At 62.6% G+C, this 52,444-nt stretch carries 67 protein-coding genes and 1 tRNA gene (2 of these 68 only partly in view); 34 read left to right on the top strand and 34 right to left on the bottom strand.

Features of this window, described 5'->3' with window-relative positions:
• A protein-coding gene (locus tag KBZ14_RS06245) for a hypothetical protein (RefSeq protein ID WP_255117461.1) crosses the window boundary here: on the bottom strand, positions 1-162 show its start. Its footprint begins 234 nt before the window's first position; 162 of the gene's 396 nt are visible here — the first part of the coding sequence; the start codon lies at positions 160-162; its stop codon lies off the left edge, out of view.
• A gap of 95 nt (positions 163-257) precedes the next feature.
• On the opposite strand from KBZ14_RS06245, the gene KBZ14_RS06250 reads away from it, so the two are divergent.
• From KBZ14_RS06250 to KBZ14_RS06260, 3 genes are all read left to right on the top strand, one after another.
• The gene (locus KBZ14_RS06250) at positions 258-1,004 is read left to right on the top strand and encodes a C39 family peptidase (RefSeq protein ID WP_255117462.1); all 747 of its coding nucleotides are present in this window, start codon (positions 258-260) and stop codon (positions 1,002-1,004) included.
• The gene (locus tag KBZ14_RS06255; protein WP_255117463.1) at positions 992-1,279 is read left to right on the top strand and encodes a hypothetical protein; all 288 of its coding nucleotides are present in this window, start codon (positions 992-994) and stop codon (positions 1,277-1,279) included. Before KBZ14_RS06250 ends, KBZ14_RS06255 begins: the two co-directional genes overlap by 13 nt.
• Before the next feature lie 177 nt (positions 1,280-1,456).
• The gene (locus KBZ14_RS06260) at positions 1,457-1,672 is read left to right on the top strand and encodes a hypothetical protein (RefSeq protein WP_255117464.1); all 216 of its coding nucleotides are present in this window, start codon (positions 1,457-1,459) and stop codon (positions 1,670-1,672) included.
• A gap of 75 nt (positions 1,673-1,747) precedes the next feature.
• On the opposite strand, the gene KBZ14_RS06265 is transcribed toward KBZ14_RS06260, so the two are convergent.
• Together KBZ14_RS06265 and KBZ14_RS06270 are read right to left on the bottom strand one after the other, a co-directional pair.
• Positions 1,748-2,032: a hypothetical protein gene (locus KBZ14_RS06265; protein WP_255117465.1), complete on the bottom strand. Its 285-nt coding sequence runs from the start codon at positions 2,030-2,032 to the stop codon at positions 1,748-1,750.
• A gap of 5 nt (positions 2,033-2,037) precedes the next feature.
• Entirely contained in the window at positions 2,038-2,937 is a 900-nt protein-coding gene (locus KBZ14_RS06270) for a coiled-coil domain-containing protein 30 (RefSeq protein WP_255117466.1), read from the bottom strand.
• A gap of 102 nt (positions 2,938-3,039) precedes the next feature.
• Between KBZ14_RS06270 and KBZ14_RS06275 the strand changes: the two genes are divergently transcribed.
• Positions 3,040-3,240, top strand: a complete 201-nt coding sequence (locus tag KBZ14_RS06275) for a hypothetical protein (RefSeq protein WP_255117467.1) — start codon at positions 3,040-3,042, stop codon at positions 3,238-3,240.
• Entirely contained in the window at positions 3,237-3,500 is a 264-nt protein-coding gene (locus KBZ14_RS06280; RefSeq protein ID WP_255117468.1) for a ParE family toxin-like protein, read from the top strand. Before KBZ14_RS06275 ends, KBZ14_RS06280 begins: the two co-directional genes overlap by 4 nt.
• A gap of 9 nt (positions 3,501-3,509) precedes the next feature.
• Here KBZ14_RS06280 and KBZ14_RS06285 read toward each other — a convergent pair whose 3' ends face one another.
• The 3 genes from KBZ14_RS06285 to KBZ14_RS06295 are packed head-to-tail and all read right to left on the bottom strand — an operon-like array spanning position 3,510 to position 5,992.
• The gene (locus KBZ14_RS06285) at positions 3,510-4,076 is read right to left on the bottom strand and encodes a hypothetical protein (RefSeq protein ID WP_255117469.1); all 567 of its coding nucleotides are present in this window, start codon (positions 4,074-4,076) and stop codon (positions 3,510-3,512) included.
• 3 nt (positions 4,077-4,079) lie between these two features.
• Positions 4,080-4,607: a hypothetical protein gene (locus KBZ14_RS06290; protein WP_255117470.1), complete on the bottom strand. Its 528-nt coding sequence runs from the start codon at positions 4,605-4,607 to the stop codon at positions 4,080-4,082.
• The gene (locus KBZ14_RS06295) at positions 4,604-5,992 is read right to left on the bottom strand and encodes a DUF4055 domain-containing protein (protein WP_255117471.1); all 1,389 of its coding nucleotides are present in this window, start codon (positions 5,990-5,992) and stop codon (positions 4,604-4,606) included. Before KBZ14_RS06295 ends, KBZ14_RS06290 begins: the two co-directional genes overlap by 4 nt.
• Positions 5,993-6,527: 535 nt before the next feature.
• On the opposite strand from KBZ14_RS06295, the gene KBZ14_RS15925 reads away from it, so the two are divergent.
• The 3 genes from KBZ14_RS15925 to KBZ14_RS06305 all read left to right on the top strand — a co-directional run bounded on the left by KBZ14_RS15925 (position 6,528) and on the right by KBZ14_RS06305 (position 8,862).
• Positions 6,528-7,157, top strand: a complete 630-nt coding sequence (locus KBZ14_RS15925) for a DUF6338 family protein (RefSeq protein ID WP_399210725.1) — start codon at positions 6,528-6,530, stop codon at positions 7,155-7,157.
• A gap of 141 nt (positions 7,158-7,298) precedes the next feature.
• Positions 7,299-8,219, top strand: coding sequence for a hypothetical protein (locus KBZ14_RS06300; RefSeq protein ID WP_255117472.1), 921 nt, complete (start codon positions 7,299-7,301; stop codon positions 8,217-8,219).
• Positions 8,220-8,325: 106 nt separating this feature from the next.
• Positions 8,326-8,862: a hypothetical protein gene (locus KBZ14_RS06305; protein WP_255117473.1), complete on the top strand. Its 537-nt coding sequence runs from the start codon at positions 8,326-8,328 to the stop codon at positions 8,860-8,862.
• Between the two features lie 28 nt (positions 8,863-8,890).
• Here the strand turns inward: KBZ14_RS06305 and KBZ14_RS06310 are convergent, their stop codons facing one another.
• The 7 genes from KBZ14_RS06310 to KBZ14_RS06340 all read right to left on the bottom strand — a co-directional run bounded on the left by KBZ14_RS06310 (position 8,891) and on the right by KBZ14_RS06340 (position 15,944).
• Positions 8,891-9,301: a sigma factor gene (locus tag KBZ14_RS06310; protein ID WP_255117474.1), complete on the bottom strand. Its 411-nt coding sequence runs from the start codon at positions 9,299-9,301 to the stop codon at positions 8,891-8,893.
• Positions 9,302-9,441: 140 nt separating this feature from the next.
• Positions 9,442-11,067 (bottom strand): phage terminase large subunit, encoded by a 1,626-nt coding sequence (terL, locus tag KBZ14_RS06315; protein WP_255117475.1) that lies wholly within the window; start codon positions 11,065-11,067, stop codon positions 9,442-9,444.
• The gene (locus tag KBZ14_RS06320; protein ID WP_255117476.1) at positions 11,067-11,606 is read right to left on the bottom strand and encodes a hypothetical protein; all 540 of its coding nucleotides are present in this window, start codon (positions 11,604-11,606) and stop codon (positions 11,067-11,069) included. The genes terL and KBZ14_RS06320 overlap by 1 nt, the downstream gene beginning before the upstream one ends.
• Positions 11,607-11,610: 4 nt before the next feature.
• Complete coding sequence (locus KBZ14_RS06325; RefSeq protein ID WP_255117477.1) at positions 11,611-11,985, bottom strand: hypothetical protein; 375 nt, start codon at positions 11,983-11,985, stop codon at positions 11,611-11,613.
• 104 nt (positions 11,986-12,089) lie between these two features.
• Complete coding sequence (locus KBZ14_RS06330) at positions 12,090-12,782, bottom strand: hypothetical protein (protein WP_255117478.1); 693 nt, start codon at positions 12,780-12,782, stop codon at positions 12,090-12,092.
• A gap of 287 nt (positions 12,783-13,069) precedes the next feature.
• Positions 13,070-15,688, bottom strand: coding sequence for a primase-helicase zinc-binding domain-containing protein (locus tag KBZ14_RS06335; protein WP_255117479.1), 2,619 nt, complete (start codon positions 15,686-15,688; stop codon positions 13,070-13,072).
• Positions 15,689-15,698: 10 nt separating this feature from the next.
• Positions 15,699-15,944, bottom strand: a complete 246-nt coding sequence (locus KBZ14_RS06340) for a hypothetical protein (RefSeq protein ID WP_161956112.1) — start codon at positions 15,942-15,944, stop codon at positions 15,699-15,701.
• A gap of 63 nt (positions 15,945-16,007) precedes the next feature.
• Here KBZ14_RS06340 and KBZ14_RS06345 point away from each other — a divergent pair, with 63 nt between their 5' ends.
• From KBZ14_RS06345 to KBZ14_RS06405, 13 genes are all read left to right on the top strand, one after another.
• Positions 16,008-17,453 carry a DEAD/DEAH box helicase gene (locus KBZ14_RS06345; protein ID WP_255117480.1) on the top strand — a complete coding sequence of 482 codons (1,446 nt, stop codon included), beginning with the start codon at positions 16,008-16,010 and terminating at the stop codon, positions 17,451-17,453.
• Between the two features lie 21 nt (positions 17,454-17,474).
• Positions 17,475-17,717, top strand: a complete 243-nt coding sequence (locus KBZ14_RS06350; RefSeq protein WP_255117481.1) for a type II toxin-antitoxin system Phd/YefM family antitoxin — start codon at positions 17,475-17,477, stop codon at positions 17,715-17,717.
• The gene (locus KBZ14_RS06355; RefSeq protein ID WP_255117482.1) at positions 17,714-17,983 is read left to right on the top strand and encodes a Txe/YoeB family addiction module toxin; all 270 of its coding nucleotides are present in this window, start codon (positions 17,714-17,716) and stop codon (positions 17,981-17,983) included. Before KBZ14_RS06350 ends, KBZ14_RS06355 begins: the two co-directional genes overlap by 4 nt.
• Positions 17,984-18,004: 21 nt before the next feature.
• Complete coding sequence (locus KBZ14_RS06360) at positions 18,005-18,382, top strand: VRR-NUC domain-containing protein (protein ID WP_255117483.1); 378 nt, start codon at positions 18,005-18,007, stop codon at positions 18,380-18,382.
• Positions 18,379-18,558: a hypothetical protein gene (locus tag KBZ14_RS06365; RefSeq protein ID WP_255117484.1), complete on the top strand. Its 180-nt coding sequence runs from the start codon at positions 18,379-18,381 to the stop codon at positions 18,556-18,558. The genes KBZ14_RS06360 and KBZ14_RS06365 overlap by 4 nt, the downstream gene beginning before the upstream one ends.
• Before the next feature lie 55 nt (positions 18,559-18,613).
• A complete protein-coding gene (locus KBZ14_RS06370; RefSeq protein ID WP_255117485.1) occupies positions 18,614-19,345 on the top strand; it encodes a hypothetical protein in 732 nt (243 codons plus the stop codon).
• A gap of 84 nt (positions 19,346-19,429) precedes the next feature.
• Positions 19,430-20,149, top strand: a complete 720-nt coding sequence (locus KBZ14_RS06375; protein ID WP_255117486.1) for a hypothetical protein — start codon at positions 19,430-19,432, stop codon at positions 20,147-20,149.
• Positions 20,146-20,382, top strand: coding sequence for a hypothetical protein (locus KBZ14_RS06380; protein WP_255117487.1), 237 nt, complete (start codon positions 20,146-20,148; stop codon positions 20,380-20,382). Before KBZ14_RS06375 ends, KBZ14_RS06380 begins: the two co-directional genes overlap by 4 nt.
• On the top strand, positions 20,375-20,944 hold the full coding sequence (locus tag KBZ14_RS06385) for a hypothetical protein (RefSeq protein ID WP_255117488.1): 570 nt from the start codon (positions 20,375-20,377) through the stop codon (positions 20,942-20,944). The genes KBZ14_RS06380 and KBZ14_RS06385 overlap by 8 nt, the downstream gene beginning before the upstream one ends.
• A complete protein-coding gene (locus KBZ14_RS06390) occupies positions 20,944-21,234 on the top strand; it encodes a hypothetical protein (RefSeq protein WP_255117489.1) in 291 nt (96 codons plus the stop codon). Before KBZ14_RS06385 ends, KBZ14_RS06390 begins: the two co-directional genes overlap by 1 nt.
• Positions 21,231-22,037 carry a KilA-N domain-containing protein gene (locus KBZ14_RS06395; RefSeq protein WP_255117490.1) on the top strand — a complete coding sequence of 269 codons (807 nt, stop codon included), beginning with the start codon at positions 21,231-21,233 and terminating at the stop codon, positions 22,035-22,037. The genes KBZ14_RS06390 and KBZ14_RS06395 overlap by 4 nt, the downstream gene beginning before the upstream one ends.
• Complete coding sequence (locus KBZ14_RS06400; protein WP_255117491.1) at positions 22,037-22,273, top strand: helix-turn-helix domain-containing protein; 237 nt, start codon at positions 22,037-22,039, stop codon at positions 22,271-22,273. Before KBZ14_RS06395 ends, KBZ14_RS06400 begins: the two co-directional genes overlap by 1 nt.
• A gap of 145 nt (positions 22,274-22,418) precedes the next feature.
• Positions 22,419-23,243, top strand: a complete 825-nt coding sequence (locus KBZ14_RS06405; RefSeq protein ID WP_255117492.1) for a hypothetical protein — start codon at positions 22,419-22,421, stop codon at positions 23,241-23,243.
• 18 nt (positions 23,244-23,261) lie between these two features.
• Here KBZ14_RS06405 and KBZ14_RS06410 read toward each other — a convergent pair whose 3' ends face one another.
• On the bottom strand, positions 23,262-24,341 hold the full coding sequence (locus KBZ14_RS06410) for a site-specific integrase (RefSeq protein ID WP_255117493.1): 1,080 nt from the start codon (positions 24,339-24,341) through the stop codon (positions 23,262-23,264).
• 340 nt (positions 24,342-24,681) lie between these two features.
• Positions 24,682-24,755: transfer RNA gene (locus tag KBZ14_RS06415), tRNA-Arg, on the bottom strand.
• A 100-nt stretch (positions 24,756-24,855) separates the two neighbouring features.
• Here KBZ14_RS06415 and KBZ14_RS06420 point away from each other — a divergent pair.
• Complete coding sequence (locus tag KBZ14_RS06420) at positions 24,856-25,623, top strand: helix-turn-helix domain-containing protein (protein ID WP_255117494.1); 768 nt, start codon at positions 24,856-24,858, stop codon at positions 25,621-25,623.
• Between the two features lie 18 nt (positions 25,624-25,641).
• Here the strand turns inward: KBZ14_RS06420 and KBZ14_RS06425 are convergent, their stop codons facing one another.
• Both KBZ14_RS06425 and rsmI read right to left on the bottom strand, forming a co-directional pair.
• On the bottom strand, positions 25,642-25,881 hold the full coding sequence (locus KBZ14_RS06425) for a hypothetical protein (protein ID WP_255117495.1): 240 nt from the start codon (positions 25,879-25,881) through the stop codon (positions 25,642-25,644).
• Positions 25,881-26,735 carry a 16S rRNA (cytidine(1402)-2'-O)-methyltransferase gene (rsmI, locus tag KBZ14_RS06430; RefSeq protein WP_255117496.1) on the bottom strand — a complete coding sequence of 285 codons (855 nt, stop codon included), beginning with the start codon at positions 26,733-26,735 and terminating at the stop codon, positions 25,881-25,883. Before rsmI ends, KBZ14_RS06425 begins: the two co-directional genes overlap by 1 nt.
• A gap of 26 nt (positions 26,736-26,761) precedes the next feature.
• Here rsmI and KBZ14_RS06435 point away from each other — a divergent pair, with 26 nt between their 5' ends.
• Positions 26,762-27,676 (top strand): 3'(2'),5'-bisphosphate nucleotidase CysQ, encoded by a 915-nt coding sequence (locus KBZ14_RS06435; RefSeq protein ID WP_399210714.1) that lies wholly within the window; start codon positions 26,762-26,764, stop codon positions 27,674-27,676.
• 6 nt (positions 27,677-27,682) lie between these two features.
• On the opposite strand, the gene KBZ14_RS06440 is transcribed toward KBZ14_RS06435, so the two are convergent.
• The 5 genes from KBZ14_RS06440 to rseP all read right to left on the bottom strand — a co-directional run bounded on the left by KBZ14_RS06440 (position 27,683) and on the right by rseP (position 32,810).
• Positions 27,683-28,276 carry an AAA family ATPase gene (locus KBZ14_RS06440; protein ID WP_255117498.1) on the bottom strand — a complete coding sequence of 198 codons (594 nt, stop codon included), beginning with the start codon at positions 28,274-28,276 and terminating at the stop codon, positions 27,683-27,685.
• 127 nt (positions 28,277-28,403) lie between these two features.
• On the bottom strand, positions 28,404-30,536 hold the full coding sequence (locus KBZ14_RS06445; RefSeq protein ID WP_255117499.1) for a polyribonucleotide nucleotidyltransferase: 2,133 nt from the start codon (positions 30,534-30,536) through the stop codon (positions 28,404-28,406).
• 185 nt (positions 30,537-30,721) lie between these two features.
• A complete protein-coding gene (gene rpsN, locus KBZ14_RS06450; protein WP_255117500.1) occupies positions 30,722-31,024 on the bottom strand; it encodes a 30S ribosomal protein S14 in 303 nt (100 codons plus the stop codon).
• Between the two features lie 35 nt (positions 31,025-31,059).
• A complete protein-coding gene (gene nth, locus KBZ14_RS06455) occupies positions 31,060-31,725 on the bottom strand; it encodes an endonuclease III (RefSeq protein WP_255117501.1) in 666 nt (221 codons plus the stop codon).
• Positions 31,722-32,810, bottom strand: a complete 1,089-nt coding sequence (gene rseP, locus KBZ14_RS06460; RefSeq protein WP_255117566.1) for an RIP metalloprotease RseP — start codon at positions 32,808-32,810, stop codon at positions 31,722-31,724. The genes nth and rseP overlap by 4 nt, the downstream gene beginning before the upstream one ends.
• Positions 32,811-32,911: 101 nt before the next feature.
• Between rseP and mqo the strand changes: the two genes are divergently transcribed.
• The gene (mqo, locus tag KBZ14_RS06465; RefSeq protein WP_255117567.1) at positions 32,912-34,396 is read left to right on the top strand and encodes a malate dehydrogenase (quinone); all 1,485 of its coding nucleotides are present in this window, start codon (positions 32,912-32,914) and stop codon (positions 34,394-34,396) included.
• An 84-nt stretch (positions 34,397-34,480) separates the two neighbouring features.
• Here the strand turns inward: mqo and serS are convergent, their stop codons facing one another.
• Positions 34,481-35,758, bottom strand: a complete 1,278-nt coding sequence (serS, locus tag KBZ14_RS06470) for a serine--tRNA ligase (protein ID WP_255117502.1) — start codon at positions 35,756-35,758, stop codon at positions 34,481-34,483.
• Between the two features lie 52 nt (positions 35,759-35,810).
• Positions 35,811-36,086, bottom strand: coding sequence for a NifU family protein (locus KBZ14_RS06475; protein ID WP_255117503.1), 276 nt, complete (start codon positions 36,084-36,086; stop codon positions 35,811-35,813).
• 266 nt (positions 36,087-36,352) lie between these two features.
• On the opposite strand from KBZ14_RS06475, the gene lepA reads away from it, so the two are divergent.
• From lepA to KBZ14_RS06505, 6 genes are all read left to right on the top strand, one after another.
• Positions 36,353-38,161 carry a translation elongation factor 4 gene (lepA, locus tag KBZ14_RS06480; RefSeq protein ID WP_255117504.1) on the top strand — a complete coding sequence of 603 codons (1,809 nt, stop codon included), beginning with the start codon at positions 36,353-36,355 and terminating at the stop codon, positions 38,159-38,161.
• 213 nt (positions 38,162-38,374) lie between these two features.
• On the top strand, positions 38,375-38,551 hold the full coding sequence (locus tag KBZ14_RS06485) for a hypothetical protein (RefSeq protein WP_255117505.1): 177 nt from the start codon (positions 38,375-38,377) through the stop codon (positions 38,549-38,551).
• Positions 38,552-38,693: 142 nt separating this feature from the next.
• Positions 38,694-39,140: a hypothetical protein gene (locus KBZ14_RS06490; protein ID WP_255117506.1), complete on the top strand. Its 447-nt coding sequence runs from the start codon at positions 38,694-38,696 to the stop codon at positions 39,138-39,140.
• Positions 39,140-39,562, top strand: coding sequence for a hypothetical protein (locus tag KBZ14_RS06495; protein WP_255117507.1), 423 nt, complete (start codon positions 39,140-39,142; stop codon positions 39,560-39,562). Before KBZ14_RS06490 ends, KBZ14_RS06495 begins: the two co-directional genes overlap by 1 nt.
• Positions 39,562-40,068 carry a GspH/FimT family pseudopilin gene (locus KBZ14_RS06500; RefSeq protein WP_255117508.1) on the top strand — a complete coding sequence of 169 codons (507 nt, stop codon included), beginning with the start codon at positions 39,562-39,564 and terminating at the stop codon, positions 40,066-40,068. The genes KBZ14_RS06495 and KBZ14_RS06500 overlap by 1 nt, the downstream gene beginning before the upstream one ends.
• 4 nt (positions 40,069-40,072) lie before the next feature.
• Positions 40,073-40,708: a prepilin-type cleavage/methylation domain-containing protein gene (locus KBZ14_RS06505; protein ID WP_255117509.1), complete on the top strand. Its 636-nt coding sequence runs from the start codon at positions 40,073-40,075 to the stop codon at positions 40,706-40,708.
• A 129-nt stretch (positions 40,709-40,837) separates the two neighbouring features.
• Here the strand turns inward: KBZ14_RS06505 and KBZ14_RS06510 are convergent, their stop codons facing one another.
• The 9 genes from KBZ14_RS06510 to KBZ14_RS15830 all read right to left on the bottom strand — a co-directional run bounded on the left by KBZ14_RS06510 (position 40,838) and on the right by KBZ14_RS15830 (position 49,271).
• Complete coding sequence (locus KBZ14_RS06510) at positions 40,838-41,554, bottom strand: response regulator transcription factor (RefSeq protein ID WP_255117510.1); 717 nt, start codon at positions 41,552-41,554, stop codon at positions 40,838-40,840.
• 122 nt (positions 41,555-41,676) lie between these two features.
• Positions 41,677-43,110, bottom strand: coding sequence for a sensor histidine kinase (locus tag KBZ14_RS06515; RefSeq protein WP_255117511.1), 1,434 nt, complete (start codon positions 43,108-43,110; stop codon positions 41,677-41,679).
• A 2-nt stretch (positions 43,111-43,112) separates the two neighbouring features.
• The gene (locus tag KBZ14_RS06520) at positions 43,113-43,478 is read right to left on the bottom strand and encodes a response regulator (protein ID WP_255117512.1); all 366 of its coding nucleotides are present in this window, start codon (positions 43,476-43,478) and stop codon (positions 43,113-43,115) included.
• A 47-nt stretch (positions 43,479-43,525) separates the two neighbouring features.
• A complete protein-coding gene (locus tag KBZ14_RS06525) occupies positions 43,526-44,746 on the bottom strand; it encodes a vWA domain-containing protein (protein ID WP_255117513.1) in 1,221 nt (406 codons plus the stop codon).
• Between the two features lie 486 nt (positions 44,747-45,232).
• Positions 45,233-45,865: a prepilin-type N-terminal cleavage/methylation domain-containing protein gene (locus tag KBZ14_RS06530; protein ID WP_255117514.1), complete on the bottom strand. Its 633-nt coding sequence runs from the start codon at positions 45,863-45,865 to the stop codon at positions 45,233-45,235.
• On the bottom strand, positions 45,862-46,320 hold the full coding sequence (locus KBZ14_RS06535; RefSeq protein WP_255117515.1) for a PulJ/GspJ family protein: 459 nt from the start codon (positions 46,318-46,320) through the stop codon (positions 45,862-45,864). Before KBZ14_RS06535 ends, KBZ14_RS06530 begins: the two co-directional genes overlap by 4 nt.
• A gap of 2 nt (positions 46,321-46,322) precedes the next feature.
• Complete coding sequence (locus KBZ14_RS06540; RefSeq protein ID WP_255117516.1) at positions 46,323-47,972, bottom strand: hypothetical protein; 1,650 nt, start codon at positions 47,970-47,972, stop codon at positions 46,323-46,325.
• Between the two features lie 13 nt (positions 47,973-47,985).
• Complete coding sequence (locus tag KBZ14_RS06545; protein ID WP_255117517.1) at positions 47,986-48,492, bottom strand: type II secretion system protein; 507 nt, start codon at positions 48,490-48,492, stop codon at positions 47,986-47,988.
• A 242-nt stretch (positions 48,493-48,734) separates the two neighbouring features.
• Complete coding sequence (locus KBZ14_RS15830) at positions 48,735-49,271, bottom strand: type II secretion system protein (protein WP_255117518.1); 537 nt, start codon at positions 49,269-49,271, stop codon at positions 48,735-48,737.
• A gap of 361 nt (positions 49,272-49,632) precedes the next feature.
• On the opposite strand from KBZ14_RS15830, the gene KBZ14_RS06555 reads away from it, so the two are divergent.
• Together KBZ14_RS06555 and KBZ14_RS06560 are read left to right on the top strand one after the other, a co-directional pair.
• The gene (locus tag KBZ14_RS06555; RefSeq protein ID WP_255117568.1) at positions 49,633-50,457 is read left to right on the top strand and encodes an ABC transporter permease; all 825 of its coding nucleotides are present in this window, start codon (positions 49,633-49,635) and stop codon (positions 50,455-50,457) included.
• Between the two features lie 70 nt (positions 50,458-50,527).
• Positions 50,528-50,662 (top strand): hypothetical protein, encoded by a 135-nt coding sequence (locus KBZ14_RS06560; protein ID WP_255117519.1) that lies wholly within the window; start codon positions 50,528-50,530, stop codon positions 50,660-50,662.
• Here KBZ14_RS06560 and trmH read toward each other — a convergent pair.
• Positions 50,656-51,351, bottom strand: a complete 696-nt coding sequence (gene trmH / locus KBZ14_RS06565; protein ID WP_255117520.1) for a tRNA (guanosine(18)-2'-O)-methyltransferase TrmH — start codon at positions 51,349-51,351, stop codon at positions 50,656-50,658. The genes KBZ14_RS06560 and trmH overlap by 7 nt on opposite strands.
• An 89-nt stretch (positions 51,352-51,440) precedes the next feature.
• On the opposite strand from trmH, the gene KBZ14_RS06570 reads away from it, so the two are divergent.
• On the top strand, positions 51,441-51,788 hold the full coding sequence (locus KBZ14_RS06570; RefSeq protein WP_255117521.1) for an MGMT family protein: 348 nt from the start codon (positions 51,441-51,443) through the stop codon (positions 51,786-51,788).
• Positions 51,788-52,444, top strand: partial view of a 16S rRNA (cytosine(967)-C(5))-methyltransferase gene (locus KBZ14_RS06575; protein ID WP_399219603.1) — the 5' portion only. It continues 699 nt past the right edge of the window; the window shows 657 of its 1,356 coding nt (coding positions 1-657); its start codon is at positions 51,788-51,790; the stop codon falls past the right edge of the window. Before KBZ14_RS06570 ends, KBZ14_RS06575 begins: the two co-directional genes overlap by 1 nt.

The raw sequence follows: 52,444 nt of genomic DNA on the forward strand, positions 1-52,444 counted from the left end.
CCTGAATTCACGGCGCTGATGGATTTCGCCCATCACGATCCCGTGCAATTCCCAGTCCACTGATGTCCTGGAGTTCTGCCGGTAGTGGGCATCGAGTTCCAGCAGCTTTTCATCCTCAAGATTGCGCGCCAGCTGGCAGTACTGCTCGTGGCTTTCCGGCATGAGGCACATCAACCGACCTGTCCGACCTGCTCCTCAGTCTGAGCTGAAGATCATGTAATGGCCGGGCGGCAACAGCAAAGGACTGTCCTGCTGCCATGTCCCCAAGCTCTCCAGCTCCGGCTGCCGTTACCCCCGCCGCCCAAGCGCCGTTCACAGCTGAGCGCTGGCGCCAGTTCTGGGATGCCTGGAAAGCCCAGCCCCAACAACTAGAAGGCATCGAGCTGCTCCGCCTTGCCGTCATTGCTGCCGACCCAGCCGTCCTCACCGAGGCCGCCGCCTGGCGGCAGACCTTCTCATCTGCGCCGCCGGCTCCTGCCCATGCCAATCCGCTGCCGGTGGCCTGGGAAAACCAGAACGACAACGCCTCAGGCACCGGCTACCGCGAGTGCTTCTCCAGCAGCTGCGCCATGCTCGCCCGCTTCTGGGGCAAGGTCAGTGGCGACGACGCCTACAACGTCATCCGTGCCCGCTATGGCGACACCACCTCGGCAGAAGCGCAGTTGGCCGCCTTGCGCTCCCTGGGGCTGACCGCCCATTTCGCCACCAATGGTCAGCGCTCCACACTCGAGGAGCAGATCAAGCTGGGCCGGCCGGTGGCGGTGGGTTGGCTGCACCACGGCCCTGCCTCAGCACCCAGCGGCGGCGGTCATTGGAGCGTGGTGATCGGGTTCACCGAGACGCTCGCCATCCATAACGACCCCAACGGTGAGGCCGACCTGGTCCATGGCGGCTACACCGCCAACACCAATGGAGCAGGGCAGCACTACAGCTGGAAGAACTGGTTGCCGCGCTGGCAGGCCGATGGCCCCGGCACCGGCTGGCTGCTCACTTGCCATCCCTGATCCGTAGGAGCACGGCCATGGCTGGTGGGGAAGGATTTGATCGCGAGCGCTTTCTCTTGCGGGCGGTGGCTGGGGTGTTCATCGCCCAGTTCGCGCTCTATGCAGCTGGCCTTGGCGGTTGCTTTTGGCTTGGTCTGCAGCGGCGGCTTGGCCCGGTGTGCAGCAGCTACGCCGAGAACCTGCAGCAGACCTTTGAGGCAGCGGTTGGCACCAGCCTGGCCCTGCTCGGTGGCGGCAGCATCGCCAGTGCCCGGCGCCGCGATCCAGACAACTGATGTCCGGAGCCAGCAGTCCGGCCAACGGGCCGGCGAGGAATCACCAGCACTGCCCCGGAATGCAGGGCTACACCCTGCTCGCCACGCCTTGGCAAGGGCTGACGCAAGCCGCTACGCGGCCCCTGCCAGGGCGTGTCGTCCGGGGCGATGGGGGCAGGTGTTCCTCGCCTCCGTCCCATGGCCTCCTCTGCTCCACTCGCCTGTCCGGTCCGTCAGTTGGTGCTGCATATCTATCCAGCTGGTCTCAAGGTCGCTTCTGCCGAGCGCATCACGGTCTTCTATGGCCGCCGCGGCAAGCCTGTGAAAAAGCCCCGCTTTATTCCGGCTGAGCTGGCCCATCAGCTGGCCCGCAAGCTGGCCGCCAAGCGCCTCGGCACCGTGTCGGTGCTCTGAGGCGGCGGCCTTCTGGCCCGGCCTTGCCGGGCCTTTCTCTCCTGGGCCAGCTCACCGCCAGACAAGTGGCTGATCTCAAAGCCAAGGCCGGTAACGGCTCCGTTGCCTGCGAGCGCCAGCACGAGCCAGAGCTGAGCCGAACTGGGGGCTGCTGCCATTACGGCGCCGCCGCACCCAGGCGCCCTGACGGATCAGGCGACGGTCGGATTCATGGGCCTGCTGGATCGATACCAAGCTGCCGTAGCCGGCTTTTTGCCTTGCCTGGGCACGGTCCCTGGCCTGGCTGCGATTCAGCGCCGGCACCACGGTGGCGGTGGAGCGTCGGCTCCAAAAGGCCAGGTAGTAGTGCCAGCGCGTCATGACGCTCAGCTGCGCGAGCTGCGGCCGTTAAGGGCAAAGCCAGCCCGGTAAAGCTCGCTGGCGCTCATCGCCTGTGGGTTTATCACCTCCCCAAAACCGCTGGCGCCGATGCTGCCGGCTGCAGTGCCAGGGGGCATGGCACCAGTGCCCATGGCGCCACGCTGCTGGAACAGAAAGCCATACACGGGATGGATGCGCAGCTGATCGAGGTAGTCGGCCGTGGTCATTGGCCGGCCGTCATCACCCAGCAGCGGCTGGCCCTGGCCGTCAAGAGGATCCAGAACATCGCCGCCGTCCTTGCTGCTGCCCAGCCGGAAGCAGTCCCAGAGCATCGAGCGGAACACTTGAAAGAAGGTGCCGCGCCCATCGCCACCGGTGCGGCCTTCTGCTTCTGAGAAGGCGCGCTCCAGCAGTCGCTCCTTGCGCAATTCCTGCACCCGTTCATGGGCGGCATCGCGTTCGGCGGCCACAGCCGCCACCTTGCGGGCAGAGGCCTCTTCCATCTGCCGTTCCCGTAGTTCCACCTGCTGCTCGAGCAGTTGCTTCTGGCGTTCGGCCTGCTGCAGGCGGGCGTATTCCTCGGGATTGATCTCCGAGAAGCGGGTCAGCTGCTGCCGTAGACCCCGCAGTTCTTTCTCCAGGTTGTTGCTGCGCCTGCGCTCGGCCTTAAGGGCATCGCCTAGGCCACTTCTGGACTTGATCTCGCTGCTGCTGGGCTCTTCTGCATCAGCCGGAGCGATGCCGAGCTGGCGCTCAGCGGGCGGATAGTCAGAAGTGGTGTTGCCCTCTGGTGTCGCACCGCGAGGTGCGCTCAGCGAATCAGCAGTCTCCTGGTGGTGCTGCTCAAGCAGCTCGCTGTTCTCGTCAGTTGTCCTGGAGCTGTTGTGCGTTGCGTTTGTGGCCATGACCCGTCTCGGCTGTCAGTGGGATCAGCAGCCCATCGCGGCGCTGCCATCTCCTGTTGCCGAGGCGTGCCTGTTTCGAGCAAGCCGCCTTAGCCTCAAGCGATGACCACCGTTCAAGCCATCGAAGCTGCAGTCGAGCAGCTGGCGCCTGAGCAGCGGGCGCAGTTCCGGGCCTGGTTCGAAGCCTTTGATGCTCGCGAATGGGATCTGCAGGTGGAGCAGGACCTAGGAACAGGTCGTCTGGATTGGCTGGCTGAGGAAGCCCTTGGCGATCTGAGCGCCGGGCGCTGCACCGATCGGTGAAGCATTGCGCCAGTCCTCGCTTCTGGTCCTCCTATGAAGCCCTCCCTATAGCTGTACAGGAGTTCGCTGATCGGGCCTATGAGCAGCTCAAAACCGACCCCCGCCACCCATCGCTGCACCTCAAACGCATCGGGCGGTTCTGGTCGGTGCGGGTGGGGCTGAGGCATCGCGCTTTGGCAGTGCAGGCCTCGGAGGATGAGCTGGTCTGGGTATGGATCGGCACGCATGCTCAGTACGACCAGTTCCTCAAGAAAGGCTGACGACTGGGCTCAGCTCAACCGATTCGGCTTGAGGGTGCCAAACACCCGCTCGCCGATCAGTGGCTGCACCAGGGCCCCGATGCCTCCGGAGCCGTAGCTGGCGCCGAACTCCAGCACACTGAATTGGGTGTGCTGGGCGTAGGGATCCACAGCAGCATCACCAGGCGGGTTGAGCAGGGTGAGGTCGCCCAGCCAGATCCACCCCTCGCAGGGCGCCACGACCGTCTTGCCCTCGCTGGCGACCCGCCGGCCGTTCTGCTGCCAGGCCAGCTCGCTGCTCAGCCAGATCGCCCCGGGGTTGGGTGGCAGCCGGCTGGCGCGGCAGATGTTGCCCTGGTAAGTGAAGTCGCCGGTGTCGACCCCTGGGCCGTTCTCCTTGGCCGAAATGTAGTTGTCGCGCTTAAGAAAGCACTCGAGCACATGCGTCGCCACAACGGCCGAGGTTGTGTCGCCTGGGATGGCGTTCTCCGCCAGCAGTAGGCGTGCATTGGCAAACGGCTGCAGGGGCGTCGCTGGCCAGGGCCCAGATACCTGCTGATGTTTGCCGCTGGCAAAACTCCTGGGGCTTGTGGTCATTCCTCAACCCCGCAGCATCGGCGTTGCTCCCAGCAGCCCTGCGGCCTGGGCGGTGAACTGCACCCAGCTGCTGAGCGCCGGCAGCAGCAACAGCAGCTGGTCGGCGTAGCGGCGCCGCTGGCGCAGCAGTCCCATCGCGGGCGAGCTGGGGTTGGCGTAGGTGGTCTCGCTCTCCTCGCGCAACAGCGCCGTGTCGTAGGCGATCACATCGGCTTTCTGCAGGGGCGCATCACCAGCTGCGGCCACCGAACCGGCGATCGGCCCCGAGTGGCTGATCTTCTGGATCGCCTGCTCCTGCTCGCAGCCACCGGCCAGCAGCTGCTGATCGATCAGGGCCACCGCATCCAGCAGGGCACGGGCGCTCCACACCCCGGCCGGGTGTTGGCGCAGCAGATCCGCCATCGCCCGGCTGATGGCATCCAGACAGGGAACGGTGGCAGGCAGCGCCAGGCACTGGCGGATGGCCTCCTGGTCTTGCGGTTGCCACGTCGCACCACCTGGGGCGCTGGGCGCATTGCTGCTGGTGCTCATGCAGAAGCCGGTGCGACACCGGCCAGATCCCCCAGCCATTGCCGCAACGCCTGCTCGCTGACGATGCCGCGCTCATGCAGCTGCAGCATTTCATCCACAGTCGGTTGCGGCTTGGGCGCTGCGGCCAACGGACTGATCTCCACCAGCAATGCCGGACCCTGCGGCAGGGGAACTGGTTCTCCGGTGATTGCGCACCAGTGCTGCAGCAACGACGAAAACATGGAAGCCTTCTGGATCGCCTGGCTCTGCAAGAGCGCATAGGCCTGTGACGCCGCCAGCGAGATTTCAGTGGCGGTACGCGGTTCCCCCTGGGCGCCGGATGGGATCAGGGCGTCACGGCGCATGCCCTGGTCGAGGGACTCCAGCCAAGCGCGGTGCTCAGCCAGGGAGCGGGCCTGGATCTCCACGAACTGGAAGCTGGCCCCCTCGGGCAGATCAATCACGCTGTTGGGGCCAAGCACCACCGGCTCGCTGGTGCCACTGCCCATGGGACCGACGACCCCTGTACGCACACCCACCGGCAGGGCTGTTCGGTACAGCAGCTCCTGGTAGTCGCTCTGGCAGCGGAAGTGGTTGAGGTATTGATGCGCCAGGCCCAGGTGCGGTAGGTCACCCTCGCCAAAGGCAGCGCCGTCACTGGCGTACCAGATCAGGGGCAGCTGGCTGAAGCCCCTGTAGTGCTGCAGATCCGTGCGTTGCGGGTGCCAGCCCAATGGGGTCTGCGGGTCTGCCACCAGCTCGATGGTTTCGAGGCTCATGCCCTCGCCATCGAGCGCCACGGACCCGTAGAGCCACGGATGCTGAGGTCGGTCCGGCTCGAGTAGCTCGCCTTGGGCCTTGGGGTTGGCCAGCCGGAAGCTGACCGCGTCAGGCAAGGACTGGGGGCCAGGCAGGTGCCAGTTCAGAACATCGCGGCGCTCCAGCAGCGCCAGACGCGGCAGGGAAAGGCGATCACCACGGCGCAGCGCCTGCTGCCGGTCGCCCTCACTGGGCCAGAGGTGCTGTGGAGGCAGGACGCCAATCAGTGCGGCTCCATCGCGGAGCACCAGCACATCGGCCCGTTCAAGGAATACGCCCAGGTCCGTGCCGCGTCCATCCACATCACTGATCACCGCCTGCAGCGAGGCCGGCAGCTCACGCCAATGGCTGGAAGCCAGCATCCCCGCGAAGGTGCGCAGCGCATCGCGGAAGAAGCCGGAGGGCAGAGCCGCCTCCAGCCGTCGGCGGTAGGCAGTTTCCGGTTCGCGTTCACCGCGGGGGAGGTAGTGCTCCTTGCGGCCAGCGAGGAGATCCCAGCAGTCCTGGATCAGCTCCAGGCGGGGAAGCAGTGCGGCCAGGGTGGGATGCAGAGGCCAGGGGATTAAATCCAGAGCAAACTGGGACAAGCCCGATCAGCGGCTGCTGGCTATTGCCGGTGCTCCCTGCGCTGAACCGCAGGCCCCCCGAGCCGGAAAGCGTGATGCACCTGAGCCAAGTCCTTGGGGCTGGATGGTTCTCAGTCCCGCGAACCACACCTACGGTTGACGAGGCTCAACACAACGCCTCTGCTATCACGACCGTCGAGGATGCCTTGATTGTCACTCTGCGGCTGGTTATCGAACAACAATCGACACGCCGACGGGGTCCTCGGAACCGTCGAATACCAAGCTGGATTGACAGGTGAGGTTCTTCAAAGCTAGTACTGTGTGTTCGTCGTGTGCTTATTGCCTTGCCGTGCCGGCTATGCTTGAGATTGCTCACAGCTAACCAATGGCCAACCAAGATAATCGCCAACATCGGCTAGACGAAGACTTCAGAAGGTCTTTTAATCATGAGAACAAGAATAAGCCATCAGGCGAGCCTCCCTTAAAGCTCAAGAAATCAGAGCAAAATGGGCCGAAGAAAGATCCAAACAAGTAAATAGGCGGCGCATCCGTTTCAATGGTATCTGCTTCACAGGTTGCCGACTTTATCGCATTGGTAGCACCGGGCTTTATCGCTGTAGAGGTCTTCAGATCAGCCTATCCGGTCAAGACTCGCTCGGACAAGTCTGATCTTTACTTATATGTAGTCTATAGCCTTGTTTGCGCGTCTATTCTTTCCCTGCTTTCACAGCGCTCTTCAATCTTATTACTTGGTCTTAAGGTCCCGTCCAGGGGTACTACTTTCTATCCTTTTGTTCTGCTAGTAGTTGGATGGCTTGTTGGCCAAGGCTGCGTCATCTATTGCTGGAGTCGACATCGGCTTTCTAAAGCATGTCGGCATCTCAGCTGGTTGCGACCTGATCCTCAGAATACATGGAATAGGATTAATAGCGATTTTGACAATCAGTGGGCATACGTCTTTCTCAAGGATGGTTCGGTTTATTTGGGGTATATCAGGTTCTGGAACTTTGATCCAGATTCCCAGGCTCAGGATTTCTTTCTTGGCAGCGCCAGGCGAGTCGATGAATCAATTGATGTTAGAGGTCGAAAGTCGTCCGAATGGAAAGAGAGATATCTGATTGGAACTGGCGTTTATATCAATACTTCCGAGGTTTCGCGCATAGAGCTTCATGCCTCTTTTGAATAATCATTTTTGGCAATGCGCAATCCAATATCCAGATGCAGAAGACGGGAGCATAGGGATCCTTGTCATCTCCAGGGCTTCTCTCCCGCTTCTGATCTGGTGCGTTAGGGGTAAAGAGGTTCCGAGGCAATGAACAGAAGTGGCATGGATGCTCTAGAAAAACATTTCAATCAATGGAAGCAAATATCTAATCGACTTCAAGGGCAATTAGGGTCAGTCCTGGAAGCGCAGAGGGCCCTAGAAAAGGCCGTGTGTCCAACTCTTGAGCTTCAGAAAGTACTTAAGTCACCATTAGAACCCTTTCTTGAAGAGCAAAGGAGGCTGCAGAAGGCATTCGAAGGCATAAAACTGCCAACCCGTAATCTGCCTGACTTAAGTCCTTTTGCGAAACAAATACAACAGTATCAAAAGTCTCTCGGTGGCATCATTAGTCCCGCCTTTACGGAATTGCAGCGTTCTTTTAAAGAGCTGCCGCCAAAAATACAAGAAGCCCTGCTATTGCTGGCTCAACACGGTTGGTACTTAGATTTCAATATGCCGCTTCCAAGCCTTTTGGAAATAAAAAAGGCAATATCGAGTGGCGAAATCGAAGAGGTCGAAGAAGCTCTAGTAGAGTATTTTGAGAGCCAGCTAGATGAAGTCGAAAAGTCCTTTGACGCCAGGTTTCCTCATAGATCTCATATTATAAGCTCTGCCATCAAGGCTCATCGCAATGGTGAGTACTTCTTGTCCATCCCTGTTTTGCTCGCTCAAACAGACGGAATATGCAAAGAAGTAGTTGATCAATATCTTTTCATGAAAAAGGGCAGAAAGCCTCGTACAGCGATATATGTTGAGCAAGTCGCAGCGGATACCTATAAAGCTGCACTGCTGAGCCCGCTGGCAGCAAGCACCCCAATAAGTGCATCTGTGGATGAGCGAGAAGAAGGCTTTAATCTGCTCAATAGGCATATGGTATTGCATGGAGAGTCCCTAGATTATGGAAGCAAAGTAAATGGCCTCAAGGCTTTATCGTTAATAAACTATGTATCACAGGCATTGGAAATAGATGCAGGCTACCCCTAGCAAGGCCGTAAACTCGGGCGTACCTTTATTCGCTGCACTCACTTCAAATACGCCGGTTACGGCTGGTGTTCGATCACAATTCTTTTCTCCCTGATCACTCTTGATCATGTCCAAGCCAACGTGGTCAACCGTTAAATCCGCTGCTTCTGAGCTGAGCCAAAAAGAGCTGCTCAGCCTGGTTGGTGAGCTGTATCGCCTCTCCAAGGGCAATCAGGCCTTCCTCCATGCCCGCTTCGCGGATTCGGAAGCTGCCATGGCGGATTGCAAGAAGGTCGTCGCTGAATGCCTGTATCCCGATGTATCGCGTGATCACCCGCTGCAGGTCGCCAAGGCCAAAAAGGCTGTTGCGGATTTCTGCAAGGCGGTTACTGATCCGATCGCCCATGCCGAACTGATGCTGTTCTTCCTGGAGCAGGGCAATGCCTTCACACTGGAATACGGCGACATCGATGCGGGCTTCTATAGCGCCTTGGTGGCCATGGCCCGCCGCGCTGCCGAGGTGATCTGCAGCCTGCCCGTCAACCTGCAGGAGCCCTTCATGGAGCGGTTGGGTGAGGTCGTGCGCTCATCTTCGGGTATTGGCTGGGGCTATCACGACGACCTTGCGGACATCTACGCCGCCGCATTTCCTGATCGGCGCTGAGGAGATCTGACCCGGACCTGCTCACTGCTCATTCCAGCGCTGGATCAGTCTCACGCACCGTCATCGCCACCACCCGCACGCTGCAGGCCTGGCCGATCTCCCGCCAGCGCTCCAGCGTGATGCCCAGCCGCCCGAGCATCACCTCCAGCGGCTGACCCTCCCCCAACAACCTCTGACCACGCACATGCAGCTCCCGCCAGCGGCCCGGCACTGAGATCAGAAAGCCCTTGTCACGCAGGTAGTGGGTGATCTCGCCGTTCACAAAGGGCCTGGCGTAGGCGATGAAGTGATTGGGGCTGCGGCCGGGGCGGTGGATGTCGTAGCGGCGTGAGGCCTTGATCAGCCCGATCGCTGCCAGCTGCTCCAGGTCTTCTTTTGGGTGGCCGGTGCGACGGGCGTAGTTGGCCGCCACTTTCGCTGCAAAGGGCAGGTGCTCCATCACCAAGGCATCAGCAGCGGCATGAGGCGAGCGCAAAGGGCCTCGCGAACGAACCGATGTCTTTACGCGAGCAATGGTCTGCTGGGGCCTGGGGATGTGAGCCTGTGGTGTGGTGCTCATCAGAAATGGGGGGATGTCCTTCAGCGGGAGAACAGCAACGGCCGGGGAGTGGCCGTGCCCTGGCTGCGCCAGTGCTGGCTCTGCAGCCAGATCACGCCCTGGCAGAAGGCATCCACCAGGTCGTCATGAGCCCCGTTGGGAAAACCCAGTAATTCGCTGATCAGGTCGTCATTGCCACGGCGAAACGCCAACTGGCCCGCCTCCATCAGCGGGGCCACGGCATGGGCGCGGCTCACCTTGCTGCCGGTGGGCCGCACAGCGATCAGGCCAGGGATCTGGCGCCGCAGCAGCTGGCAGACGGCCGGGCCGTTGGCGGCATCCTCGATCAGCACTGCATCAGGGCTCTGCCCCTGCCCCAGCGCTCCCAGGGTCTGGCCGAGGAAGTTGACCACCCCCGGTAGGTCAAGACGATGGTGCTGGCTCCAGATCACCTCGATTCGGTGTTTGTCGTCTCTCTGCGGTTCGGCCGGTGAGCTCGCGCGGGCAGCGCTGGGGTGGAGCTGTTCACCCCGTGCCAGGGCCTGGGCTGCAGGGTGGTGGCGGGTCTCCAGATCCGGGAGCAAGCCGAGCAGGCAGAAGCCGCAGTAGTCGTTCTCAGCTCCCCCCTTGAAGCTCAGGTCGCAGCTCAGCACCACCGCTGCAAAGGGCCGTTGGCTTGCCTGGGGCCTGGGGGCAGGCGTGCCCGCAGTGGTGCGGATCCAGGCGCGTTGGAACAGCAGGCCCTCTGCCGGTGAGGGGCGCTGCTGGTAAAGCGCGTTCCACCAGTAACTGCCGGCGCGGATACGGATCTGCTCGAGCTCCGCCAGCGGGAACCGTTCCGGGCAGAGCGGCTCACCGGGCTGTCGCCAGTCCGCCTCGATGCTGCAGGTTGCCGGGAACTTGATCTGCCGCTGGGGCGGTTCAGCAATGGCCGGCAGGTTCAGCACCTGCCACTGCTGCGGGGCATTACCGCTTTCCTGCTCCAGCAGCCAGCCGATCAGGTCGTCCTGGTGCCAGCGGGTCAGCACCACCACCTGCGCGGCTCCAGCACTGCCGTTCACCCCTGGTTCAGCGCGGGTGAGCCAGACAGACTGAAACCACTCGATCAGCTTCTGGCGTTGCCCGGCGGAGTTGGCATCTTCTGGGCCCTTGTAGGGGTCATCGATGATCCCCAGCGCGTAGCCCTTGCCGGTGAAGGGCCCGCGCACACCGGCAGCGATGCAGCCGCCCCGCTCGGGCGTCAGCCAGTTGCCAACGGCGGTGGAGTCCTTCGAGAGGGGGTGACCGACGGCGCGGTAGTAGTGCCGCGCCTCACGGCTATGGGCATAGGCCAGCTCCGCCGAATAGGAGGCGATCGCGCAGAAGCGTGTTGGGTAGCGGCTCACCCAGTAGGCCGGGAACAGTTTCGAGACGAGGAGTGATTTGCCCAGCCGCGGGGGGCAGCAAACGATCAGGCGGTTGAGCTCGCCATCGGCCACCCGTTGCAGCAGGGCGATCAGGCGCTCGGCCCAGGTGTGGAAGGCGTAGCCGGGATAAGCGGCCACGATGAAGTCACGGAAGGCCTGGTGGGCCTGGGGGCCGTTCAGCTGGCGGCAGGGGTCAGGAACATCCAACAGGCCCCAATCGGCCCAGCGGTCGCTGGCCGGATCGAGAAGCAGGCCGGCCATCAACTTCTGGCCCCGCCCCCATGGGGCTCGGGGGGTTTGATCGGTGCCCGCAGCAGTCCGCCGATCTCGGCGATCACCCGAAAGGCGCCGACTGCAGCTGAGAACTGCTCAGCATCCATGGCCCGGCGGGCGCAGTCATTGAGGGCAAAGATCTGCTCGGCCTGATGGCGGCGCCGGTCGGAGATCAGCTCCTCCACCATCCGCTCGCGGGCCAGGTTGAGGTAGCGATTGATCGTCTGGGTGTTCTTCACCCCCCAGCTTTCACGAGCTTTTTCGGCGATCAGCGCCAGCGGAACGCGCTGGGCGATCCAAAGCTGCGCTTCTGCCACACGCCGCTCCACCTCAAAACGCGAGGGCCGAGGGGGTGGTTGCAAAGCCAGGCCCCGCGTGCGGCGCGGGGGATTGGCATGCCCGATCGGGCGGGCGGGGTCCGTGGGCTCATACAGCGGCTGGCCGTTGTCGTCTTCTGCGCTGGCAGCAGAGCGCAGCTCTTCCACTGGATCTGCGGCGCTGTGGTGTTGGCGGGAGTGCAGCGCCATGGGCTCAGAACGGCAGTGCCGGCGTCTTGGGGGCACGGATGGTCCAGAAGGGTTTGCCGCGCTTTTCGGTGGCGCTGCCCTGCTGGATGGCGTTCTCCTTGGCAGCCTTGAGCTGCTGCTCGATCTGCTGCACTGCTGGCGGGAAGTCGTAGCTCAGCCGCCCGGGGCTGTGGGCAAAAGCCCAGTCGTTGTGGGAGAAGGCTGGATCCAGCTCGCCGGTGGCCATTGCCGCGTTGAGGGCCTCCAGCAGGGGCTCGAGTTGCTGCTCCAGCTGCCTCTGCTGGGCCTTGATCGCGGTGACGGCATCGAGCAGGGCATCGAGATCAGCCGCCTCTGCGGGGGGGGCAGGAGTTGCAGCAGCGAGCAGGAGGTCCGCCATCCGAGGTCACCAGATCAAGAGCCCAGATGATTCCGAGCCTGCTCAATCTAGCGGCTCTGTATTGCAAGCCAGTGCCCTGGCCGGCCTCGCGGCTGTCTGGGTGATCAGAAGGGGCGGTGGCTCAGGCAGTAACGGCTCCAGGCCGCTGCCCAGGCCGCCAGGCACTGCTCACGGCTGTAGAAGCTGCTGGTGAAGGCCTCGCCGGGCTTGCTCCAGATCGTCTGGCCCAGCTCGTAGTGGTTCCCCTGCGAGGCCTCCAGCACCATGTAGCCGCCCAGCTGGGCGGCGGTTGAATAGGGCCGGCCATGGGCCGAGAGTGTTTTGAGGTCGTAGAGCACTCGCACCGGTTGGCCGTGGCGCTCGCTCAGCGCCGCTGAGACATACGCCCCATCGAAGGCACCAGCAACGTTGCGGGTGAGGCAGCAGGTGAGCCGTTCGCTGGCGATCACCTCCACCTCCTCCCAGAGCGGCAGCTGCAGCAGCGGCAGGATCCAGTCCCGGTACTGGTGATGGCCCGGCATGGCTTCGGCATCCAGCAGGGCCTCGCTGGCGCTCTTGCCCACCAGGAAGCGGGCCTGGCTGTAGCGCTCCAGAGCTGCATGCACCGTGGTGCCCCGCGGCTCCCAGATCGGCCGCTTGGCTTCGATCGCCCGTTTGGCGGTCTCGCTGAGGCCATGGGCCAGCACACCGGTGATTGATACCGGAAACAGGTGATCGCCCAGCCAGTAGCGATGGGCCTCCTCATCCCGCCAGAGGCCGGGGATGGGATCAAGCCAGGTGGAGGTGGTGGTGACCATGACTGTTTCAGTTGTGACGCGGAGTGACGATGGGCGTCACAGCCGAGCGGGCCGGCGGGCAGAAGCTTCTAGGGGTTGCTGTAACGCTGTAACCCTTTTTCAGAGATAGAGGCTCTAGCAAGCAGCAGGGGCTGATTCGGAGGGTGTGCATATGCCGTTGAATTCATAGGGGGCTCTATCGGATCCCTGGAGCGTTACATCGTTACAGCGGCCTAGATCGATTGCGTGGCAGTTGATCTAGGCGTTACCGCTGCTGTTATGTCTGGCCCGTTTGTGACGGCTGTTCGTTACAGCTCGCCCAGGGGAATGGCGACAGCACGGCTGACCATGCCGGCGCCACAGAAGCGCACCGGTCCGGCCCGTTGCGCACCAGCCAGGCGCAGCAGCACCACGGGCCAACTGTTCTGCCAGGCGGTATCAGCAAGAAACTGCTCAATCGCCTTGGCGGTGTTGCTCACCAGCAGCCGGTCCTGATCCACCCGCAGGCCATGGCGCCCAAGGATCTGGGCGGCCAGGCCTGGGCTCACATCTATACAACTGCTGTGGCAAGCCGCCAGCTCCACCAGCTCGCCAATGGTGCGGGTGACGGGTTTGTCCTCGGTCTCCACCCGCACCTGGCGCTGCAGGATCGTCTGCATGCAGCGGGCTTCATCCGGTACTTCGGTGCTCTGGCTGTAGCTCTCCCAGTCGTGGCAGGCGATGCAGTGTTCCGCCTCCTCCTTGGTGGGCACCGCATCACTGAGCAGCGACCAGGCCCCGGCCATCAAGGTGCCGTATTGATCGCCCAGGCGTTGGGAGTCGAAGTGCCGTGCCGCCGCAGCGGAGAAGACCGCGACCGACTGGCGAATCACCGGGATCAGCGACACGGTGCGGGCGATCAGCCGCCGCGCCAGCTCCGGGGTGATGTGGCGTTCGAGATCGCGATCGAGGCTCTGCCAATGCAGCTCCCGCTCCTCCTTGACCATCTCGGTGGGGCTGCGCAGGGTCAGTTGCGCGAAGCGGCTCTTGTCAGCTCCCTGTTTAAGGGCGGTGGCAATGGAGGACATCAGAAACATCGAGCGCACCCGATAGCGGCTCACATCACCGCTGGGGGAACCCTTAAGCATCTCGGCGCTGCTCTCGCTGCTGGCCACCCGCGCCAGCGACAGGATCGCCTGCATGCGTTGCTGGTCGCCCTTCTCGTTGCTCTCCGCCTCATCGAAGACCACCGGCACGGCGTCGCAGCAGATGGTCTGACGCAGGCCTGCTTCTGTGGTCGCGCCCACCACCACCAAGCTCAAATCGCCAAGCAGCGGCGCCACAAAGCGATCGAGGATCTGGCTCTTGCCTGAGCCGGCACCAGCTGTCAGCCAGAGATGGGGGCGCCAGCGCAGGGCTCCGCAGATCGGAGCCAGGACCACCCAGCCCAGGAGCAGGGTGCCGGAGGCCGGCACCTCCCAGCGAAAGCGGTTGGCGATGCCCACGATCACGGCCGCCTCCTGCACGGTCAGAGGCTCTACGCCGCACGGTCCCTCCAGGCGCTTGAGGCGCTGGTAGATGTGCCGCGAGCGAAAGGGTTTGGTGATCGGGTGCTCCCCATCGGGAGTGATCAAGCGATCACCGAGGTGCAGCACGGTGCGGCCCTCATCCCACCAGGCGCCGCGGCCGCGGATGCGCTCCACCGCAAAGATCCCCATCGCGGCCGAGCTCTTGTGCAGATCACTGGCTGCTGCCGGCCAGTTCACACCAGTCCGGCTGGGGTAGAGGCTCTCCCAGTACTCCAGTGGTGCCAGGGCCACCAGGTGGGTGGCGGTGTGGCAACCCCGGGGCAGGCGGATCACCTGACCGGTGCTCCCCGGTTGATAGAAGTTCCCGTCCGCGTCGTACCCCAGGCAGAGAAAGGGTGCTGCCGCCGCTGCCGGAGCAGGTGATGGGGCGGACCCATCTCCGCTGCTATCGGCACCCGTCTCGGAGGGTGTCCATGGCTGAGCTGCTTTCGCCAGCTGCCGTGCGGCCTGCCGGGGCGTCCAGTCGGCATCAGCCAGGTCCCAGCCCTGGGGCAGGTCTGGCGGCAGGACCACCAATTGCAGTTGGCAGTCGAGCGGGTGCAACAGGGCGGCCAGGTTCTGCATGGCCTCCACCCCGGCAGCATCGGCATCGGGCCAGAGCGTCACCGAACGGCCGGCAAGCGGCGTCCAGTCCACCTTGGCGATCGCCTTGGCGCCATTCGCCCAAGTGAGCACCACATGACCTGGGAACAGGCGAGCGGCCGCATCAGCGGTGCCCTCCCCTTCCACCACCAGCACCGGAGCGTTGGGGCGCTGCAGCAGAACCGGCAGTCCGTAAAGCGGCCTGGGGGTGGGCCAGTCGCAGCTGAAGGCGTCGCGGCGGCTGGGGCGATGCCAGTCCCCATCCAGCCAGACCCGATGCAGGAAGGCTTTGCCGCCGCTGCGCAGCCGGATCCGCTGGATCCAGAACAGCACCTCACCGGCGGCATTGCGGTAGGCCCACTGGGCGGTGGCCCCGCGGTTCAACGGCGGTGACGGTGCATCGATGGGGGGCTTCTCGGGCATCCGCCAGGGCTTGCCGTTGCGGCTGGTGCCCCTGCCGGCACTGGTGCCCTGGTGATCAGGCACCAGGCCGAGAAAGGCCTCCACCTGTCGGGCTGCCTCCACAAAGTTCCAGCCCTGCCGGCGCATCAGCAGGTCGATGCCGGAGCCAGCGCCGCCGCGCTGGTCCTTGCCGCCGCACTGGTTGCAGAACCAGGAGCCACTGCCGTCCTTGTCGTCAAAGCGGTAGCGATCCGTCCCGGCGCAGAGCGGGCAGGGCTGATGGCGATTGCTGAGCTGCTCGGCGCTCAGTCCCGCCAGGGCAGCCAGGATCTCCGGCCAGCGGCCCCGGGCCGCAGCAATGGCATCAGAGGCCATGGGTTCCGGCTCACCTGCTCGCTGTTGAGGTCGCGGCGGGATTCGGTGATGCCCGATCCGGTCTGTCCAGCAGGAGTTCGCGGTCCATGGCGGCATCCAGCACCTGCCGCAGTGCCGCCGAACGACTGAGGGAGCCGTGACGCCTGCGGGCATCTAGCCAGGCGAGTTGCTGCTGGGTGATCGAGACACTCACCGGTAGGGCGTAGTCGGGCATCAGGCCATTGCTCGTGATCTGCAGCCTAATAGCTTTGGCCATGCCTCGCTAGCCTGAGCCAAAGAAGGCGAGTGGCTAGCAGTCGTCCCGCTCGATCTAGTGCCAATGCCGTCAATCGTTCTGCGTGACTACCAGCTGCAGTTGCTGGCCGATCTCCGAGCAGCCCTCAAGGTCCACCGGCGGGTCTGCGCCGTCATGCCCACCGGTGCGGGCAAAGGCCAGACCATTGGCGCCATCGTCCAGGGCGCAGCCGGCAAGGGCAGGCGGGTGCTCGTGTTGGCCCACCGGGCCGAGCTGATTGAGCAGCTCGCGGGCACCGTGCGGGCCTGGGGCCTGGAGCCCGATGTGATCGCCCCCGGCCAGAGGCTGCAGGGCCGGCAGGTTGCCGTGGGCTCGGTGCAGACCGTGGCCCGGCGGCTAGCGCAGCTGCCAGCGCCGGATTTGATCATTCAGGACGAGGCCCATCACCTGGTGGCCGGCAATGTCTGGGGCCGGATCATCAACACCTGGCCAGAGGCCCATCTAATCGGCAAGACCGCCACGCCCGAACGCCTCGATGGCAAAGGGTTGGGCGTAGAGGCCGGCGGCTTTTTCGAGGCCCTGGTCCTGGGGCCCTCTGCGGCCTGGCTGGTGGAGCAGGACTGGCTGGCCCGGCCCAAGGTGTTCTCCTGGCCAGGTGCCAGGAACAGCAAGGGGCAGGGTCCCGAACTCCACCAGCGGATGGGCGAGTACGACCTGGAGCAGGCGGCACGCGCCTACGGGGACCGGGCCGCCATTGGTGATGCGGTCTCGCACTACCGCCGCCGACTGCACCCCGGCACGGCCATCTGCTTTTGCTGCACGATCCAGCACGCCGAGCAGATGGCTGGCGCCTTCCGCACTGCTGGCTTCCGGGCCGCGGCGGTGAGCGGCGCCACCCCAGCGGAGGAGCGCAAACGCCTGATCGCCGGGCTCGGTACCGGCGAGGTGGAGGTGCTCAGCAGCTGCATGATCATTTCCGAGGGCACCGACATCCCCTCAGTCGGCGGCGCGATCCTGATGCGCCCCACCGCTTCCTTGTCGCTCTACCTGCAGATGATCGGCCGCGCCCTGCGGCCCGCACCGGGTAAGCAGGAGGCGGTGATCCTCGATCACGTCGGCAATGCCCATCGCCACGGCCTGCCCACCGATGAGCGCCAGTGGAACCTGGCTGGCCGCCGCCGCCGGGAAGGTATCTCGATTCCGATCAAGGTCTGCCCGGTCTGCTTCTGCAGCTGCCCCAGCGCCGCACAGGTCTGCTCCGACTGTGGCTATCTGTTTGTTGCCGACGAGCGCGATGAGCAGCGCCGCGGGATCCAGCAGCTCGAGGGCGAACTGGTCGAAATCAGCGGGTTGGATCGGCACCGCCCCCAGCTCCCGCAGGCCCGGCCACGCCGCACGCACCCAGCAGCCGGCTGCCGCACCTTCGAGGACCTGCTGCAGCGGGAGCAGGAACGCGGCTACAAACCCGGCTGGGCCAGGCACGTGTGGGCCGCTCGGCACTACAACAAGGCAAACAGCAGTACGCTTTGACGTACGGGTGAAGGCCATGTCATGACCACCTTGTCCGCCACAGAAGCCCGCAAGCGGCTTTACGCCCTGATCGACGAGGTGGGGCAGTCCCACGAGCCGGTGCAGATCACCGGCAAGCGCAGCAACGCCGTGCTGCTGTCCCAGGATGACTGGCGCGCCATCCAGGAGACCCTCCATCTGGTCTCGATCCCTGGCATGCGTGAGTCGATCCTCGAAGGTATGGCCACTGAGGTGAGCGAACTGAGCAGCGAACCGGGCTGGTGAGCTGGACGGTTCTGTTCACCAGGCAGGCCCAGAAGGATGCCCGCAAGCTCGCTTCCGCATCCCCTGCTCTCAAGCAGAAAGCTCAGGCCCTGCTGGACATCCTGGCCGTTGACCCCTATCAGCAGCCACCTCCCTACGAGGCCCTGGTCGGCGATCTGCGAGGAGCCTGCTCAAGGCGCATCAACATCCAGCACCGCCTCGTTTACCAGGTGCTGGAGGAGGAGGGGATCGTGAAGGTGCTTCGCCTCTGGAGCCACTACGAGTAGTCCCGCCCGGCAACAGGAGGCATGACCTCCTCCCCCAGCGAACACGAGATCCAACAGCGCATCCGCCTGGCCTGCGGCCGCGGGCCTGTGCGGCTCTGGCGAAACAACACCGGTGCCCTGGTCGACCAGCAGGGGCGCTTTGTGCGCTTTGGACTGTGCAAGGGCAGCAGTGACCTGATCGGTCTGCGGTCGCTGGAGATCACACCCGAGCTGGTCGGCCAGCGGATTGCTCAGTTCGTTGCCCTGGAGATCAAGACGAACTGCGGGGTCATCAGCGCTGAGCAGCGCGCCTTCCTGCAGGCGGTGCAAGATCTTGGCGGCCTTGCTGCCGTCTGCCGCTCGGTTCAACAGGCCGAGGAAGTTCTGTCGCTGAGCGCCGTCGGGGAGCAAACGGCATGAACCGGCCTGAGCTCAGCCGGCAGCTGCAGGCGCTCGCTCACCGTCATCCCGGTACACACCCGTACACGCTGGCCCTGCGCTTCCAGGCTCAGACGGGCCGGATCCTGAGCGGCCTGCAGGTCAAACAGCTGTTAGCCGAGCCGGTAAATCACTCAATCCATGCCGCCAAGTCTTGACAGGCTCTGGCTTGCAATGGCAAGCAGGCCGTAGAATCGGGCTATGACACATGACATGGACCTGACGGGGCGTACCTACCAGGCCGTCCTCGACTGGCAACAGGAGTCACGTCGGGCCTTCGGGAAGATGCTGTTGAACTGGCGCCGCCGTAACGGCTGGACCCAGTACACCGCCTGCGAGTGGGGTGCCGAAGCGAAGTTTGAAGTGATCTCCTACGGCAACCTTTCAGTCATCGAGCAGGGCAAGGCTGGCGAGCTGCGCCAGAAAGCTTTTTTCCAGCTCGAGGAGCTGAACCGAAGATTGCTGGATAGCAGTCGACGACTGGAAGGGGTCAAATCCCTGCGTATTCGAGAACAAATCGAATACGCCGAGCCATTGCTGGGCAACGATGGAAAGCCCTGGGGTGCCGTTGAATTCTGGAGCTGCTACATCGGATATCTGGAAGTTCCGGATCGATATCAAGCAGTTCTCTCTCCCACCTTCTCGTCGAAAGAAGCCGAGGATCTCTGTCAGAACTGGAGGCGCCATGTGCGTCGTGTGATTAAAACGCGCGACGCCGACGTCACCGATGCCTTGGAGCAGCTCGCCGCGTCGGTGCCGGAGCTGTACCGCAAGCGTTTTCGCGAGGTCCTGGCCCTCGACGACTACTCCACATCCGAGCTAGCGCAACTCTGGACGCAAAACGAGCAGTTCCTTCCTGACGAGTGGATCCGAGCCTGGGAAGCCGACGACCCGACAGGACCGCCCAAGCCGGCCGCCCGGCGGCGCAGCAAGCAACCCGGATAAGTCCGAGGATGCCAACCGATTGCGGCTCGCGTTAGAAAGCCGCTAAGCTCAGGCCAGCGGGCACGAGCCCGACACCCTGATGTCATGACGCAGATCCCCGCACGCGCAGACGTGCCAGCCGGCGCCCTTGAGCTGCTCGGCGAAAAAGGCGGCGCCGAACGCGCCCTCACGGCCGCCCTGGCCTCTTTCCAACAGCAGGTGCAGGCCATTCCATCCCTTGACCTGGCCGCCGTGGTCGAAGCGGCCAGGCCGGCATTTGCCCAGGGCATTGCCTTCAGTAGTCAGCTGGTCGACATCCGCGGCCGCCACAAGTTGCGGGTCACGGTGATGCACGCCGGTGGCGCCGAGGTCAGCAGTGAAGAGTGGGCCGACGAGGTCGACGATCCGCTTCAGGCATCCGGCTGGATGCTGGCCATGCTGCTGGGTATTCCTTTGGCTAAACAGGCTATGCCTGTAGAGCCTGAGGTTAGCGCTGCTGCTGAGCTCGCTTCTGCTGGCAAGAAGCGTCCCGCTTTGTCGGCCAGGGCGTCCTCTTCTGAGGCATCCGAGATCTGTGCAGGCACCGGTGGCGGCGATGTCGCTCTCGAGCCACTCACGGGCCAGGAAATCGAGGCCACGCACCAGCGCATCCTTGCCCTCCCCCAAGCCGCTCGGCGTGAGCTGACCACGGCGTTCCGTGAGCACTTCCAGGTCCCGCGCAATGCTCGCTCGATCGGTGATCGCATCACCCAGCACCAGCACAGCGCCTTCATCGACCGCTTCCTTGAGGAGTTCGAAGGCGCTCAGGAGCCCACCGAGCCATGAGCAGGTCCCGTCGCTATGGCGAGCAGCCCCGCTCACGGGCAGGTCGCCATGTCATCCAGACCCAGGTCCGCACCGACGTTTACCTGCAGGTCCGCGAGTTGATGGAAGCCCGCAATCTCTCGGCCAGCGGCGCCGTGCATCACCTGCTGCGCGAGCGCCTTGGCCTGCCGCCGCTTGCCCCATTCGATCAACCCCTTTCGTCCACCGTTTACCCCGAGTCAACCCATGGCTAAGACGATCTTCCGCACGCCCCTCGCCGAAGTGCGCTGGGCCCACCTGATCACGCCCCGGCACCAGCTCGACAAGAGCAAACCCAAGGCCTGGACCTGCGATCTGCTGCTTCCCAACAGTGACCAAAAGGCGCAGTCCTTCCTGCTGGCGATGGAGGACCAGTTCCTTGCTCTGCATGGCAGCCGCAAGCGCCGCGCCGAGAAGGGTTTCCCCTGGAAGCCGGACAAGGAAACGCCCAGCGAGCTCACCGCGGTGCGCTTCAAGGTGCCGCAGTTTCAGCGGCGTGATGGCTCTCTATCTGAGGGGCCCCGCATCGTCGATGCCAAAAAGCAGCCCTGGGATGGGGCCGCCATCGGCAACGGCTCCAGGGTCGTTGTGGCCTTCGACATCTACGACTGGGATGGCGAGAACGGCTGTGGCATGACCTTCCAGCCCCGTGCCATCCAGGTCGTCGAGTTCGTTCCCTACGAGCAGATCGATCCCACTGATGGCTTCGAGGAACAGGAGGGTTACACCGCTGGAGGCGGCTGGGTTGTGGATGACGACGAGGAGGCCGCCTTCTGATGGCTGCTCCTCACTTGGTCAGCAACGGCGGCGCCCAGCGCCGCCCCCAGCTTCCGGCGTTCTGCCGCACCCGCCGGCCCATAACCGTCGCCGTCTCGGTCAGCAGCCTCACCGCTCTGCGCCTGCTGGTGCTGGTGGGGCTGCTGTTTCAGCTGAGCACCCTGCTGCTGGTGATCGCTGGGCCCGTGCCGCCGCGGTTGCAAGCGGTCAGCACCAACAACCCTTTCCCCCCAGCAGCCGGCGTCGCCGCCAGTGGGGCCCAGTCCATTTCACCGAGCTCAGACCGATGAACAGCACAACAACGTCGTCCCATCCCTCCGCAACTGTCGCTCTGATAAGTCAGCAGGCTCTGGTCTCCCGTTCCTGGAACGGCACTCCGATCTTTCGGCGCACCAGCGATGGCTACGTGAACGCCACCGCCATGTGCAAGGCCAATGGCAAACGCTGGAAGGATTACCGAGAGTCCGACCGGTGCCAGCACTATCTAGATGCTCTGGAGGGCGTAGCCGGAATTTCCGTCCACGCCCTTGTTGAGTCCCGCTCAGGCGGCGCCGGCGGTGGCGGCACCTGGGTTCATCCCCAGGTCGCTGTCGACCTGGCCCGCTGGATCAGTGCGCCATTCGCGGTGTGGATGGATGGCTGGTTTCTGGAGAGCGTCCAGCAGGCTCAATCGCCTCCAGTGGAAATACCTCCAGCTCGGATCCGGGAAGCCGAGGTGATCGCCCTGGTGGAGCGCAGCATCGATTTGTTTGAGCGGTTGGGCGGCCTGGATCAGCGCGATCAGCTTCTGTTCAAGGACATCGTGCGCAGCAACGTGCTCACCGCGAGCTCTGGGATGCTGCCAGGTGTCCCAACTGACGAAGAGCTCACGTTGGGGGATGCCTGGCTGGAGGTGTTCCAGCAAGTGCTGCCGCGCAATCAGTTCTGCGCCGCCGGCAAGCTCGTGGCCAGGGCTTACCGCGACGAGTTTGGTAAAGAACCCCCGTGTCGCCAACAATTTGTTGACGGGGCCCCTCGCCAGGTCAAGAGCTACCGCCGCGGCTGGTTGGTCGAAACCCTCCAGCGCTGCTGCGCGCAGCTGGCGGGGAGCTGATGGAAACTCAGGTCACGACCACCCGCCAGCGGGTATGGATCAGCACAGCAGAAGCCTGTGAGCTGCTTGGCATCAGCCGAGAAACCCTGCGCCAGCTGCGGCTGCGCGGGGTGCTGCAGCCCGGCAAGCACTTCCGCCGCTGGGGCTGCACCGAAGGCAAAGGTCCCCTGCAGTGGCACGGGGAGAACATCGAGGCCTCGATCACCGGTTGGAGCCGCCGCCATCTCAAGCAGTGAGTGGGGTTGCAGGCGCGGCCGCTTTCTCTACGGTTCGGGAGAGCGGCCTGCCTTTTGCCTGGTGTCTCTTCGAGCGAGTTTTATTGCCGGCTTGATCGGACTTGGTCCCCTCTGCGGCAGTCCGGCTGTCGCCCAGGTCCTGAAGATGGATTACCAAAACAACCGCATGAGCGGTTCGTTGCGCAGCGGCGCCGTGGAGGTCAACGCACAGCAGCAGCGGCGGATCAACGAGTCCGGATCAAATGTGCTCCAGCCGGTGGCTGTCGTTCGTGTGAATGGCAAAGAAGTCGGCCGGCTCGTTGGCGCCGAAAAATGGGGTGGCAGTCCAGCTGCAGTAGTTCAGATCGCAGAAATGGATCCGGAGAACCCCTACCCCGAAGTTCTGCTCTCTTCCTTCACCGGAGGTGCGCACTGCTGCAATCAGATCCAGGTGCTCACCAGCGATCGCAGCGGGCAGAGCTGGCGCGAGGTGACACTCGGACCTTTCGACGGGGGTGATTCACCAGCAGAGGACCCGTTGCGGAATGGCCGCTTCCTGATCGTCGATGTCGACAACCGGTTCCTCTATCGCTTCGACTGCTACGCCTGCAGCACAGCACCTGCCCGCATTTGGCAGCTGCAGGGCGATGCCTTTGTGGATGTGTCCCATCGCCCCGAGTTCAAGCCACTCCACCGCCGCAACCTCCAGCGCATGGCTGACTGGTTCCAACAGAAGAACACCCAGTCACCGAATGGATTTCTGGCCGGTTACGTCGCTAACAAGGCCTTGGTCGGTGAGCTGTATGACGGATGGGATCGCATGATTCAGCGCTACGACGCCTCCTCGGACTGGGGGCTGACGGAGTGCAAGGGCGACCTGGATGAAAACGGCAAGTGCCTAGGCCGGGAGGTTACATACAGCTCCTTTCCGGAAGCTCTCCGCGCCTTTCTGATCGACACTGGTTATATCAAGCCAACCGGTGAGCAGTAGTGCCGAACAGCAGCAGGCTCAGGACGTCATGCCACTGAGCCGTTTGGCGGCTTTGCTGAAGGCGTCATCCACCACGTCATCCCCGCACCAGCGGCTGTAGGCCGCCAAATGGGTTTGAACGCTGTGACCCATTGCGGCGGCGACGACCTTGGGCGGCAGGTCACAGATCACGTGGGCCCGGTGGGCGTAACCGTGCCGGCAGGAATAGAGCACTAACTTTTCTCCCTGGGTTTCGTACTGCTGGCGCAGGCTTTGCCAGTGGTCTCTCCGCAGCAGGTAGCGACTGAAGGAATCCGAGCCGAAGCCAGCTCGCATAGGCGGAAGCTTTGCCGGATCAAAGGTTTCGAGGAGCCGCCATTCCGTGGCCCATTGGTCACAGGGCAGCAGCCGCAGGGGCCTGGGCTTGGTTTTGCCGCGGGAGGCAACCTTTTCATACGTGCACCAGAGCCGTCCCTGGCGAAGCTGCAGATGCTGCAGCTCTTCCGGTCGCAGGCCAAAGCCGCAGAGCAATTGAAAGGCAAACCGCCAGCGCGGGTCCGGGATGGCCTGCACCATCGCCAGGATGTCTGGCACGGCAATCGGCGTCGTGACCGCTCGGCTCTCCCGTGATCGGCCGATGATTGTTGAGAGGTCAGGTGGCGGCGCCCATGGGGCTGGAAGCAGCTTCTGGCTGATCGCCCAACGCAGCAGGGCAGCGGTGTACTGGATTTGCAGTCGTCTGGTGCGGCAGCCAGGGCGCTGACTCCACAGATCAGCCTGCGCTTCCAGCAGTTGGGTTGCATCACGGGCAGCCGGTGGCCCTTTCGCTGTCTTGAGGACCAGCGCCATTCGCGGCTTATAGAGACGCTCCCAGGTCGTTTCCTTGATTTCACCGCTGCGCAGCTTGTGTTGCTGGTAGCGGCGGATCAGGCCGGCCCAGTCAATCGAGATGGGGCGGCTGGCTGTTGCTGGAGGTGGAACGCTGTGCTGCAGGGTTGAGGGCTGGCCGGCCAGGGCTTCTGCCTGGCGCCTGGCCTCAGCCTCAGCCTGGGCTGTACTCAGCTCGGCGATGGAAAGCTCGAGAGGTGCTCCGTTCTGGAAGGCCTCGTAGACCTTCACTACGCCATCGCGGATGGCTTCGAGTTGGTCCGACTCCCACGGGTAGGGCAGGAGCAGCTGCTTGCGATGCCCATCCCCGGCGCGGGCAGTGATGTGAAGTCGGGCCCGACCCCTGAAATTCGAGACGGTCCAGCCTCTGCGGCAGCCCCTCTGGCCGAGAGCCCGCAAGACGCCACCACGGAGCAAAACATCCCATTCCGGGACCGCTGGCATGTGAGAAGGTATGTGAGAAGGTCCTTCTCACAGCTTGGCACGGGCGAGCAGAAACCGGCAGAGCCTGTCAGCCCGAAAGCCTGTGCCGGAAAGGCTTTTGGGCCGAAAAAGCAGGCCCTGATTGAAACGCCCCCTGTGTGATTCGAACACACGACCGGCTGCTTAGAAGGCAGCTGCTCTATCCAGCTGAGCTAAGGGAGCTGGGGGTGCTGCTGTGGCAGCGAGCCCATTCTGGCAGTCCAGATCTGGTGCCCTTGCCTGGAGGGGCTTCTATGGTGGTGTGCTGCGCACCATTTGCCCAATGCCGGCTCCCAGGCTCACGGACAGCCAGAAAGAGGAGCTTGTTGCTCGCTACCGGCAGGGGGAAACAGCCCAGGCCCTGGCGGAGGCCTATGGCTGCAGCCCCAACACGGTGAGTCGGGTGGTGAAAGCGGCCCTGGCTCCCGAGGAGCTTGCCGCCCTCAAGCAGCAGCGAGGCCGTGGCACTGCTGCAGCCACCACCCCTCCTCCAGCCGAGGCGCCAGTGGCCGAGGCTCTGGGTGATCCCGCACCGGACGCGACCGCTTCAGACAATTCGGACCCTGACCCCGCTCCCGCACCGGACGATTCCGACGCCGTTGCGGTGTTGGCGATCGACGATGCCGATGACTTTGCCGATGACGGCCTCGACGACGACAGCAGCGATGACGGGGACTTTGGCGATGCCTTTGTGACGGTCCCGGTAGGGATCGCCATCAACGAGCGCGCCTCGGCGGCTCCGCAACCCCTCACCACCGGCGCCCTTCCCGTGAGCGTCTACATGCTGGTGGACAAAACCGTGGAGCTCCAGGCCAAGCCCCTCAAGGACTTTCCCGAACTGGGGCTGCTGCCTGAGGACGAGCAGGAGCGGCAGGCGTTGATGCTCTATTCCAATCCCCGCCAGGCCAAGCGCCAATGCGGCCGCACCCAGCGGGTGATCAAAGTGCCCGATAGCGGCGTGCTCGAGCGCACCTCCTCCTATCTGCTGGCCCAGGGCATCACCCGGCTTGTGGTGGAGGGTGGATCCCTCTACGCCATTCCCGGCAGCTGAGCCGCGGGAGATGCTCACCTACTCGTTGACACCCTGATCGCCCCGGGGCAGCAGAAGCGCGGTGGCGCTGCCCCCGGTGATCACCCCCACCACCAGGGCTATGCCCACCAGGAAGCCCGTGGGCAGCTCTGAGGTGCGGCCAAAGCCAAGATTCAAGCTGGCTCGTTGGTTTAGGTTCTGAGCCCCGAGGCAGAGGATCAGCAGCAGCAGCACACCACCGCCAAGGCTGGTGAGCAGCAAGCGCAGGCGCAGCAGCATCAGCTCGGCTCCGGGTGGTGCAGCAGAGCGTAGAGCTCCCGCTTGGATACGCCCGTTTCCTTCGCCAGTTGCTTGGCAGCATCGCTGTTGCTCAGCCCGGCGGCCACCCGTTGCTCCAGTTCAGTGCGCAGCTCCGCATCGCTGGGGCGTTCCTGGGTGGTGGGCGCTGCTCCCCCCAGCACCAGGGTGAATTCCCCCTGGGGGGCGGTGTGGCGGAAGTGCTCGAGGGCGGCGCTCACCGTGGGGCCCACCTGCTGTTCATGGCGCTTGGTGAGTTCGCGGGTCACCGCTAGGGGGCGATCGCCGAGTTCAGCGAGCAGGTCTGTCAGGAGATCCAGCAGGCGATGGGGGGCCTCGAACAACACCATGGTGCGCGGTTCGCTGGCCAGCTCCTGCAGGCGCTGGCGACGTTGCTGGGCCTTGGGGGGCAGGAACCCCTCGAAGCAGAAGCGGCCGCTGGGCAAGCCACTGCTCACCAGGGCGGTGGTGGCCGCGCAGGGGCCGGGCACGCAGATCACCGTGCGCCCGGCGGCGCGGGCGGCCGCCACCAGGGCCTCGCCGGGGTCGGAGATGCCCGGCAGGCCGGCATCGCTGATCACCGCCACGGATTCGTCTGCGGCCAGCGCCTCCAATAGCTCCGGGATGCGGGCGTTCTGGTTGTGTTCATGGAAACTCACCAGCCGGTTCTTGATGCCCAGGTTGTGGAGCAGCAGGCCGCTGCGGCGCGTGTCCTCGCAGGCAATGCGGCCGGCGCCCTCGAGCACCCTGCGGGCCCGGGGTGAGAGATCGCCGGTGTTGCCGATGGGGGTGCCCACCAGATAGAGCACGCCTGCAGCCGGTTCTTCGCCCTGCATCACAATGCCCCTTTGTCGCCTCCATGATGCTTGCCGGGATCGCTGAGGAGACCCTGCTGCTGGAGCTGCGGCGGCTGAGTTGGGGCGCAGCTGACATCCTGCTGGCCTACGGGCGCGGCGACCAGCCTCCCTATGGTTTCCCTCAGGCCCTGAGCGTGGAGGACGGCGGTGAAGGCCCGGTGAGTGCGGCAGATCTGGCCGTGAATCAGTGGCTGCTGGATGGGCTGGCTGCGGCCTTCCCCACGGCCCCCTGGACCCTGCTGAGCGAGGAGACCGCCAAGGAGCAACTCACCGCAGGCATGCCCCTCGAGGCCGAGTGGCTGTGGATCCTCGATCCGCTGGATGGCACCAAGGATTTTCTGCAGGGCACGGGCGAGTACGCGGTGCATCTGGCCCTGGTGCACCACGGTGCTCCGGTGCTTGGGGTGGTGCTGCTGCCCGAGCGGGAAGAGCTGTGGTTTGGCCTGGTGGAAGCCGGTGCCGAGGCCCCAGGCCGCGCCTGGCGCGAGAACCGCGCCGGTGAGCGGTTCCCCGCCAGCCTCAGCCCTCGCCAGGAGCTGGGCGAGCTGGTGCTGGTGGCCAGCCGCAACCACCGGGATCAGCGGCTGGAGCAGCTACTGGAGGCCCTGGCCCTGGGGGATACCAAGGCCATTGGCAGCGTGGGCGGCAAGGTGGCCACCATCCTGCGGGGTGAGACCGATCTCTACATCTCCCTCTCGGGTCAAAGTGCCCCGAAGGACTGGGACATGGCGGCGCCAGAAGCGGTGCTGCGGGCCGCTGGTGGTGCCTTCACCCACGCCGATGGGCGGGCCCTCGCCTACAACAGCGGTGACGTGCGTCAGGCCGGTTGCCTGATCGCCAGCCATGGCGCCAGCCACACCGCGCTCTGCGAACGGGTCGCGGCGGCGATGGCCGTGATTGATCCGGGCTTCAGGGTTTAGCTGGTGCTACGTGGCCGCGATGGCTTGCTCGAGTTTGAGGATGCGTTCTTCGCGGCTGCCCCATAGTTCGATCAGCGGGGGGAAGGTGCTGCTATTGCGCAGTCCGTAGCGTCCATCGCGGTAGATCTGTTTGAAGATCAGGTCCATCGCGTCGCGATAGGCGTGGTCAATCGGGCGGATTCCGTCATCCTCCAGGTCCACGGGGGCTTGGTCAGTCTTGGGAATGAACACGAGTAGATCCAGGCAGTCGAGACATTCACGGGTTGCCTCCAGCATGGATGCCACGAAGGCGTCGTCGATGTCTGAACGGCCACAGTCGGCAGCAAATTGGGAATAGGCGATGAAATCAATCGGGCACCGATCAAAGATCACCGGTTGCTTGCGTTGGCCATGGCGGTAGCAACGGCCGATGTTGTAGTACAGCATCAGACCGTTGTGATGGCGGGTGGCAGCATCACGAAATTGAATCGTGTAAGGGCCATGCAGTCCCAGCACGCGGTAGGGCTCGTCTTCGAGCAGCGTGTTGGGGTGGGTGCTGACCCAGTCCTGCACCAGCGTGCTTTTGCCCATCGAATGGGCTCCTGTGATCGCAAGATTCATGGCGGTGGCTGCGAGCCCAAGACCCTGAACACAACCTAAAAAAAGCCGGCCCTAGGGGGCCGGCTTTGCGGAATAACTCCGGTCTTGCTGAATTGATCTGGCTGAACCCGTCAGCCGTGTTGATGGCTCAGGCGCCGGCGGGCTCGTCGGCTTGGGGCACGCCCCGCAGGGTGAGGTTGATGCGACCGCGGTTGTCGATCTCGCGGACGCGCACGGTCACGTGGTCGCCCACCTTCACCACATCCTCCACTTTCTCCACGCGCGCTTCGGAGAGCTGGGAGATGTGGATCATGCCTTCCTTGCCGGGAAGGATCTCCACAAAGGCACCGATCGGGATCACGCGGGTCACGGCACCGCTGAACACTTCGCCCTCGCTGACACGACGGGTGAGGCCCTCGATGATGCGCTGGGCTTCTTCAGCGGCGGCACCGTCGTGGCTGGCGATCGTCACGATGCCGCCATCTTCGATGTCGATCTTGGTGTTGGTGCGCTCGGTGATGCCCTTGATGGTGCGGCCGCCGGGGCCGATCACGGTGCCGATCAGTTCCGGATCGATGCGGAAGCTGAGCAGGCGCGGGGCATGGGGGGAGAGCACATCGCGGGGCTTCTCGATCGCCTCGAGCATCTTCTCGAGGATGTGCAGGCGGGCGGGGCGTGCCTGGTTGATGGCGTCGGCCACGGTCTTCACCTCAAGACCGGTGATCTTCATGTCCATCTGCAGGGCGGTGATGCCCTTCTCGGTGCCGGCCACCTTGAAGTCCATGTCGCCGAGGAAGTCCTCGATGCCCTGGATGTCGGTGAGGATCCGCACCTCAGCGCCTTCCTTGATCAGGCCCATGGCGGCGCCGCTCACGGGGGCCTTGAGGGGCACGCCCGCATCCATCAGGGCGATCGTGCTGCCGCACACCGAGCCCATCGAGGTGGAGCCATTGGAGCTCAGGCACTCCGACACCACTCGCAGCACATAGGGGAAGCTCTCCTTGCTGGGCAGCACGGGCACCAAGGCCCGCTCGGCTAGGGCGCCGTGGCCGATCTCGCGGCGGCCGGGGCTGCGCATGGGCCGGGTTTCACCCACCGAGTAGGGGGGGAAGTTGTAGTGGTGCAGGTAGGTCTTCTCGGTGGACGGGTTGAGGTCGTCCATTTCCTGGGCGTCGCTCGGGGTGCCGAGGGTGGCGCAGGAGAGCACCTGGGTGAGGCCGCGCTGGAACAGGCCCGAACCATGCACGCGCTTGGGCAGCACACCGGCGGCGGCACTGATGGGGCGCACCTCATCGAGGTTGCGGCCATCCACGCGCTTGCCTTCCTTGATGATCTGCTCACGCATGAGCTTTTTGGTGAGGCTCTTGTAGCTGTTGCCCAGCACCTTGCCGTTGCTGGACACGGCCACCTTCACGGCATCCTCATCCTTGAGGGCGGTGATCTTCTCGCTCACTTCCGCCTTGATGGCGTCGAGCTTCTCGTCCCGCTCGGCCTTGGTCTGGGAGAACTGCTTGAGCACCTCGCCGATGCCCTGGGCGCATTCCTTCTCAAGGAACTTGGGCAGGGTGTCGTCTTCGGCCTTGGCCTCGGGGATCACTTGTTCAATGCCCAGCTCCTTGAGCAGGTTCTGTTGGGCCTTGATCAGTTCGCTCACCGCTTCGTAGCCGAAGTCGATGGCTTCGATCACATCCTGTTCGGCCAGCTGGTTGGCACCGGCCTCCACCATGATCACGCCCTGGGGGGTGCCGGCCACCACCAGGTCGAGCTCGGACCGCTCGATCTCGCGGTAGCTGGGGTTGAGCACGAAGTCGTCGCCCAGCAGGCCCACCCGCACGGCGGCCATGGGTCCATAGAAGGGGATCTTGGCCAGCAGGGTGGCCATCGAGGCGCCGGTCACGGCGAGCACATCGGGTGGCACCCGCTCATCGAGCGACATGCAGGTGGCCACGATCTGGAGGTCGTCGCGCATCCAGCTGGGGAAGAGCGGCCGCATGGGGCGGTCGATCAGGCGTGCGATCAGGGTGGCGCGCTCGGGGGGGCGGCTCTCGCGACGCATGAAGCTGCCGGGGATGCGACCAGCGGCATAGAGCCGCTCCTCGTAGTCGCAGATCAGGGGCAGGAAATCGATGCCTTCACGGCCGCCGGAGCGGGTTGCCGTTACCAGAACAGCAGTATCTCCGCACTCGACCATCACCGAGCCCCCAGCCTGGGGAGCGAACCGACCGGTGGTCAGCCGGATCTCCCGACCATCGAAGGAGATCGACTGAATGTGACCTTGCACTTGGGCTTATGTCCGTTTTGTTGTCAAGGCCGATTCTCGCATTCGGGGCTGGAGTGCTGGGGGAACTGCCCCTTTCTTTTTGGAATGCTCGCCCGCTGTTCCGCAGTCGCAGGCATGAAAAAAAGGCACCTTGCGGTGCCTTGGTGGGTTGCCTGATGGGATACGGCTCGTATCCCCAGCCCGGTTCACCAGGACGACTTGACCACGCCGGGCAGTTCACCCTTGTGGGCGCGCTCACGCAGCTGGTTGCGGCACAGGCCGAAATCGCGATACACACCCCGGGGCTTGCCGGTGGCCCAGCAACGGTTGCGCAGGCGGGTGCGGGCGCTGTTACGGGGCAGGTTTTGGATCTTGCGGTGGATCTCCAGGCGCTCCATCGGATCCGCAGCCGTTTCGAAGGCGTCCATCAGGGCGGCGCGCTTGGCGGCGTAGCGCTCGACCATCTTCTGGCGCTTGACGTCGCGCGCAATCATCGACTTCTTCGCCATGCGGCCTGGGTCTCGTAATGCAGTGATGAATGAGCCTACCCCTTCGGGGTGTGGCTAGGGCAGAGGTCGGCAATGGGGCAACCGTTGCACTTGGGGCTCCGGGCTGTGCATACGGCCCGGCCATGGAAGATCAGCCGGATCGAGAGGTTTTGCCAGTCGGCCTGGGGCACCAGCTTCATCAGGTCGGGTTCGATCTGGCGCGGCTCGGTTTTGCGGGTGAGCCTGAGGCGCTGGCTCAGGCGGCTCACGTGGGTGTCCACGGTGACGCCGGCATTGATGCCAAAGCACCAGGCCAGCACCACCGACGCTGTTTTGCGGGCCACCCCGGGCAGCACCAGCAATTCCTCCATGCTGCGGGGCACCTCGCCGCCATGGCGCTCCATCAGCAGGCGGGAGCTGGCCACGATGTTTTTGGCCTTGTTGCGGAAGAAGCCGGCCGATTTCACGTAGGGCTCCACCGCATCGGCCTCCACCGCCGCCGCCGCCGCGGCATCAGGGAAGCGCTCGAACAGGGCCGGGGTGATCAGGTTGACCCGCTCATCGGTGCACTGGGCCGAGAGCATGGTGGCGATCAGTAGCTCGTAGGGGGTGCGCCAGTCGAGCGAGCAGGTGGCGTGGGGATAGAGCTCGCCCAGGCGCTCCAGCAGCTGGGGGGCACGGGTTTTGGCCGAGGGGAAACGGCCGCGCCGGGGGCTGGTCAACGGCCCAGCAGTTGCTGCACCGCCGCCAGCTGGCTGGTGTCCTTCACGATCAGCACCAGGCTCAGGCCCACCAGGAACACAAAGCCCGACTGCATGAAGGCCAGCTGGAACTTCTCGGGCACGGGCTTGCCGCGCAGGCCTTCAATCAACAGCAGCGCGAACTGGCCGCCATCGAGCAGGGGCAGGGGCAGGGCATTGAGCACTGCCAGGTTGATGGAGATCAGCGCGGTGTAGAGGAACAGGCTGCTGCCGCCCTGCTTAGCCAGGGAGGCACCCATCTCCACGATCTTCACCGGGCCTGATACCTGGCCGGCGGTTTCGCCGAAGTGGGTGGCCAGGGTCATGAATCCTTCCACCGTGCGCCGGGTGAGAGCGGTGAAGTCCTGATTGGCCTGGCGCAGGATTTCACCGGGGCCGGTGGCGGCGCGGAAGGCCTCGCTGCCGTTGGGTTGCAGCTGCGCCCCGATTCGCCCCACGCCCCCCACATCGGCCGGGGTGAGTTGCAGTTGCAGGCGCTGGTTGCCCCGTTCAGTTTCGAGGCGCAGGGTTTGGTCGGGGGCGGTTTTCACCCGCTGCACCAGATCGGCCACAGCCGCTTGGCCGCCGCCGAGATCGGCGCCATCGAGCCGCAGGATGCGATCGCCGGGCTGCAGACCCGAGGCCGCTGCAGCCTGGCCGGGCTGTACGCCTGCCACCAGCACCCCCGGGGTGGCGCTGAAGCCTGCGGGGATGCCCACCACCAAACCCTGGGCCACCAGTACCGCCCAGGCCAGCAGCAGATTGGCCAGCACGCCCGCCGCAATCACCAGGGCCCGCTGGGGAAGAGGGCGATTGCGCAGCAGGTCGGGATCGTTGGCGGGGATGGCGCTGTCGTCGTCATCATCCGGGAACGACACGTAGCCCCCGAGGGGGATGGCCCGCAGGGCGAACTGCACCCCGCGGCGCTGGCGTTCGAGCAGGGCTGGGCCAAAGCCGATCGAGAAACCGCTGACGCGGATGCCCTGCCAGGTGGCGGCGAAGAAGTGGCCAGCCTCATGAATCACAACCAAGCCGGCCAAAATCAGGAGTGCCGTCAGTACGCCCACGCTGTTGCCCACTGGATCGATCCATTGTGGAGCTATCCGGAGAAGGCCGTGGTGGGGCCATAGCGTTGGCAGCGGCTGTTCAAGGCTGCTGCGTGACCGCAATTCACCGTTGTGATGCCCTGCTTGTGGGAGCCGGGATCATGGGGGCCACCCTGGCCAGCCTGCTGAAGCAGTTGGAGCCTGGGCTGGAGGTGGTGGTGCTGGAGCGGCTGCCGGGGCTGGCGGCCGAGAGCAGTGCGGCGATGAACAACGCCGGTACGGGCCATGCCGCCAACTGCGAGCTCAACTACACGCCCGAGGCGCCTGATGGCTCGCTGCCCACGGGTAAGGCCCTGGCCATCAATGCCTCCTTTGAGCGCAGCCTTGAGGCCTGGAGCTCCCTGGTGGAGCAGCAGATGCTGCCCGCGCCGAAGTCCTTCATCCGGTCGGTGCCACACCTGAGCTTCGTGTGGGGAGAGCCGAACGTGGCGTTTCTGCGGCGCCGCTACGAGGCCCTGAGCGCCTCGCCCCAGTTCTCCACCATGGCTTGGAGCACGGATCCGGCGGAGCTGCGCCGGTGGATGCCGTTGGTGATGGCGGGGCGTGCTCTGACCCATCCCCTGGCGGCCACCCGCGTGACCCGTGGCACGGATGTGAATTTCGGAGCGCTCACGGCGCTGCTGCTGGAGGGGCTCGCACAGCGGGGCGCGTTGCAGGTGCGGCGGGGCCATGAGGTGATGGGACTGGAGTCGCTGGCGGTCCCCCTGGGCCGGCGGGAGTGGCGGGTGCAGGCCAAAACGGCCGATGGCCGGCTGGAGCAGTTCCAGGCGCCGTTTGTGTTCCTCGGGGCCGGCGGCGGCAGCTTGCCGCTGCTGCAGCGCTCCGGCATCCCGGAGGGACGTGTGTATGGCGCGTTCCCTGTGAGTGGCCAGTGGCTGGTGTGTCGCAACCCCGAGGTGATCGCCGCCCACAACGCCAAGGTGTACGGCAAGGCGGCGGTGGGGGCGCCGCCGATGTCGGTGCCGCACCTCGACACCCGCTGGATTGAGGGCCAGCGGGCCCTGCTGTTCGGCCCCTACGCCGGTTTCAGCACCCGCTTTCTGAAGCAGGGCTCCCTATGGGATCTGCCCAGGTCTGTGCGGCCCAGCAACCTGCTGCCCAGCCTGCAGGTGGGCCTGGAGAACTTCGATCTGGTGCGCTACCTGGTGGGCCAGGTGGTGCAGACCCCGGAGCAGCGGCTCGCCAGCCTGCGCCACTTCCTGCCCGAGGCCCAGGCGGCCGACTGGGAGCTGGCGGTGGCTGGCCAGCGGGTGCAGATCATCAAGCAGGTGAGCGGCCGCGGCAGCCTGCAGATGGGCACCGAGGTGGTGAGCAGCGCCGACGGCTCCCTGGCGGCCTTGTTGGGTGCTTCCCCCGGGGCTTCCACGGCGGTGCAGACGATGCTCGAGGTGTTGCAGCGCTGTTGGCCCGAGCAGATGGCCAGCGAGGCCTGGCAGCAGCGGCTGCAGCAGTTGATCCCCTCCTGGGGGCAGAGCCTTGGGGCCGATCCAGCGCTGCTGGCCCGGGTGCGCGAGCGCAGTAATGCCCTGCTGGGGCTGGAGGCGTAGCAGGGCCGCTGCCCTCCAGGAATGGTGCACCGCGGTGCACCATTCCTGGAGACACCGCGCGAACCTCCTAACCGCCTTAGGCCTTCAGGGCGTCGTGACGCGTTCGGCGCCGAAGTAGGGCACCAGGGCTGCCGGCAGTTGCACCGAGCCATCGGCCTGCTGGCCGGTTTCCAACAGGGCGGCCATGGTGCGGCCCACGGCCAGACCGCTGCCGTTAAGGGTGTGCACCAGCTGGGTGGCTTTGCCGTCCTTGAGGCGGATGGCCGAGCGGCGGGCCTGGAAGTCGCCACACACGCTGCAACTGGAGATCTCCCGGTAGGAGCCGGCACCGGGCAGCCACACCTCCAGGTCGTAGGTGCGGGAGGCGGAGAAGCCCATGTCGCCCGTGCAGAGTTCGATCTTGCGGTAGGGCAGCTCCAGGGCTTCCAGCACGGCTTCCGCATCGGCCGTGATCTGTTGATGCGCCTCGGCGGAGTGCTCGGGATGGCAGAACCAGTAGAGCTCCACTTTGTTGAACTGGTGCAGGCGGATCAGGCCGCGGGTGTCGCGCCCGTAGCTACCCGCTTCGCGGCGGAAGCAGGGGGTGTAGGCCACGTATTTGAGCGGAAGCTGCTCCGCCGGAATCACCTCGTCGCGGTGCAGTGAGGTCACAGGCACCTCGGCGGTGGGGGTGAGCCAGAGGTCGTCTTCGGCGCAGCGGAAGCTCTCCTCGGCGAACTTGGGCAGTTGGCCGGAACCGGTGAGGCTGGCGCTGTTCACCAGGATCGGCGGCATCACCTCCCGGTAGCCCTTGGTGCCGTGGAGGTCGAGCATGAAGCTGATCAGGGCCCGCTCGAGCCGGGCGCCCTGGCCCATCAGGGTTACGAAGCGACTCTGGGCGATGCGCACCGAGCGCTCCGTTTCGAACAGCCCCAGTCGTTCGGCGATCTGCCAGTGCTCCTGAAGCCCTTCCTCCACGCGGGGGGTGCCCCAGCGCTTGATCTCAATGTTGTCGGTTTCGCTGCTGCCGTTGGGGGCCTCGGGCGAGGGCAGGTTGGGCAGGGTGAGGAGCTGCTCGCGCAGCTTGGCGTCCAGCGCCTTCTCTTCCTCCTCCAGCACTGCCACCTGCTGCTTGATGCGGTTGCCCTGGTCCCGTAGGGCCTGAACCTCCGGACCATTGGCTGCTGCGCCCGCCTTGATCTTGAGGCCCACGTCTTTGCCGATGCGGTTGCCCTCGGCCTGGAGGTTGCTGCGCTGCTCCTCCAGGTCGCGGGCTTGCTTGGCAATCAACTGCAGGCCCGTGAGATCGAGCGTCATGCCACGACGCCCGAGCTGTTCGGTGATCAGCTCGGGGTTGTCGCGCAGCAGGCGCTGATCCAGCACGGGCCCAATAGCAAGTGGGCTGAGCCTACGGGCCGGGGTTCGGGACGGCGCTTCAGAGCACCTGCACCACTTCGCTCACCTCGGGGATGGCTTCGCGCAGCTTGCGCTCGATGCCCATCTTGAGGGTCATGGTGCTGCTGGGGCAGGAGCCGCAGGCGCCCTGCAGGCGCACCTTCACGATCGGGCCGTCGATCTCCACCACTTCCACGTTGCCGCCATCGGCCATCAGATAGGGGCGCAGCTCATCGAGGGTGCGCTCCACGTTCTCGAGGGTGAGGGCGTGGGGATCGCTGGCCTCAGGGGCTGCGGGGGTGGTGTCGGTGCTCATGGTGTTCCAGGGGGGGCTTACAGCCGAGCTTAGGAATGGCCCTTCCTGAGCTGATTGGGGTGGCGCGTTTGGGGCAGCACCTCAGCTGTGCGTTGCACCGCTGAGATTCACGATCACCACGCCAGCGGCGATCAGGGCCATGCCCACCGGCACGATCGCCAGGAGCGACAGCAGCCAGGGATTGGCCATGGCGGGAAAGAGCGGATGTCTCTCCTTAGGATCGAGCGACTGAGATCCACCCACCCGAACCGGGACTCCGCCACCGAATGACCGATGCACCCGTCTCCCGGATCCGCAATTTCTGCATCATTGCCCACATCGACCATGGGAAATCGACCCTGGCCGACCGGCTGCTGCAGGACACCGGCACGGTGGCGGCCCGCGACATGCAGGAGCAGTTCCTGGACAACATGGAACTGGAGCGGGAGCGCGGCATCACCATCAAGCTCCAGGCGGCCCGCATGGAATACAAGGCGGCCGACGGTGAGGCCTACATCCTCAACCTGATCGACACCCCCGGACACGTTGATTTCAGCTACGAGGTGAGCCGCTCGTTGCAGGCCTGTGAGGGGGCCCTGTTGGTGGTGGATGCCAGCCAGGGGGTGGAGGCCCAGACCCTCGCCAATGTGTATCTGGCGATCGAGAACAACCTCGAGATCATTCCCGTTCTCAACAAGATCGATCTGCCCGGTGCCGATCCCGAGCGCATCGCTGAGGAGATTGAGGCGATCATCGGCCTCGATTGCACCAATGCCATCCACTGCTCGGCCAAAACAGGCCTCGGCGTTCCCGACATCCTGCAGGCGGTGGTGGATCGGGTGCCGCCCCCGCCGGACAAGGTGGCCGAGCCCCTGCGGGCACTGATCTTCGACTCGTACTACGACCCCTACCGGGGCGTGATCGTGTACTTCCGAGTGATTTCCGGCTCGATCAGCAAGAAGGACAAGGTGCTGCTGATGGCCAGCAAGAAAACCTATGAGCTCGATGAAGTGGGCGTGATGGCGCCCGATCAACGCCAGGTGGAGAGCCTGCATGCCGGTGAGGTGGGCTACTTGTCGGCATCCATCAAGGCCGTGGCCGATGCGCGCGTGGGCGACACCATCACCCTGGTGAACAATCCAGCTGATGCACCTCTGCCTGGCTACACCGAGGCCAAGCCGATGGTGTTCTGCGGCCTGTTCCCCACGGATGCGGATCAGTATCCGGATCTGCGCGAGGCGCTTGACAAGCTGCAGCTCTCCGATGCGGCCCTCAAATACGAGCCGGAAACCAGCAGTGCCATGGGCTTTGGCTTCCGCTGCGGCTTCCTGGGGCTGCTGCACATGGAGATTGTGCAGGAGCGGCTCGAGCGGGAATACAACTTGGATCTGATCGTCACCGCGCCATCGGTGATCTATCAGGTGAACATGATTGATGGCGACACCATGATGGTGGACAACCCCGCTACGCTGCCCGATCCACAGAAGCGCGAATCGATCGAAGAGCCCTATGTGAAGCTCGAGATCTATACGCCTAACTCCTACAACGGCACCCTGATGGAGCTGTGCCAGGAGCGGCGTGGTGAGTTCATCGATATGAAGTACATCACCACCGATCGCGTCACGCTGCACTACGAGATGCCCCTAGCGGAAGTGGTGACGGACTTCTTCGATCAAATGAAGAGCCGCACCAAGGGCTATGCCTCCATGGAATACTCCCTGATCGGCTACCGCAAGAACGAGCTGGTGCGTCTGGATGTGCTGATCAACGGTGAAAAGGCTGATCCCCTCACCACGATCGTGCACCGCGACAAGGCCTACAACGTGGGTAAGGGGCTGGTGGAGAAGCTCAAGGAACTGATCCCGCGCCAGCAGTTCAAGATTCCCATCCAGGCCTCGATCGGCAGCCGCGTGATCGCCTCCGAAAGCATCAGTGCCATGCGCAAGGATGTGCTTGCCAAGTGCTACGGCGGCGACATCTCCCGCAAGAAGAAGCTGCTGCAGAAGCAGGCCAAGGGCAAGAAGCGCATGAAGGCGATGGGCAAGGTGGATGTGCCCCAGGAGGCCTTCATGGCGGTGCTCAAACTCAACCAGTGAGCCACATTGCAACGGCTGCGGCGGCCCTGTAATCGTGCCGCCGGCTCCGAGCTCTGGACGATTCCTTGCGCCGGCCTTGAGCAGTTCGTGGCCGATATGCGGTGGAGCTGGTGCCCCTCGCCAACTTTCTAGTATTCACCGGCTGGTGTGGCGTTCCTGCAGCAGTAAACCCAGGCCTTCCGGCCGCTTTTAGCCCACGGCCATGATCGACGGGTGGAAGGGTTGCGGGCGGCGATCCTGCACACCGCCAAGGGCGGCACGATCTCCGCGATGGCCATGCTGCGCGAGCTGCCTTCCACCGTCGTGGTTGAACTGGGCGTACCTCCCAAGCAGCGCTCCAGCCTGGCTTGCGAGAACCCACAGCAATGCACGTTGACGCTGAGCTGGTGAGTGTTCTTGCCGGTCTGTCTGCAGGCGGCGGCACCCGACCCTTTGCTGCCTACGGCAGCACCTTGATGCGATCTCGGACCACATGATGACCAAAACCTAGACGGCAGGGGAATGCTCAGCCCATGGTTTGCCGGAATGCTCCATGGTTCAGCGTGTTCATCCGCCCCGGGATGGCGGATTTGTGTTGCCCCTGTCGATCACAGGCGCCCTGGTTTTGCTGCTGAGCAGCCTGTCGCTCCAGACGTTGGTGCTACATACCCGTCGGGTGCAGGCGTCTGAGCGCACGCGACTGCGTGCGGACGATCGCCTGGCCTCGGCGGCGCACAGGGTTGCGGCGGCATTCCAGGGGCGCTTCGCTTGTCTGCAGGCTGTGCCACTGGCCGCTTGGCGGGTTGGGGCGCTGCCAACCAGCTGTCCTGGTGATCTGGATCCACGCCCCTTGCAGCGGCTGTCGATTGATGGCCAGGTGGTGCAGTTGGCCGCATGGGAGCCGCAGCAGGGTGGCGGTGCATTGCGGCTGCAGCAGGCCGTTGGTGGCTTGACACGCCGCTACTGGCTGGGTGCGTCAGGTGTGAAGGAGCTGGGCTGATGCAGTTGGTGGAAGTGATGATGGCCGCGGCCGTGTTCACGGCGGCATCCGGCGGTTCCTTGCAGGTGTTTGCCCGGATGGCAAGCAGCAGTCAGCAAGCCGAGCTGCGGCAGCGCCAGCTGGAGCGTATCGAGCTGGACCGTCTGCAGTTGCAGGCCCTCTGGCGACGGGAGCTTCTGGGCCAGGCGGTCTGTATCAGCAGCATTGATCAGATCAGGGCAATGGCTGCGACGCTGCCGCCGCCGCCTCAGGTGGTGCGGGACCTGCGCGCTGGTGATCAAGTTGATGAGCTGAGGTTGCGTTGGCGGTTCGAGGGTGAGCCTGGGGTTGTGCGAGAGCGCTTACTGACAATGGCCGGTCTGGGAGCTTCCTGTAAGGCCACCGCGCCGCTTACCGACAGCCAAGTGGAGGGGGTGGAGTGATGCGCCATACCCCCACCGCCTATGGCCCTGATGGGTTCTCTCTGACCGAGCTGCTCATGGGGGTCGTCGTCCTGGGGCTGCTGGCAACGTTGGGCTGGAACGGCGGCCGCGAAAGCCTGGCTCGCCAGCGGCTTGAGGCAGCCACACGCCGGCTGGATCAGGGCATCCAGCGAGGCCGCGCTGAAGCCCAGCGGCAGGGGCGTGCCTGTGGCCTGAGCCTGCAACCGGATGGTTGGGCACCGCCTGCGCTGAGCACACTGCCAGCGTGTGTTCAAACGCTGGAGAGCTTGAAGGAGCCGATTGCTGCAGGCGACGTGCGGCTTGTGCATAACTTCCCGGCGATGTTGCGCTTCAGTAGCAACGGGCTGGTACTCGATGGCGGCACGGCCGTGGTCAGTGCTGCTGGAACGTCTTTGCAGCGTTGCCTGGTGATGGCTCTGCCACTGGGGATCACCAGGCTGGGCCAGCATCGGAGCGGTCGCTGTGAACCCGACCCCTCGCTGTGAAGCCATGGCCGGCTTTTCCCTAGTGGAGCTGATGCTGTCGTTGAGCCTGGGATTGGTGCTCAGCGGAGTGATGCTGCAAGGTTTGATGGCTGAGGGCCAGAACGGAGCCCGTTTGTCTCGTTTGCTGCGCGAACGGGCCTGGCAACGGCGCACACTTGAGCTGGTGAAGAGCGATCTCGCTCAGGCCATTGTTGTCAGCGAAACGCCGGAACGCGAGCCGCATGGCTGCAACCTGGCGGGCAGGCAGCCGGTTCTGCACCTGAGCACCGCAGCTGGACCGATCACCTATTCGGTGGGTCCGGCACCTAGTGCGATCTGGCGAGGCCGGGTGCTGATGCGCTGCGGGCCTGCGTTTGGGCTGGATGGGCAGTTCACCCATGGCTCCCAGCTACTCAATCGCGTGGTGATTGATGCTCTGGCGGTTCAGCCCCAGGGATCCATGGATTGCGCGCAATGGCTTGGTTCAGCTAGGGACATTGCTATGCGTCAGTTGGCGGGCCTTTCAAATCAGCCATTCGCGGCCTGCTTGGATCCGCACACCGGTTTGATCGCCCTGAGGATTGAGCAGCGGTTTGATGGAATGAGGATGGAAAAACAACAACGGATTGCACTTGAGCTTGTGGTTGGGACGGGAGTGTGAGATCTGAGCTTTACCACACCTTATGCTATTCTTGGAATCAGTTAAACTCGAGTAAGCGAGCATTCTTTGTCAGAGATGCCTCCTTCTTCGGTCTCGTGCAAGGGGGGCGGCTGAATTTAGCGAAGCTCGCTATCCTTCCTGTCGCATCATGAAGCCAACGCCACGAACGGTATGAATCAGTTTTGCAAGGCCCGGCCTTTCGATTTTTTGGCGTAAATAGCGAATGTAGACGTCCAGCAAGTTGTTGTCTCCGTAGAAGTTGTCTCCCCATACGGCCCGCATGATCTCTTGGCGGGAATGAACCTTGCCTGGCGTCTTCATGAGGAACGAGAGGAGTTGATACTCCTTGTTCGAGAGTTGTATTTTGCTTTCTCCTCTTGTGACGTCGTGGCTGGCAAGATTTAGCAAGAGATTGCCAACTTGAAGAGTCTCGGCGTTGGTTCGCGGCCCTGTTCCAGATGACGAGCGTCGATACAGCGCTCGCAGCCGTGCAAGTAGCTCATCGATGGAGAAAGGTTTGGTCAGGTAATCGTCAGCACCGCTATCCAATGCACTGACGCGATCTTTGATGTCATCATGGGCTGTCAGCATGAGAATGGGTATGGAGATCGCGGTTGCACGTATGCGCGCACAGATTTCAAGACCGCTGAAGTCCGGTAGGTTCCAGTCAAGAACCATCAGGTCGGGACTTGGTTCACTGCGGAGGGCGATTAAGCCGCTAGCCCCGTCTTTGGCAACGGAAACTCTGTAGCCCTCAACTTCCAGTTCGCTTTGAAGTAGAGCTGTGATGAGATCCTCGTCGTCAATAACAAGAATATGAGGTTGGTCGTTGTCTGGCTCGGTCATGAGCTGAATGAGCCGGGATCAGAATCTCGGTTGGTCCTCAATCCATTCTGGTGCTGATTCTCGAAGTGGGCAAGGGCTGCTGCTCAATTGAAACTGAGTGGGACGCCAGCGAACAGCCGACATTATGGTTCCGTTGCGATGGACAAGTGGAGCTCAAAGCGGCTGCCGACGCCAGGCGTACTGCAAACCTCGATCCGACCACCCATGGCATCAATGAGCACTTGGACGATTGAGAGTCCTAAGCCTGAACCCGAGCTGCGTTGGCTGGTGGCTCCCCGATAGAAACGCTTGAAGATATGAGGCAGTTCTTCGGCGTGGATTCCATCGCCGTGGTCGCTCACTGCGATCACATACACATCAGCCTGTGTGCTGATGCTAATTTCTATTGGTTTGCCCTTTGCTGAGTATTTATCGGCATTCTCAATTAGATTGATGATCACTTGCTTGAGTTGATCTGGGCACGCCAAAATCATGAGATGTTGACCTTCTGCTATCTCATTGGAATTCAAGGTGACCAGTCTGCCCATGGTTTGGCTGCTCTGGGTGATCACATCTCTGAGCAAAGGAAGTGGATCTATCGCCTCGAGACTAATTGCCAATTGGTGACAGTCACTGCGGGAGAGTGAGAGGAGATTCCCAAGCAGCCTGGCCATCCGTTGCGCCTCTTGTTCGGCAATGGTCAGATTCTCTCTGTCATTGGTCTGAAGTGTTGTGCTTCGGCGCAGGGTTCGCTGCAGGTAGCCTGAAACGATGGTCAGCGGTGTTCTCAGTTCGTGAGAAACACTACTGACAAAACTCTGCTGCTGCTGCCAGGCTTCTGTTAGACGGTTGATTAGTTGATTATAGGCAGCGGCCAGTTCTGTGACTTCTGATGGGGAGTACTGAATGGCAATATGGCTCTGCGGCAAATTGTCTGAATTTACAGTTGCTGCTGCTTTACTAAGCTGGCGTAGTGGCCGTACGATACGTCTCACCAATCGCGTGGTCAGCTGCAGACTTAGCAATAGGGCTCCACCCCAAGTCAGGGCCAGCAGCAGGTACTGGTGATTAATGGCAGTTGTGAAAGCTGTGATGTTTTGAGCCACACCAATTTGAAGACCAGGAATTTCAGATTCACTCACTATCGAGAGAATGGTGGTGCCATCGCTGAGATGGGTGTAGGTGGGCTTGCTTTGTTGGTTGCGATTGCCGCGACTAGCCAATTGCCAGATGACGTCGGGTGGTACGGAGCCTTCTGATCTGCTTGGTAATAAGTGACTGCCATCATCGAGTTCGAGCCAGACCGTGTGCTGCCAGTTTGTTTGTTGTTCACGAGCTTGCAATAATTTGCGGTCACGTTCAAGACCTGGTAGTTCCACAACTGCTTTGGCTTCCTTGCTGATGCCCTGGTTCACAAGCTGGCTTTGTTTGTGAAGCTCTTTTAATAGGTTCTGATTACTGACCCATAAAGTGGCCAGGCTAGCGACTGTAAAACCAGTTACCACTACCAAGCCAGTGGCCAGCTGTAGCTGCCCTTCGATACTGCTAGGCAGTAGCTTTTTCCAGCCTGAATTCATTCTCATCTGGATGATAGGTGCATCTGCAGTAACGCTGGCAGGTTCTGCAATAGGTCTGATTTCAGGATGCAGCTCGTTGCTCCTGATTCGTAGGCTTCTCTCCAAAGCTTTGGATCGCACAAGGCTGTAAAGATGATGACTTTTGTGGTGATGCCTCTTTCGCGCAGATTGCGCAGGCATTCAATTCCACCAATGCCGGGCATCAGAAGATCCAGGAAAATCAATCGAAATAGTGCTTCGTGAGCGATGGCTAGTATTTCTTCGGCGCAGCCAAATTCCGTAGTTATATAGCCTTCGTCATTCAGTTCTGCCGACAAGAGTTTCCTGATTCTGATATCGTCGTCAACAATGGCGATGGACTTTTCCACGCACTTCGAGAATCTTGCTTAGGGGCAGGGCAGGCGAATGCTGTGGCTCAGTTGACAGATGTATAAGCTTGGTTCACAAGTTTGTAAACGCCGCTCGATCCATCGCTGATCAGCTTTAGCCAAACGGAGTCTTGGCCTATTGATACTGTATTGACGGTCAAGCGGTTTGACCGGCTGTTGTTCATATTGAGATAGGTATTGGCGGTCCGCTGGTAATCAGAAGCTGACCAGCTGCCACCATTTCGGTCGTTATTGGGGTCGCCATCCGTCATGAAATACAGGCTCTTGGCTGTGGCTACTCCCATGGCCTTGTCAAGACTTGACCATGGACTTGTTCCTCCCCAGCGAGTGACATCGCCGCTGGAGAGTGTATTCACAAATGCTAGCGCGCTGCTTCGGTTGCTATTGGTGAGGGGCGTCATGTTTCCATTCATCCAGGCTCGATGGTTGAGATAACCAGGAGAGCTGAATACCTGGAGGCTGATGTTTGCTGCACTTGGTAAGGATGTCAGCAGGTTGCGAAGTTCATTCTGCAACGACTCCATCCTCGTGACCAGACAGTTGCGCCGGGTACTCATGTATGACGAGCCGTTAAAGTAAATTCGCGACGAGCTATTTGTTGTTGTGCCCCAAGTGATGCAGGCACTCATTGATCCCGATCCATCCACAATGATCTGGAGGGAATCGCTGTTCATTGGTATTCCGTAAAAGCTGCATGTACTGCCCGTGCAGCCAGAGAGTGTTGTTGGAGACGCTGTTCCAGCGGGGTCCCCATTCATTACTTCATAGTAGGAATCACTCCTGGCCACCTTGTCGGCACGCGCGTAGGCCATTAAGTTGAGTTCCACGGTCGCAGCTTTGTTGCTGCCGGGCAATTGCAGAAAGCTTTGCTGAACATTGTCGCCATCTTCGGTTGGATCGACGAGTTTCAGCATCTTGCGAATTGGATCTGTCTGTATCGCGATCGCTGGCTCCCTGTAACGCCCGATCTTGCTTCGATTGTTACTGTCAAGACTTGTATCCACCGCGTCGACAATTTGGCCGAGGCTTAGGACCTCTTTGTTATTGCCTTTGGGAGGCTCACAGGTGCCATCATCTTGATCGCAAGGGATTGTGCCAATGTTTTCAAGAATCGTGGCCAGAATAAGATCTTCAGTCTCGTAGCGACCATCTGCATTAAGTGGAGGGCCGCAGCGTATCAGTGCATAGTTCAACCCATTTTTCGCCAAGCCTAGACCGTAGATCACTGGTGTGTTTAGTTCGGCCATCTTCATCCCAAACATGGGGGTAAAGCTTCCACTCCCTTTGAGAGCTTTGCATTCCGCGATGACGGATGCGTACAATGGCTGATCAGCATTGTCGAGGTTCGTGTAGTCACGATCAGAATCGTGGGTCCCCCCTCGTACAATCATGTATAAGCTTCGCTGAACTTCGGATCGAAGCATGCGCATGCCACTAGTGGCGTTTGCTCTCAGGCTTGAGAGCTCACTACTGTGCTGAATCGATGAGCTGATCGTGCGGAGACCTGCGGCACCAGCTGTGATGAGTACAGCCCCAGCTGCTACCCCAATCACAGTCTCAGTGAGGCTATATCCTGAGTATGGATGTGACCGTCTGGCTGCTCTGCCTTTGCTGAGCTTGTTGAGGGCTGGCAGTGGATTTTGCATCGGCCTCATCGTCCTTCTTTTATTATCACCCTGCAGCAGAGACGGTGGATGAAAGTGATCTTCGGAGATTCTGAGAGTTTCATGAGCTTATTGATTGTGGCGACAGCTTCCTGCTGCGAAGTTGCCGCCAATCCATGTTCCCCTGATGAGGGAGCCGGTCATTGGCTCCAAGCTGAGACAGCGTTCGAACCCCTTTGCCTGATTGTGGAGTGTTCGTGAGCGTACGCGGATAATCAGTGGCTGATTACTGGTTGTTGCGTCGGGTGCTGAGACCCCTCCAACGGTGGTCATCGAAATGGAAGTCGGTGAAATGAGCAGCCTTAGATCGTTTCGTTGTTGGTTTGTTAGGGATCCTTTTAGGTTGGTCATCCTCAGTTCTGTTGAGGCCATATCTAGTCCATTCATGTCGGTCGGTTGCGGACAGTCCGTTCCTTCGCCTGTTGTGTCGATCTGTAGGCTTTCCAGCGCCATGGGATTAATTTCCACCTCAGATCCTGCGCCGCTTGGGAAATTGATTTTGCAACTGTCCTGTCTGCCAATCATATTCGCTTTCAGTTGATTAATGCCTGCTTCCAGTTTGCTGGTATAGGAGTCCACCGCAGCTTGCTTGAACCTTTGCTGTAATTGGGGGATTGCGGCTGTTGCAAAGGCCGCACTGATCGCGAGGGTAATTAGAAGTTCCAGGAGGGAGAATCCGGTGCTCTCATGCGTGCATTTCATGGCAATGGGCATTCGGACAGGAAGCTTGGGTTGATTTCTACAATCCGCTGTTCTGTTGAGGTGTCGCCAGTCATTTCAGATGTGCTGAAGCTGTAGGTGATCCTGAGGAGCGTCGCATCCGTTGCCACAAGCTGTCTTTCCCATGGTGCATCTGATGCCACTGGATTCATGCTTTCGATCTTGCCCTTGAGGTATGTCGATCCTCCACCGGAGCCGCACCCGTTTAGATCGCTACTTAGGCTCGTGTCAATCCCCTGGATGATCTCAATATCATTGAGAATATCTGATTCTATCTGCATCCTGCTGGCGCCCTGGCGGCTATTGGCCATGCTCATCATTAATGTCCGGTTCGCGCTGGAAAGTAGAACAAACAGCACAGCTGCGGCAATCATCACTTCGACAAGGCTGAAGCCTTGCGCGGGGTGATGGTGGCCTAGGCCTTGGCTGTTGCGCATTCTTACCACCGCCTGAATAGATCCAGTCCGGTGCCGCGAATGCCACGGGTTACGGTGCGTCCAAACGTGAGGCTGCTATCCCACTTCCAGGTGTTGATGAAACCTTCAACAATGGAGCCTCCACTTACATTGTTGGTTCTCAGTGTCAGCCCAGGCGCTGCACAGATGTTTTTCGCCCAGATCAGACCATGGATGCTTGTTGTTCCACTGGTTGATACGGAGCCTTGTGGCATCAACACCAGAGCAGCGGGAAGACTGGTTGCTGTGAGGCTCAGGACCTGGGTTGCTGCACCGCACGAACTTGCATCGTCACCATTGCTTGCCACAATGGCAAGTCGCTCTGCCATCGGTGAGCTGCTGCAGGGTAGGGGTGATGCCTGGGAGCTCTGATAGTCTGCCTGACAGAGCAGGCCATTATTCAGCCTGATCGAGTCTTGGGGGCGGAGCATCCTCAACACCACCGGTCGGGCTCCACTGCTGCTGCTGGTCTCGATCGAGAGCCTCGCCCCATTTCGGAGCTGGATGCTTTCAATCCAGATCAGGCATGGCTCTGTGCTGACGCCATTGCAGAGTTGTTCGGCGTGCAGGCTGATGGCGGTCACAGAGCCATTGACCCGTTTGACAGAGCTTGTGGATTCAGCGCTGGTCCAGCTTGTATCGGCTTCCCCTCGCGTGCAGATCGCTTCGCCGCTCAGCCCCGTGCCAGGACTGAGGCCAGAACAGGTTGTGGTTCGTTTGTCGTCGATGTTCCAGATTCGCCGCTTTATGCTCGTTCCGCTGCCGATCTGATCGACGCGCGACAACTGATCAAAGATACCTGGACTGGGAAAGTCAGTGCCCACAACCGGCCAGAGACGTGCCTGAGTTGTTGAGTTGGTGCTGCCTGTGGCCCCTCCGAGGCTGCTGGTGCTACATGCGCCTGAGTTGCTGAATCGTCCCGCTCCGGCACTGTCCATCAGCCAAAGAACCTTGCCAGTTCCGGCGATTGAGCTATCGCCTAGATTCAGATTCTTGGCTGCCATGACAGCCCACTGATCGTTGTTTCTCACATAGCGCTTCAGCGCTAAAACTCGGGTCAGCAGTGATCGTGCAAGGATTTGAGTGCCTGCACTGTCACTTTGTGTGGCATATCCCTCAATGTAAAACGTGGCCTTGCTGTCTCCAGGTGAATAGCTGTATGAGCGAAGTCTGTATTGCATGCCAATCTTCTGCTCACGGCCATCCTGTCGCAGGCTTGTTGTGGGCGAAATGTCCCCCGCCAGTAGGTTGCTTTGGATGGTGCTTGTCAGGTTCAGCGGGTAGCAAGGTTGTTCCATGGCTGGCCTGAGCTGCGCTTCGCTGAGGTCCCATTGCTTGGTGGGCGTTCCTGAGGGTTGATATTCCTGATTCTGGCTTAGGTGCCAGAGATAGCTGATGTCGCTGCCTTCTATATCGTTAAGGGCTGCCAGGATGCGATTCAGGCCATTGCTGGATGCCATTTCGGCTATCTGCTTATAGCTTTCTGTGGCGCCTGTTCGCCGCAGCATCAGCAGTTTCGTTGCCAGCCCCGCGCTAGCAATCAGAAGGATGGCTCCAATGATGAGTGCAATCGGCAAGGCAAGGCCTGCCTCGGTTTTTCCGCGATGCTGTCTTGCTGTTATGTGTCGTTCCATCTCGCCATCACGCTCAGTTGCAGTTAGGCGTCTTGGCACCTGCCTCACTGCTGCCGAGCTTGATGTCGGATAATCCCTTTTTGGTGTTGAGACAAGCTTTGATGTCCCATCGACTTGTAGAGCCCTGTCCTTTGGCCTCTGCCGTCATGGTCATGATCTCTTGGTCTTGAGCCTGCACGGAGATTGTGTAATGGCCTCCATTGCTCGATGTGATGCTTGAGAAGCTTGTGCCACTGGCGCTTCCATTGTTTGTGGCAACTGGTGTGATTCGTGCCAGCTCTGTCCACCCCGAGGGGTTGCCCAGGAATTCTTCCCTGTAGCCCTGGATGGCTGTTTGAATCTGCGAGAGCTGACTGGCTACATCCTTTTGTCGTGTCGACTTCATGGCATTGAGATAGCCAGGCAGTGCAAGAGTGCTGATGATCCCTAGGATCAGGACAGCGATCAACATTTCCGCCAGCGTGACCCCGCTGTTGCCATGTGTTCTCGGCCGTGCGTGACTCGGGCTGATGCTTTGCATGGTTGGAGTCTCGTTTCGTGCGATTGGGGCATTGCACGGTCGCGTATTAGAGCATGATTGCTTGGCGCTTAGCCTCGCGGTTTGGAATACTTGTCGTTGATTCGGAGGCAATGCGTATTGCTGCTGTTCTTCTTTGGGATCACGCCTTGAAGGGTGTATGGATAAGTCTTCTTGTGGCCCTAGGGACTGTGCGGGTTGTCTCTGAATTGTGATCTCGCGGTTGATCGGCTTCTGGAGTCGGATTAGGAGCCTCCTGTTCCTGTTCCTGCGTAAGTGATGTCTCCCGTCACATAGTTGACGGTGATTGTGCATGCCTCTTTGGCTGAAAGTGTATCTGAGCCGCACTTGACCCCGTCGGCTGTTGCTGGTTCCGTTCTGTAAGTCACGTCCTCATCCGGCTTGGTGGCTGTGTCGCCGTCATTGCAATTTCCGGAGATTTTTAGTCCGGTTACTGTTGTATTGTCTGTAGTGAGTGTGTAAGAAGCTGGATAGGGCGATTCGCTGATGATTGCGGCTGCACATTCTTTGGCAAGGCCTGATGCTTCTCCGATCTGAGTGTTGATCTTGGCTTTGTCCTTGACCCCGAGGAATCTTGGCAGGGCGACGGCGCTGAGGATGCCAACGATCACGATCACCACCATCAGCTCCACCAAGGTGAAGCCATTGCGAACAGTGGCCTGCGTGAGCTTGTTCAGCGCTGCTGGGCCAGCGAGGCGTCGTGAGCGTTTCTGATTGGTCATGGTGCTTTTCTGATGCAGAACGGCGCGCCGATGGCGCATCTCAAATCATTATTGCCCTGATTCTGCTGCAATTCCTGAAGCTGTCCTTTGCTTTCGGGTATTCTTGCTGAGCTGAGACTTAAGACTTGATGAGCGGGCAACCTGCGGTGGTGCTCTCGTCTCGCAGCAGCCTTTCAGTCCGCTCGCTGGGAGCTCTCGGCCGTGCGCTCTTCTTGGTGTTCCTCTCGCCGGGCCTGTGCGCAGGCCTGTTGCCGTGTGGGCTGGAGAGAGAAAAAGGCAGTGTGAGCCCCTCCGGCTTGGCCGCCAGCGGCCATCGGTGGCATGGTGAGGCCCAATGACTGAGCCTCTTTCATCCGCTTCGCGCCTGCTGCGCTGGCGTCCTCGCACCCTGGCGGCACGCATGGCGCGCTGGGGGGTGGTGATCGTGCTCGTGTATCTGCTGATCGCCCTGCTCACACCGCTGTTCACTCGGCTGGGTTGGCTGCCGGATGTGAACGCCGGGCTCGATAACCCCATCTACAGCGCGCCCTCCTGGCAGCACTGGTGTGGCACCGATCGCCTCGGCCGTGATGTGTGCACTCGCACCCTTGCCGGCAGTGGTGTGGCCCTGCAGGTGGTGTTGATCGCCCTCACGGCTGCGCTGGTGATCGGCGTGCCGCTGGGCATGGTGAGCGGCTACCTGGGCGGCTGGCTGGATCGTGGCCTGGTGTTGCTGATGGACACCCTCTACACCCTGCCGGTGTTGCTGCTCTCGGTGGTGCTCGCCTTTCTGCTGGGCAAGGGCCTGCCCAACGCGGCCGCCGCCCTGTGCGTGGTGTACGTGCCCCAGTATTTCCGCGTGGTGCGCAACCAAACCGCCCAGGTGAAGGCCGAGCTGTTCGTGGAGGCAGCCCGCTCCCTGGGGGCTGGGCCGGTGTGGATTCTGCGCCACTACCTGTTCCGCAACGTGATCACGTCAGTGCCCGTGTTGCTCACCCTCAATGCCGCCGATGCGGTGTTGGTGCTCGGTGGCCTGGGTTTTCTCGGCCTTGGCCTGCCGGAAACCGTGCCCGAGTGGGGCAGTGATCTGCAACAGGCCCTCAGCGCCGTGCCCACGGGCGTGTGGTGGACGGCCCTCTATCCCGGTGTGGCCATGTTCGTGCTGGTGCTCGGCCTCTCCTTCCTGGGGGAGGGCCTCGAGAGCTGGCTCAGTGGCAGTGGCCAAAGCGGCAAGTCGGCCCGCTGATTCCTCGCCACACTGAATCCACGGAGGTGGCGCCCTGCTTTGGGCCAAGGGCAGGCGCAATCAGGATGATGTGATCGGTCTGCTGCAGGTGATGATCGCCGTGGCGGCCTTCATGGTGGTCTTGCTGGGCGTTCGCCCGATGCTGCTGGAGCTCTCCGTCTTGGCCCTGGCCCTGTGCCTGCCCCGGGCCGCCAGCCCTCAGTAGCGCAGTTTCACGGTGCGCGGCATCACTTCGGCGATCTCGCCTTCAGCGCTGAGGGCTGGATAGGGCCGTCCCTGCCGCCGGCACCACTCCGCCACCTGCGGGTAGGCCCACTCGAACAGGATGCGCCGGTATTCAGGCTCGCCGCCCGGGATGCCTTCGCCTCGGCTGGGCACCAGGCCGGCCACCTCCCGCTGGCGCAGGGCTTCAAACAGGAGGGTGGCCGCCGCCACGCTCACATTCAGGCTCTGCACCATGCCCGTCATCGGGATGAACAGGGGCTGGTCCACCAGGGCCAGGGCGGCCTCGCTCATGCCCCATTTCTCCGCCCCCAGCAGGAAGCAGCTGGGGGCGGTGAAGTCGCACTCGCGGTAGTCCTTCGCGTTCACGCCCAGGTGGGTGCCGTAGATGCGAAAGCCCTTGCTTTTCAGTCCGGTGAGGCACTCCTCGATGCCCGGATGGGGGTGCAGCGGCACCCACTTCTGGCTGCCCTTGGCGGTTTTGTTGAAGGTGCGGGGCCGCCCCGGCAGGCTCACCACATGGGCCTCCATGGCGCCCACCGCATCACAGGTGCGCAGGATCGCCGAGAGGTTATGGGGTTTATCCACCTGCTCCAGCACCACCGTGAGGTCGCCCATGCGGCGATTCAGCACGGCCTGGAGCCGCTCATAGCGACGGGGCAGCAGCGGCATGGTGGAGGAACGGCCAGGCCCATCGTGTCTGATGAGCTGTCGGCTCCAGCTGGCTTACAAGCTTGAACGCCTCGGTTTGTTGGGCTCTTATGGCCTTGGGGAGCTTTGATCAGCGGGTGTGGCGCGTGGTGGAGCGCATTCCCCCCGGCCAGTTGGCCACCTACGGCCAGATCGCGGAGTTGATCGGGGCCTATGGCTGTGCCCGCCAGGTGGGCTGGGCCCTGCGGCGGCTCTCCCTGCCCTCCCCCGTGCCCTGGCATCGGGTGGTGAACGCCCAGGGGCGGATCGCCATGAGCCTGAGCCGCGAGGGCTCCGATTGGATCCAGCGTGAGCTGTTGATCGCCGAGGGAATACCGGTGGATGCCGCCGGCAGGCTGCCCCTCGCCCGTTACCGCTGGCAGCCCGCGGCCCCCTGGGCGCTAGTTGTGGAGCATTGATGCCCCGCTGGCCCTTGAGTAGCTCTCCCGTCACCACCACGGTGCCCAGGGGCCTGGCGCCACGGCAGCTGGCCTGGCAGGTGCTGCAGGCCGTGGCGGCCGGGGCCTATGCCGATGGTGCCCTGGAGCGGGAGCTGGGGCGGATGGAGCTCTCGGTGGCGGATCGGGGCCTGGCCACGGAGCTGGCCTATGGGGCGATTCGCCAGCGGCGCTTGCTCGATGCCTGGCTGGATCTGTTGGGCAAGGTGCCGGCCCAGAAGCAGCCTCCCAAGCTGCGCTGGTTGCTGCATCTGGGCCTCTACCAGCTGCTCGCCAGTGATCGCATCCCTGCCTCCGCGGCCGTGAGCACCACGGTGGAGTTGGCCAAGCGGGGTGGCCTGGCCAAGCTGGCCCCGGTGGTGAATGGTCTGCTGCGGGCTTGTTTACGTCGCCAGGAGGCCGGTGAGCCTCTGCCCATGCCCCAGGATCCCGCGGTGGCTCTCGGGGTGAGCCAGTCGCTGCCCCAGTGGCTGGCGCAGGATCTGCTGGCGTGGCTGCCTGCCGATCAGGCCGAAGCCTTTGGGCGTGCCTGCAACAGCCCACCAGCGCTGGATCTGCGGGTGAACCGGTTACGCAACAGCCGGGAGGCTGTGCTCCAGGCCTTGGCTGCAGCCGAC

It is taken from the genome of Synechococcus sp. HJ21-Hayes (genome assembly GCF_024345835.1).
GTDB lineage: Bacteria > Cyanobacteriota > Cyanobacteriia > PCC-6307 > Cyanobiaceae > Vulcanococcus.

Bases quoted from the DNA above. Each gene is read 5' to 3' on its own strand.
- KBZ14_RS06490 (WP_255117506.1), top strand. From the start codon at position 38,694: ATGGTTCAGCGTGTTCATCCGCCCCGGGATGGCGGATTTGTGTTGCCC.
- KBZ14_RS06285 (WP_255117469.1), bottom strand. From the start codon at position 4,076: ATGACCACAAGCCCCAGGAGTTTTGCCAGCGGCAAACATCAGCAGGTA.
- KBZ14_RS06365 (WP_255117484.1), top strand. From the start codon at position 18,379: ATGAACCGGCCTGAGCTCAGCCGGCAGCTGCAGGCGCTCGCTCACCGT.
- KBZ14_RS06555 (WP_255117568.1), top strand. From the start codon at position 49,633: ATGGCGCGCTGGGGGGTGGTGATCGTGCTCGTGTATCTGCTGATCGCC.
- KBZ14_RS06435 (WP_399210714.1), top strand. From the start codon at position 26,762: ATGCTTGCCGGGATCGCTGAGGAGACCCTGCTGCTGGAGCTGCGGCGG.
- KBZ14_RS06545 (WP_255117517.1), bottom strand. From the start codon at position 48,492: ATGCAAAGCATCAGCCCGAGTCACGCACGGCCGAGAACACATGGCAAC.
- KBZ14_RS06305 (WP_255117473.1), top strand. From the start codon at position 8,326: ATGTCCAAGCCAACGTGGTCAACCGTTAAATCCGCTGCTTCTGAGCTG.
- KBZ14_RS06380 (WP_255117487.1), top strand. From the start codon at position 20,146: ATGAGCAGGTCCCGTCGCTATGGCGAGCAGCCCCGCTCACGGGCAGGT.
- KBZ14_RS06510 (WP_255117510.1), bottom strand. From the start codon at position 41,554: ATGACCGAGCCAGACAACGACCAACCTCATATTCTTGTTATTGACGAC.
- KBZ14_RS06530 (WP_255117514.1), bottom strand. From the start codon at position 45,865: ATGAAATGCACGCATGAGAGCACCGGATTCTCCCTCCTGGAACTTCTA.
- KBZ14_RS06440 (WP_255117498.1), bottom strand. From the start codon at position 28,276: ATGAATCTTGCGATCACAGGAGCCCATTCGATGGGCAAAAGCACGCTG.
- KBZ14_RS06300 (WP_255117472.1), top strand. From the start codon at position 7,299: ATGGATGCTCTAGAAAAACATTTCAATCAATGGAAGCAAATATCTAAT.
- KBZ14_RS06310 (WP_255117474.1), bottom strand. From the start codon at position 9,301: ATGGAGCACCTGCCCTTTGCAGCGAAAGTGGCGGCCAACTACGCCCGT.
- KBZ14_RS06505 (WP_255117509.1), top strand. From the start codon at position 40,073: ATGGCCGGCTTTTCCCTAGTGGAGCTGATGCTGTCGTTGAGCCTGGGA.
- KBZ14_RS06405 (WP_255117492.1), top strand. From the start codon at position 22,419: ATGGATTACCAAAACAACCGCATGAGCGGTTCGTTGCGCAGCGGCGCC.
- KBZ14_RS06325 (WP_255117477.1), bottom strand. From the start codon at position 11,985: ATGGCGGACCTCCTGCTCGCTGCTGCAACTCCTGCCCCCCCCGCAGAG.
- KBZ14_RS15830 (WP_255117518.1), bottom strand. From the start codon at position 49,271: ATGCGCCATCGGCGCGCCGTTCTGCATCAGAAAAGCACCATGACCAAT.
- rpsN (WP_255117500.1), bottom strand. From the start codon at position 31,024: ATGGCGAAGAAGTCGATGATTGCGCGCGACGTCAAGCGCCAGAAGATG.
- KBZ14_RS06260 (WP_255117464.1), top strand. From the start codon at position 1,457: ATGGCCTCCTCTGCTCCACTCGCCTGTCCGGTCCGTCAGTTGGTGCTG.
- KBZ14_RS06525 (WP_255117513.1), bottom strand. From the start codon at position 44,746: ATGGCCGAACTAAACACACCAGTGATCTACGGTCTAGGCTTGGCGAAA.
- KBZ14_RS06375 (WP_255117486.1), top strand. From the start codon at position 19,430: ATGACGCAGATCCCCGCACGCGCAGACGTGCCAGCCGGCGCCCTTGAG.
- KBZ14_RS06385 (WP_255117488.1), top strand. From the start codon at position 20,375: ATGGCTAAGACGATCTTCCGCACGCCCCTCGCCGAAGTGCGCTGGGCC.
- KBZ14_RS06425 (WP_255117495.1), bottom strand. From the start codon at position 25,881: ATGCTGCTGCGCCTGCGCTTGCTGCTCACCAGCCTTGGCGGTGGTGTG.
- KBZ14_RS06420 (WP_255117494.1), top strand. From the start codon at position 24,856: ATGCCGGCTCCCAGGCTCACGGACAGCCAGAAAGAGGAGCTTGTTGCT.
- trmH (WP_255117520.1), bottom strand. From the start codon at position 51,351: ATGCCGCTGCTGCCCCGTCGCTATGAGCGGCTCCAGGCCGTGCTGAAT.
- KBZ14_RS15925 (WP_399210725.1), top strand. From the start codon at position 6,528: ATGGTATCTGCTTCACAGGTTGCCGACTTTATCGCATTGGTAGCACCG.
- KBZ14_RS06350 (WP_255117481.1), top strand. From the start codon at position 17,475: ATGACCACCTTGTCCGCCACAGAAGCCCGCAAGCGGCTTTACGCCCTG.
- KBZ14_RS06495 (WP_255117507.1), top strand. From the start codon at position 39,140: ATGCAGTTGGTGGAAGTGATGATGGCCGCGGCCGTGTTCACGGCGGCA.
- KBZ14_RS06330 (WP_255117478.1), bottom strand. From the start codon at position 12,782: ATGGTCACCACCACCTCCACCTGGCTTGATCCCATCCCCGGCCTCTGG.
- KBZ14_RS06475 (WP_255117503.1), bottom strand. From the start codon at position 36,086: ATGAGCACCGACACCACCCCCGCAGCCCCTGAGGCCAGCGATCCCCAC.
- KBZ14_RS06390 (WP_255117489.1), top strand. From the start codon at position 20,944: ATGGCTGCTCCTCACTTGGTCAGCAACGGCGGCGCCCAGCGCCGCCCC.
- KBZ14_RS06535 (WP_255117515.1), bottom strand. From the start codon at position 46,320: ATGCGCAACAGCCAAGGCCTAGGCCACCATCACCCCGCGCAAGGCTTC.
- KBZ14_RS06395 (WP_255117490.1), top strand. From the start codon at position 21,231: ATGAACAGCACAACAACGTCGTCCCATCCCTCCGCAACTGTCGCTCTG.
- KBZ14_RS06320 (WP_255117476.1), bottom strand. From the start codon at position 11,606: ATGGCGCTGCACTCCCGCCAACACCACAGCGCCGCAGATCCAGTGGAA.
- KBZ14_RS06290 (WP_255117470.1), bottom strand. From the start codon at position 4,607: ATGAGCACCAGCAGCAATGCGCCCAGCGCCCCAGGTGGTGCGACGTGG.
- KBZ14_RS06270 (WP_255117466.1), bottom strand. From the start codon at position 2,937: ATGGCCACAAACGCAACGCACAACAGCTCCAGGACAACTGACGAGAAC.
- KBZ14_RS06500 (WP_255117508.1), top strand. From the start codon at position 39,562: ATGCGCCATACCCCCACCGCCTATGGCCCTGATGGGTTCTCTCTGACC.
- terL (WP_255117475.1), bottom strand. From the start codon at position 11,067: ATGGCCGGCCTGCTTCTCGATCCGGCCAGCGACCGCTGGGCCGATTGG.
- KBZ14_RS06540 (WP_255117516.1), bottom strand. From the start codon at position 47,972: ATGGAACGACACATAACAGCAAGACAGCATCGCGGAAAAACCGAGGCA.
- KBZ14_RS06340 (WP_161956112.1), bottom strand. From the start codon at position 15,944: ATGGCCAAAGCTATTAGGCTGCAGATCACGAGCAATGGCCTGATGCCC.
- rsmI (WP_255117496.1), bottom strand. From the start codon at position 26,735: ATGCAGGGCGAAGAACCGGCTGCAGGCGTGCTCTATCTGGTGGGCACC.
- KBZ14_RS06370 (WP_255117485.1), top strand. From the start codon at position 18,614: ATGGACCTGACGGGGCGTACCTACCAGGCCGTCCTCGACTGGCAACAG.
- KBZ14_RS06515 (WP_255117511.1), bottom strand. From the start codon at position 43,110: ATGAATTCAGGCTGGAAAAAGCTACTGCCTAGCAGTATCGAAGGGCAG.
- KBZ14_RS06265 (WP_255117465.1), bottom strand. From the start codon at position 2,032: ATGACGCGCTGGCACTACTACCTGGCCTTTTGGAGCCGACGCTCCACC.
- KBZ14_RS06335 (WP_255117479.1), bottom strand. From the start codon at position 15,688: ATGGCCTCTGATGCCATTGCTGCGGCCCGGGGCCGCTGGCCGGAGATC.
- KBZ14_RS06360 (WP_255117483.1), top strand. From the start codon at position 18,005: ATGACCTCCTCCCCCAGCGAACACGAGATCCAACAGCGCATCCGCCTG.
- KBZ14_RS06275 (WP_255117467.1), top strand. From the start codon at position 3,040: ATGACCACCGTTCAAGCCATCGAAGCTGCAGTCGAGCAGCTGGCGCCT.
- KBZ14_RS06250 (WP_255117462.1), top strand. From the start codon at position 258: ATGTCCCCAAGCTCTCCAGCTCCGGCTGCCGTTACCCCCGCCGCCCAA.
- KBZ14_RS06570 (WP_255117521.1), top strand. From the start codon at position 51,441: ATGGCCTTGGGGAGCTTTGATCAGCGGGTGTGGCGCGTGGTGGAGCGC.
- lepA (WP_255117504.1), top strand. From the start codon at position 36,353: ATGACCGATGCACCCGTCTCCCGGATCCGCAATTTCTGCATCATTGCC.
- KBZ14_RS06345 (WP_255117480.1), top strand. From the start codon at position 16,008: ATGCCGTCAATCGTTCTGCGTGACTACCAGCTGCAGTTGCTGGCCGAT.
- KBZ14_RS06400 (WP_255117491.1), top strand. From the start codon at position 22,037: ATGGAAACTCAGGTCACGACCACCCGCCAGCGGGTATGGATCAGCACA.